Genomic DNA, 55,665 nt, shown 5'->3' on the forward strand with positions numbered 1-55,665 from the left:
GTGCGGGAAACCTATTACTCAAGCCTGGAAATCAGCCGCCGCACCCTGGTTGGCCTGGGCCTGTCCAACGCCCAGGCCGACGCTCGCATCCGCCGCTTCAAGACCCACGACGAACAAGTCCTGGCGGCCCAGCACCTGGTCTATGACGACGACGCCAAGGTCCTGCAGACGGCTCAGGAAGCCAGGGCCGAACTGACCCGCCTGTTCGAGTCCGACAGCCTGGAGGAGCAGAAAGCGGCGAAGGCCAAGGCCATGTAATGGCCACGACATTGCGCCCGGCCCGATGTGTCCTACCCTGTTGTGAGTGTTTCCCCGGTCGCGCCCGCCGGGCCAGATCTCGCCTTCCGAGGAGCATTTCCAGATGCAGCCATCCGGACAGACCATCATCGGCCAACGCAGCTTCATCGCCCAGGGCGTAGCCGTGCAGGCCTTCGCTGCCGCTACCGGCGAGCCGCTGGGCCCCACGTTCGGCGCCAGCACGCTGGAGGACGTCAAACAGGCCTGCACCCTGGAAGAGCAGGCCTTTGACCCGTTTCGCAGCCTGCCCGGCACGTCGACAGGTCAGCCCATGCTGTTTCGCACGACCTTCGCCCAGTTCAGCGCCCAACCCCGCCTGGCAGAAGAAAACTTCGGCCCCAGCGCCTTGCTGGTGGTGTGTGACAGCCTTGAGCAACTGCATACCGCCTTGGCCAGCCTCGAAGGCCAATTGACCACTACCTTGCACACCGGGCCTGGCGACGAAGCCACAGTGCGTGCCTTGCTGCCAAGAATGGAGCGCAAGTGCGGACGGATCCTGTTCAACGATTTTCCTACCGGTGTGGAAGTCTGCAACGCCATGGTCCACGGCGGCCCGTTCCCGGCCACGTCTGACAACCGCAGTACCTCGGTGGGAACCGACGCCATCGAACGTTTTTTGCGGCCGGTCTGCTATCAGAATGTGCCGGAGGAGTTTTTGCCACCTGCACTGCATAGGGCCAACCCTCACGGCATCTGGCGCCTGGTCAACGGGACGCCGAGCCAGGAGTAGCCTTGAGGGTGGCGACGCGTGCCAGGCCAGGTTTGAACCTACGGGTTGAAAGGCGGGTACTGCGGGTCATCCACCCCGCTGTCCGGTTCCACGTCCGGCTCGCCCTCCGGTACCTTGGCCGGGTGAGACGGATCGTGTTGCGGATCTTTCAAGTCAGGTGAATCTTCGTCAAGACCGGCATCGCCAGGACCTGGAATATCAGTGATCGAGAGCATGGCAACCTCTTTATCATTGCCCGGGATATCCAGGCACTGATCGTTCGACTGTCGTACCGATAATGAGTGCCCTGAATCGACTCATTGGCCGCTGGGTGGCCGCGCAGTGCCAGGTTGACCTGGCCCCCCATCTGATGCAAACGCGCGCTGACCGTGTCGGTGCGCCTGCAACGAACCGATCAGCCCAACAACCGCGCAATCAGCGGCGACAACACCACCATCAACACCCCACTGAAAATCATGGTCAGACTCGCCACCGCACCCTCTTCCGGGCCCAGGGTGCGAGCGATGGTCAGGCCAAACCCGTGGGCCGCGCTGCCGAACGGCGCGCCACGAGCCATGCGCGTGCGCAACGGCATCAACATGAGGATTGCCTCCCCCAGCACGATGCCGAACAACCCGGTGATGATCACGAACACCCCCGTCAACTGCGCGGTGCCGCCCAGGTGCGCGGTGGCTTCCAGAGCGAATGGCGTCGACACCGAGCGCGACAGCAGGCTGCGCGCGCTGCTGCTGTCGATGTGCAGCAACCGGGTCAGGCCCAGGGTGGTCAGGATCGACACCGCGATGCCCACCAGGCTGCCGGCACACAGTGCCAGCCAGTATTTGCGGATCAGCCGGCGGCTTTGGTAGATCGGCAAGGCGAAGGACACCGTCGCCGGGCCCAGCAGCCACACCAGCCAGTGGGTGTCCTGGAAATACACCGTGTAGGAAGTGGCCGTCAGTTCCACCAGCGCGATCAGCAGCAGGGAGGTGGAAATCGCCGGAATCAGCCACACCCGCTTGTGCCGGCGGTAGAGCGCCTGGTTGCCGTAGAAGAGCCCGATGGTCACCGCCAGGCAGATCAATGCAATGATCGAGTTGCTCATCGGATGCGCGCCAACTGATGCGCGCGACGCCGCTGCAGGTGGCGGCGCAAGGTGCGTTTGCGGGTCAAGGCGCAGACCCACTCCACCGTCAGTGCGGTGGCCAGCATCACCGAGATGAAGCCGATGCCGATGGCCAGGAACAGCTTGAGGCCTTCACTCTGGATCAACGAGGTGTATTGGACAATCGACACCACCAGCGGAATGAAATACAGCAGCATGTTGGCCAGCAGCCACTCGGCACCTTTTTCGATCAGCGGCGGCTTGACCAGGCCACTGAGCAGCAAGGCCACCAACACCAGCAGACCCAGCACCCCACCCGAGACGGGTAGATGCAACAGGGCCGCCACGCGGTCGGCAACGAACCAGACGCCAGTCAACAGGACCATCTGGCCGAGGACGCGCGCCCAATCGATCAAGGTGGCGCGCGCGGCGGGCTGACGACCGAGCGCAATGACAGGGGCTTGGGAAGACATGATCGAGGTTCCGTAATGCATATTAGCCTGAGCAGGCCGACTGATTTTAGCGATTTGACTTGCAAAGAGATAATGAATTAGTTTTATCAAAATCATGCATAAATGGAATGGACCGTGGATATTCGGGCGCTGCGCTACTTCGTCGAAGTGGTCAACCAGCAAGGTTTTACCAAGGCCGCAGCGCGGTTGCACCTGACCCAGCCCACGGTGAGCAAGATGGTCCAGCAACTGGAGCAGACCTTGGGCGTCACCTTGCTGGCCCGCGAAGGCAAACGCTTTACTGTGACCGACGCCGGCGACATCGTGCTGCAGCGGGCCCGGGAAATACTGGCCCTGCACGACCGCATGCAGGTCGAAGTACAAGACTTGCAGCGAGTCGAGCGCGGCGCTCTGCGCATGGGCCTGTCGCCCGCTACGCACTCCATTCTCGCTCCGGTGTTTGCGGCCTATCACGCCAGCTACCCGAAGATCGAACTCAAGCTCTTCGAGACCGGCAGCAATGCCACCATCGGCGACATGCGCGACGGCACCGTCGAACTGGGCACCTTGCTGGACTTCCCCCGGGTGGCGGACATCTGGCACGAGTTCGAGGCGCTGCCGTTGTTCGAATCCCCGTTGTGCCTGCTGGCCCCCAGCGACTCGCCGTGGCAAGGCCGGCAGAGCCTGGCCCTGAAGGAACTGGCCGACAGCGACTTCATTTTCTATGGCGACACCTTTGCCCTCAATGACTTGGTGCTGGATGCCTGCGCCGAGGCCGGCTTCGTGCCGCGCATCAGTGGACGCAGCGGGCAGTGGGATTTCACCGCGTCACTGGTCCGGCTGGGGGTGGGTATCGCCCTGCTGCCACGGATGTTCTGCGAGACGCTGGATGCACGGCACTTCACCCTGGTGGATATCCAGGACCCGGCGCTGACGTGGAAACTGGTGCTGGCCTGGCGCCGCCATGGCCAATTGTCGTTTGCCGCCCAAGCCTGGTTGAAGTTGGCCAAGGGGTTGCTTACAGCGGGCCAACGTTAAAGGTTGCTCAAGATGAAACTAGGGCGGTGAACTTGGCACACGGCTTTCCCTGAAGAGTCATTCAGTTATAATCGACAGCGATTTCCTGAACGCACGTGACACATCCACAACGGCCAGGTGCCGCCTATTCGATCCACATTGAACGACCCGTCATGAAATTCATTATTCTCGCCGTGTTTGTCTGCTCCATTGCCGTTGTGCACTTTCGTGGGCGCGTGCGACATAAGATCACACGCCAACTGAGTGATCACTCCAGTTTCCTCGCCCCGATCAATGCCTTCCTTTATCTGTTTTCCAGACTGCCGGCCCGGCCTTATCTTGATACCCGTGACTTTCCGGAACTGGCGCCCCTGCAACAGCACTGGCAAGAGATCCGCGAAGAAGGTGTGCGCCTGATGGAAATGGGCGAGATCAAGAAGTCCAGCGGGCATGACGACGTCGGTTTCAACTCCTTCTTCAAGACCGGCTGGAAACGCTTCTACCTCAAGTGGTACGGCGCCAGCCATCCGTCTGCCGCCGAGCTGTGCCCGCGCACCACTGAGCTGCTGGCCGGTATCGGCTCGGTCAAGGCCGCGATGTTCGCCGCCCTGCCCCCGGGTTCGCGGCTGGTTCGCCATCGTGATCCGTACGCTGGCTCGTACCGTTACCACCTGGGCCTGGACACCCCGAATGATCCAGGGTGTTATATCAACGTGGACGGCGGCGACTACCACTGGCGTGACGGCGAACCGGTGATGTTCGATGAAACCTATATCCATTACGCCGAAAACAAGACCGAACAGAACCGCATCATCCTGTTCTGCGACATCGAGCGACCCCTCAAATACCGCTGGGCGAGCGCGTTCAATCGCTGGTTCAGCCTCAATGTGATGGCGGCCGCCGCCGCGCCCAACAGCGAAGGTGACCAGGTGGGTGGTATCAACCGCCTGTTTGGCCGCGTCTATAAAGTTCGCGAACGTGGCAAGGCGCTAAAGAAGCGTAATCGCCTGCGTTACTATGGCGAGAAATGGGCAGTGGTCGCCATGTTGATAGTGGCGTTCATCTATATCTAAGTCATCAATGGCACTGATAGACACGCCCAAGTTGCTGTTCAATTCACCGTGTATTTCAAGTTCCGAGATAACGCCTTCCGGATCAAAAGGCCCCTCCCGTGGGCAGTATGTACGACGTTTTGTTGCGATACCCTGTTGCAGGTTGATGCCCTGCTGTGATCGCCCCGGCTGGCGGGGGGGCTGCTGTTGTTCATGCGCAGGCTCATTGCCGTCAATCAGACGCGAGGCTCAGCGGCGGGTGTCACGACTCAAGCGAAGCAACAGCGCCTCCATCAAGCCTTGTTCGCCAGCGGACCACCGCCCGTTCCTCGCTGCCCCGCAAGCGCCCGGCGATGGCGATAGCGTGGATACGCTGCCTGATGGAACTCAAGACTCCGGCGTGTTCTTGCGGCTGTGAGACACCACGTAAAAAACCACCGCACCCACCACCAGGGTGACGCCGACGATGCTGATAAAAGCTTTCATGCTCGGTGACAGCTGACCAATCACCGGAAACCAACTCGACAACGCTTGCATAATCCCTCCAGGCTTTTGAATCGCAAAATGGCTGACATCATACGCTATGCAGGCGCTGAAGATTCGCGGGGCTGCCCTTCGGCGCGTGGGCACGATCGGTACGCATCGACGAGGTCGGGGTCGGTGTCAGTGCTGTTGGCCGGGCTGATGCTGCCCCTTGTGGCCCACGTGCCGGGGCGAACTGTCTTGCACCGGCGGCACCGCCAACATGTCTGACAAGTATGCCGAAAAACGAAATCCACATCCCTCTCGCCATGGTAGTTTTGCGCGGTAAAGCTCAATGATGCCCGCAAATTCGACTAAAAATCCGCGCGCGACCTATTGTCGCACCCATCAATCAACTTGTATGATGTCTGCCAACACGACCGCATCCAATCATAATGACACGCGACGTAGGCCCCATCATGACAGCTTCCCCCCCTGTATCTGTCCCATCTGGCGACCCAACGCTGGCGCGCGCCATAACCAAGGTCAAACGTCACGTCTTGCCGCTGTTCGTCATCATGTTCATCGTCAATTATATCGACCGCGTCAACATCGGCTTCGTCCGCGCGCACATGGAGCATGACCTGGGCATCGGCGCGGCCGCCTATGGTTTCGGGGCCGGGCTATTCTTCATCGGTTACGCGCTGTTCGAAGTGCCGTCGAACATCCTCCTGCAGAAGGTCGGCGCGCGGCTGTGGTTGACGCGGATCATGTTCACCTGGGGCATCACTGCCACGCTGATGGCCTTTATCCAGACCGAAACCCACTTCTATGTCCTGCGGTTTTTGCTGGGCGTGGCCGAAGCCGGCTTCTTCCCCGGGGTCATCTACTACTTCACCCGCTGGTTGCCGAGTACTGAACGGGGCAAGGCGATCGCGATCTTCCTCAGCGGCTCGGCGCTGGCGTCGTTGATATCCGGCCCGTTGTCCGGCGCCTTGCTGCAGATCAACGGCCTGGGCATGCACGGCTGGCAGTGGATGTACATCATCGAAGGCCTGGCGTCGGTGCTGCTGTGCTTTTTTACCTGGTTCTGGCTGGACTCCCGGCCCCATGAGGCAAAATGGCTGAGCCGCGAGGAGCAGGACGCCCTGGTCGGTGAAATCGATCGCGAACAGCGTGAGCGCGATGCCGTGAACACGGTCAAGCCGAGCCTGGGGCGCTTGCTCAAGGATCGTCAGATCATGCTGTTCTGCGCCTTGTACTTCTGTATCCAGTTGACCATCTACGCCGCCACCTTCTGGCTGCCCAGCATCATCAAGCAGATGGGCGACCTGTCGGACCTTCAAGTGGGCTTCTATAACTCCATTCCCTGGCTGATCTCGATCATCGCCATGTACGCCTTTGCCGCCCTGTCCAGCACATTCAAGTTCCAGCAGGCCTGGGTGGCCGGCGCCCTGCTGATCGCCGCGCTGGGGATGTTCCTCTCCACCACGGGCGGACCGATCTTCGCCTTCGTGGCCATCTGCTTCGCCGCCATCGGTTTCAAGTCGGCTTCGTCGTTGTTCTGGCCCATGCCGCAGGGCTACCTGGACGCGCGGATCGCGGCAGCAGTGATCGCCTTGATCAACTCCATCGGCAACCTCGGCGGTTTTGTCGCCCCGGCCACCTTCGGCTTTCTGGAGCAGTCCACCGGCTCCATTCAGGGCGGCTTGTATGGATTGGCCGCGACCTCCGTCATTGCGGCAGTCCTGGTGTTCTTTGCCCGCACATCGCCAAAGCCTGGCGCTGCAGTCACTCACGCCATTGCAGCGGCAACCTTGGGCAAGCCGCACTGATCTCACACTGAATTGAAGAGGCAATCACATGAACAGCGAACAACTGCACTACGCCGCCAAAGCCCCGGTCATCACCAGCCTGCAAGTGATCCCGGTCGCCGGCCATGACAGCATGCTGCTCAATCTCAGCGGTGCCCATGGCCCGTTCTTCACCCGCAACATCGTCATTCTCAAGGACAGCGCTGGCAACACCGGGGTCGGCGAAGTGCCGGGCGGCGAGCGCATTCGCGAAACCCTGGAAGACGCACGCAGCCTGGTGGTCGATCAGTCCATCGGCAAATACCAGAGCATCCTCAATGCCATGCGCACCCGCTTCGCCGCCCGTGACTCGGCGGGTCGCGGCCTGCAGACCTTCGACCTGCGCATTACCATCCATGCCGTGACCGCCGTGGAAGCTGCCTTGCTCGACCTGTTGGGCCAGCATCTGAACGTCCCGGTGGCCGCCCTGCTCGGCGAAGGCCAACAGCGCGACGCGGTGAAGATGCTCGGCTACCTGTTCTACGTCGGCGACCGCCAAGAAACGGACCTGGCCTACCGCAGCGAAGCCGAGGGCGATGACTGGACTCGCCTGCGCCACGAGAAAGCGCTGACCCCCGAGGCTGTGGTGCGTCTGGCCGAAGCGGCCAAGGCCCGCTACGGCTTCAACGACTTCAAGCTCAAGGGCGGCGTACTGCGCGGCGGCGAAGAAATTGAAGCGGTCACCGCCCTGGCCGAACGCTTCCCCGATGCGCGCATCACCCTGGACCCGAACGGCGCCTGGTCGCTGAAGGAAGCCATCGCGCTGTGCCGCGACCAGCACAAGGTGCTGGCCTACGCCGAAGACCCCTGCGGCGCCGAGAACGGCTACTCCGGGCGCGAAGTGATGGCCGAGTTCCGCCGGGCCACCGGCCTGCCCACGGCGACCAACATGATTGCCACCGACTGGCGGGAAATGGGCCACGCCATCCAGTTGCAATCGGTGGACATCCCGCTGGCCGACCCACATTTCTGGACCCTGCAAGGCTCGGTGCGGGTTGCGCAGATGTGCAACGACTGGGGACTGACCTGGGGTTCGCACTCCAACAACCACTTCGACATTTCCCTGGCCATGTTTACCCAGGTGGCGGCGGCCGCGCCGGGCGACATCACCGCCATCGACACTCACTGGATCTGGCAGGACGGCCAGCGTTTGACCCGCGAGCCGCTAAAAATCGAAGGCGGCTTCGTCAAGGTCCCCACCCGGGCCGGCCTGGGGGTGGAGATCGACATGGACGCCGTGGCCAAGGCGCATGAGCTGTACAAGGGCATGGGCCTGGGCGCGAGGGATGACAGCGCGGCGATGCAGTTCCTGATTCCCGGCTGGAAGTTCGATAACAAGAAGCCGTGCCTGGTGCGTTGAACCTGTGGCGGCGAAGCCCACGATGAGGCCGGTGCACATTGCGCGTCCCGCCATTCGTGCGTTTCGCGCGCCTGTAAAGCAATGATGGCATTGCAGTAGCGCCGAGGGCGCATCCACCCGGCTTTTCTACTATGCTGGACAGACTTGGCGTTAGCCTGCCGCTGTACCTGTCGAGTTGCCCTCATGCGTGATCGTTCCAAATGGCCCCGTCGTGCAGGCCCGAAAAAACACATAACGCTGGCCTGCGCGATATCCACGGTGCTGTTATCGGCCGTGGCCTGTGCCTCGTCCCGGCCAACCCTGGACCTCTATTTGCTCGACGCCCCGCCCCTGACTTTGCTCGGCCAGGACGGTCGCTATGGCATCGTCGGTGACGCCACCTTCAAGGCTGCGGCCATGGCCGGCTACGATCTGCACCTGGTATCGCTGCCCTGGGCGCGCGCGCAACGCACCGTGGCGGCAGGCGAGGACCAGTTGATCATTCCGCTGTCACGCACCCCGGACCGCGAAGACCGCTACACCTGGGTGGCACCCATCATGACCATGGATCGTGCCTTCTTCAGCCTCGACAAGCGCGTCGACAGCTTCGAGGAGGCCCGTCGCACCTACCACCGCATTGCCGTGGGCATGGGCAGCGCCCAGGAAATCAAGCTGCGCGAAGAGGGCTTCAGCAACGAGCAGATCTACCCCCTCAAAATCGGCGAAAACCCGGCGCAGATGCTACTGCTCGGTCGCGTCGACGCCTGGTTCAACGGCGTGCCCGAGTCCCGGCATATCTGGGGCGAAGTTTCTCGGCGTACCCTGCTGATGAGCCCGGCGCTGATGACCGCCGATCTGTACCTGGCTTGTTCCCGGCGCTGCGCCGAGCCAATGGTCAGCCGGTTGCGGGCGGCATTGGAGGCCTTGCGCGCCAACGGCACTCTGGAGCAGATCGTCGAAGACTACTCCCGCGAACCGCCCAGCCTGGATTCCCCCGCCCGCCCCGTGTCGAAATAGCCCGGCCCGCGACGAGCAACTGGACGGCTCATCGCGCCGCCAGCTGTCACCCCTGCTTTCACGGGCAGTTGTTGGTCTTCTGAATCCACTTCGACAACACCGGCCACTGCGGCCGCGCCACGCCATTGATCGGTTCGATGGCCACCGGGTCCTTGCCCCACCAGGGGCCGGCCGCCCAGTACGCCACCGGCACACAATGGTCGTGCATGTAAGACAACAGGTTGTCCATGGCCGTCAGCCAGCGCGGGTCGTTGTCCGGCACACCGAACTCACCCAGCTGACCGCGCTTCTTGTTGCGCGCCAGCCATTCGACGAAAGGCTTGGCGCGATTGACCCCGACCATCGGGTCGAACTTGCCGGTGATGGGCTTGGCGTACTGCCCGCTGCTGCCGTCGTCGAGATACAGGTGCGCCGAGTAGATCAGGTTGTCAGACGGGTCCTTGAGCAACAGCAGGTCGGCATTGAGCGTCGCAAACTGCGCCGTGCTGGAGAAGGAACGCCCTTCGACATAGATCGGGTGCACCTTGTCGAACGCACGTACGCCATCGATACCGGCCTGAGCGTTGGCCTTCCAGTACTTGTCGGCGTCGCCGTAAGGCTCGTTCATCAGGTCGTAGCCATGGGTGCCCGGGTTCTTCGCCCAGCGCTGGGCAACCCGCTTCATCAGGTCCTGATAAGCCGAGGTCGGCACGGCCGGGGTGCCGATGATGTTCTGGCCATTGAACCGACCGTAGTTGTGGATATCGATGATCACCCCCATGTCCCGCGCGGCCGCCTGGGCCAGGAAGGTGTCGATGCGCTGGGCATAGACCGGGGCAAAATCGCCCATCAGTTTGGGTTGCAGGCGCTCCCAGAGGATCGAGAAACGGATCACCCGGATCCCGCCCTTCTGCCATTTGTTCAAATACGAAGCGTCGGGAAAGATGTAGTTGCGCCCTTCCACGCCCGGCAACGCGGTGCCACCCCAACCCGCTGCGGCCACGTTCAGGTGGATCAGCGGTGCGCCCTTGCCGTCCGTCAACGGTTGCGCTGCGTATGCAGACGGTAGCGCAGCCCATGCAGCCGCCAATACCATTGCTTTCATCAGGCTTTTCATTCGATGCCTCTCCTGGTCTGCTTCGGTGCGCTCGTTTGCCAGCAGCTAAGACCATAGCCGTGACGGTTAGTGCGCACCCTGAGCCCGTCTGGGAGCTGCGCAAGGAGCAGAGCCCTGTGTTCACTCGATGCAGACGGGTCAAATCGTATCGGCCGTGGACAGGAAACCTGAGCGGCGCCCGACGGATGCCATGTCGTCCGTGAGGCGCCAGGCGAATCTGGATGACAAACCCAACAGCTGACGCAACGCCGCCGCCGAGGTGTTGGCTCGAAATCCCTTGCTCGCTTGGGATCGGTCGACAATGAGCATGGATCAATCATTCGGTCACATCCAGCCGCGCGACATGACAAAGACGTTTATGCTGTGGGCGGTTTTTCAATACCCCCGCTCGCCCTACCCCAGCCGGACGTCCCATGACACCCAACGCAGAACGCTACAACCCCTCCACCGATTACGCCGACAAACTGATTTCGCGCATCGGCCAGACACCCGCATGGATCGCCAAGCGTATCGGCGTGACCGACAAACGCATCAAGTACATTCTGGAGGGTGAACGCACAGTCAAGGGAGAGACCACGGCGATTCAGATGACCTATCCGGAGCAGTTTGCCCTGGAGTGTCTGGTGGCGGAGGCTCAGGCGTTGAAGGTTCGGTAAGCGGCGCAGTGCATCGTTTGAAGACCTGAGGAATGCCATGAACCTGGCGATCAGACGGACAAGGATCGCTCCGCTGTCGGGTGCACGCTCGAGCGCTTTGCCATCGTGCGTTGGCTCGTCGGTTCATTCCATTACCATTGCCCAAATGGCTTGACGATTACAGGCGCGGGGCGTAGCCGAACGTGTGGGCGCAACCCTTGGGGCGATGACATCACCGCGCAATTCTCTCGTACCCCATAAAAAAAACAGATAACTGCATAACCACTTCGCGGCCAGAGAAAAGTCGTTCCACGCTACTGTGGCATCACAGCGCGCGAGCGTAATAAAAAAAAGAGAACACCGCCGATGAAGACCTCTAGTGCAATTGACGTCAAAGCCTGGATCGACTCCCGCTCGATTTCCCGTTATCAATGGTTCGTCCTCGGGCTGTGCGCGTTGATTATCCTGTTCGACGGCTACGATGCCGCCGTCATGGGCTTCATTGCTCCCGCGCTGATGCACGACTGGGGCATGGCCCCGGCGCAGATGGGCGTGATCCTTGGTGCAGGGATGTTTGGCGTGGCGTTGGGCGCGCTGATTGCCGGGCCGTATTCCGACCGCCTGGGCCGCAAGCGTGTGTTGCTGGTTTCCGTGCTGTGTTTCGGGGTGTTCTGCCTGCTTAGCAGCTTTGCTCGCGGCCCCAATGAAATGGCCGTGTTGCGCTTCCTGACAGGGCTGGGGCTGGGCGCGGTGATGCCCAACTGCGTAACGCTGGTCTCGGAGTACATGCCGCAAGGTCGTCGCGGGCTGATGATCACCCTGATGTATTGCGGCTTCAATATCGGCTCGGGCGCAGGCGGTTTCGTCGCGGCCGCCCTGTTGCCTGTCGGCGGCTGGAAAGCCGTGGTGATGCTCGGGGGGCTGTGCCCGCTGGCGATCATTCCTGTGCTGCTGTGGATGCTGCCCGAATCGGCCCTGTACATGGTGGTGCGCAACAAGTCCCAGGACAAGATTCGACACCTGCTGCAACGCATGGGCGGCGTGTTCGAGCCCGCCACCCGCTTCGTCTTGCACACCCCGGCCATCGACAAGAAAGCCCAGGTTTTGAAACTGTTTTCCAACGGCTATGCCCAAGGCACGCTGATGCTCTGGCTGACCTATTTCATGGGCCTGTTCGTGATTTATCTGCTCAATGGCTGGCTGCCCACCATCATGCGCACCAACGGGTTCAGCATGGAGAAAGCCGCCATCACGGCCGGCCTGTTCCAACTGGGCGGTACCTTGGGCGGCCTGCTGGTGGGGACGCTGATGGACCGTTTCCAGGCCAAGAAGCAGGTCATCGGCATGGCCTATCTGTTGGGCATGAGCTGCCTGCTGGCCGAAGGGATCTGCGACTTCGGGCCTTACTGGCTGGCGGTACTGGTATTTGTCAGCGGCGTCTGCGTGAATGGCGCACAGACCGGCCTGCAAGCCTTCTCGCCGAGCTTCTACCCCACCGAAATGCGTGCCACCGGGGTCAGCTGGATGCATGGCATCGGGCGCAGCGGTGCGATCATCAGCTCGTCCATGGGCGGCCTGTTGCTGGGCGTGTTCCCGGGGACCACCAGCATCTTCATCGTGCTGTCGATTCCGGCGTTCTGCGCGGCCATGGCGATCATCAACCACCGCAAGGCCAGCCCGGCCGTCACCCTCAAAGGTGCAGACAGCGACACACCCTTGCAGCTCAATACTTCAACTCAGTGAGCCCTACATGAGCGTCATGACCCAACCCAAGATCGACTGTCACCATCACTTGTTCGACCCGGTGCATTACCCCTACGTGGCCGATACGGCGTATCGGCCCGAGGGCCACGAGCTGGGGACGGTGCAGCAATACCGGGCGGTCATGCAGGCGTACAACATTCAACACTCGCTGATCGTCGGGCCGACATCGGGCTATAACACCGACAACCGCTGCCTGCTGGCGGCGATCGCCGAGCATCCGACAAGGTTTCGCGGAATCGCCGTGGCGCCCCTGGATATCGGCAGCGATGCGCTGGCAACCCTCAAAGCCCAGGGCGTGGTCGGCATTGCCCTGAACGTGGCCATGCTGGGCACCGCGCGCTTCGCTGACATCGATGGCTTGATGGGGCGCCTGGCCGAACTGGAGCTGCTGGCGCAGATCCAGGTGCTGGACGACCAGCTACCAGACCTGATGCCGTTGCTCAAACGCACCCACACCCGTTTGCTGATCGACCACAGTGGCCGTCCGGATGTGGGCGCCGGCCTTGGGCAACCGGCCTTCCAGGCCTTGCTGGCGCTGGCCGGGCACGGCCGCACTTACGTCAAGCTGTCCGGCCTGTCGAAGTTCTCTCGCCAACCGTACCCCTATGCCGATGGCCAGCCGTACCTGCAAGCCCTGCTCGAGGCATTCGGCGCGGAGCACTGCATGTGGGGTTCGGACTGGCCATTCTTGCGGGCCACCGAACGCATGGACATCGGCAGCTTGCTGCTACTGGTGGAACAGCTGATCCCATCGGCCCGACAGCGTGAGCAGGTGCTATGGGACACGCCGCGGCAGCTGTTCGGGTTCACCGATCACTGAGCGCTCGATCAGCTCGCCACACCCAGAATGATGTGCGACGCCTTGATCACCGCGGTCACTGCCACACCCGGCGCCAGCCCCAGCTCCTCGGCGGCGGCGCGGGTGACAACAGAGAAAACTTCCGCGCCGCTGGGCAGCTGCACCACGACTTCGTCGTTCACCGCGCCTTCGATCACCCGCGACACCGTGCCTTCCAGGCAGTTGCGCGCCGACAGGCGATAGCCGCCCGCATCTGTCATCAGCATGACCCAAGGCGCCTTGATCAGCGCCACGGCGTCTTTGCCCACAACCAACCCCAGGCTCTGGACACTGGCCATCGTGACCACCGCAACCAGCTTTTCGCCGCCAAAGGTCAGTTCGACCTCGGCATTCACGGCGCCGGGCAGCACTTGGCTGATGGTGCCTTTGAAAACGTTACGGGCGCTGACTTTCATAGGAGGGATCCTTATTGCCGAGAATGGCGGCAAGGATCCCCGCGAGCGTTATGTAGTTACCAGCCCAACGCCCGAAACGCTCAAGCCTTGATATAGACCCAGGCCGAGTACACCGACGCCAGTTGCACGGACACCCGCGGGTAATCCGCGACTTTGCAGGCGTTGATGGCGGCGCCGGCGGACGCTGTCAAAGTGCTGACACACATAGTTTCAGCCGTTACAACCCGCTCTAAAATACCCATAGAATGGCGCCACAATCCGTCTTTCCAATCGCGCAACAGACAGGGTTATCGTGATGCTCATCAATGAGTCTTTGACCTTAGGGTCGTTCACGAAGATCCTCAACCCATCCAACCCATCGAGGTGTGCCATGCCCCACAGCAATAGCTCCAAGACGCCGCGCCAAGCCCTGACTGAACGCGTTCTGCTGGCCAAGACCGCCAGGAACCTGACCTGGGCCGGGCTCGCCGAAGGCACGGGTTTGAGCGTGGTCTACGTGACCGCCGCCTTGCTTGGCCAGCACCCGCTGCCGGAGGCGGTGGCCGAAGTGGTTGCCGAACGCCTCGGGCTGGACGCCGGCGCCGTGGCCGAGCTCAAGACCATTCCGCTGCGCGGCAACGCCGAGGACGTCTCCCATGACCCGACCATCTACCGTTTCCACGAAATGGTGCAGGTCTATGGCACCACCTTGAAGGCGCTGGTGCACGAGCAGTTCGGCGATGGCATCATCAGTGCGATCAATTTCAAGCTGGACATCCAGAAAGTCGAAGACCCGGAAGGCGGGTCGCGCGCGATCATTACCCTGGACGGCAAATTTCTGCCCTACCGGCCTTTCTGAGGACACCCCACCATGGCTGAAGAAAAACGCTTGCCACTGCCGCCCTTCACGTTAGAGACCGCTATCCAGAAAGTCCGTGGCGCCGAGGACGGCTGGAACTCCCGCGACGCCGCGAAAGTGGCGCTGGCCTATACCGAGGACACCTATTGGCGTAACCGCAGCGAGTTCATCGAAGGGCGCGCCCAGGCCCAGGCGTTCCTCGAACGCAAGTGGCGCAAGGAGCTGGACTACCGACTGATCAAGGAACTCTGGGCCTTTGCCGACAACCGCATCGCCGTACGGTACGCCTATGAATGGCATGATGACTCCGGCAACTGGTTTCGCTCCTATGGCAACGAGAACTGGGAGTTCGCTGCCAACGGCTTGATGCAGCGGCGTTTTGCGTGCATCAATGACCTGCCGATCAGCGAGTCCGAGCGCCGCTACCACTGGCCGCTGGGAAGGCGCCCCGACGATCATCCGGGGCTGAGCGATCTGGGCCTTTGATGCGCCATTGCCCCGCCGAGACTGTTACCCTGTGCGCCGGTTTCAAGGCGCAAGACGAAGTTGATCCAGGGTTTTCAAGACGAGTGCAACGCAAATGAATCGCCGCAAAAAGATCCAGCAGCTGTTGAAAGCCCATGCCAGGAAGGCCAGCGCCAAACTGGCGCCGGCCAGCAAGTCGAAATACATCAGCAAGGCCGACCGCCTGAAGCTGGCGGAGCAAGCGGGCGACGAGCCCATTGTGACGTCTGATCAGTGAGCTAACGTGCCCGCGCGACGCACCGCACCCGACGCTCGTCCACGCGCTGGGCGTACCAGGCCGTGGTCAGGTGGCGAGTGATCTTCGGGCTCTCCAGGGTGATGCCGGGCAGGATCGCCCGTGGCAGCGGCCGCCCTGCCACCTGGTCGGCCAGCTCGAACACCCGCTGATAGACTTGGGTATCTTCAAAGTCCAGCTGTTCACCCTTGGCCAGCGCCCGCTGGATCTCGTTGTTGCTCATGTTCAGCCGTGAACCCAGCGAGCGCACGGCCATCTCGGTGTGCCCCGGGGAGTTGGATGAGTAGTCGACCAGATCGCCGTCCAGCGCCAGCCGCATCTTCACCAACCGGTTGAGCGCCGCCTGAAATGCCGCATTGCGGCTGGCGTACCAGCCGGCGTTGAAGTCGGCGAAACGGTACAGGGCGTGGGTGTAATGGGCCGGGTAGCCCAGCAGATGGACCGTGCCGTAGTACACGCCGCCACGCCGGCTGAACACTTCCTGGCGCACCGTGCCCTGGTGGGGATAGGGGTAGCGACGGGCGTTGCGCTCGGCAAAGTCCACCGCCACCTGCATGGGGCCGGCGGTGTGCACCGGATTGAAGTTGCCAAACAACTGCTGGCCCAGGGGCACCATGCCGATGAAGTCGTCGAATACGGCGCTGAGCTCGCGTTCCGAATGCACCGCATTGATACGCTGAGCGTAAGTCTTGCCAGTGGGAGACGTGAGGTCCAGGGCAGCGCTGACCAGAAAGGCCGGAACATGCAGGCGTGCCGCGCGGCGGTCGATTTCTGCACGTGCGATGCGGCCCAGCCCGGCCACTTGCGGGTCAGCCTCGAAGTTGGATTCCTGTTCGATGACGGCGATGACCGAGCACAGGTTATCGGTGCTGGGATCCAGCCCCTGCGCCTGGAACGCCACCTGAATGTCCCCGGCCCACCCTTGGCGATCACTGGCCGAGGGCGGCAGCAGGCGCAGGACAGCGGCCCGCACCTGCTCCGGCGTGGCGGGTGGGGTCTGCGGCTGATGGCTGCAAGCGGCCATGGCGAACGCCCCCAGAATCAGCGCCAGCGACTTGAACGGGCTCAATGACTCACCTGACCCGCGCCGCCTTCATCAAGCACCCCCCTGATCCAGTCAACCTCACGGATGAGGTCCTGCCTTCTCGCCTCGACGTCGGCCTGTGGCCGCTCGGCAAAATGCGCCAGGGTCTTGAGTTTCAGCCGTAGCCGACGCTGCCACTTGGCCAGAAACGCCGGGCTGCGCGCATGGAGCTGTAGCGGGCCGAAGTACAATTCCCGGGCACTGTACGGCACAGGGCCCGTTCGCTCGGCGACGATGATCTCGTAATCGAAGCGTCCTTCGCGCAACACGTCCTCGGCAACAATACGGTAGTCATGCGTCATCAGCCATTGACGCAACGGTTGCTCGCCGCCATTGGGCTGCAAAATCAGTCGCTCGCCACCCCTCAAGCGCGCCTGGCCGATGTCGAGAATGTCGCGGATGGTTTCCCCGCCCATGCCGCACAGGCTGATCACCGTGATCCCGTCGTGCGGCTCGACCGCTGCGAGACCGTCAGCCAGACGCACCTGAACGCGCCCCTCCAGTTCACGCTCGCGCACCGTGCGCTGCGCTGCCCGAAACGGCGTCGCCGCCACTTCCCCGGCCACCGCCCAGGCAATCACCCCGCGCTGTATCAGGGCCACCGGCAGGTAAGCGTGATCCGAGCCGACATCCGCCAGCCGCGCACCGGAAGGCACATGGGCGGCGACACCTTGCAGGCGAGTGGAGAGGGTGTGTTCGTTCAATCGAGAGCCTCTGCGGACCAGTGACGTATGGCCTGGAAGGCAAACGTAGACGCGCGACTGTGGCAAATAAAAACGCCCATGACAAATACCGCTGGGTCGCACCTGCACGTCTGCGCCTGTGTATCAATCTCCTGAACGCGTCAAATCGCCCCCCAACACCCTGATCTGCCGCCCCGCTTCATCAAAGTTGTCCGCCGCCAACCACACTTCGAACGCGGTCTTGCGTGCCTCCCACTCACTGTCGATGACGGAAAACCATGCCGTGTCCCGGGTGCGCCCCTTGTACATTACGGCCTGGCGGAAGATCCCTTCGAAGCTCAAGCCCAGTCGCAGCGCGGCCTTGCGTGACGGGGCGTTGAGGGCGTCGCACTTCCATTCGTAGCGCCGATAGCCCAGTTCGTCGAAAGCAAATTTCATCAGCAGGTACTGGGCCTCGGTGGACATCGGTGTGCGCTTCATCAAGGGCGAGAAGGTGACGTTGCCGACCTCGATCACGCCGTTGTTGACGTCGATACGCATCAACGACAGGGTGCCGACTGCCTGGTCGGTGGCTTGGTCGATCACGGCCCAGTGCTGGGGGTCGCTGGATGCGGCGGCGGCCTGGGCGTAACTCAAATAGTTGGGGAAATCCGCGAAGGGTCCGACAAACAGATAGGTCCAGTCGCTGCCGTCAGGCATCTGCCGGTAGGCGTCGTACAGCTGCTGTGCATGTTTTGCCGGGTCCAGGGGTTCGAGGCGGCACGTGCGGCCCTGCAGCACCTGGCGGGGGGGATGCTGGCGCGGTGTCCAGCCGTTCATGGCAGCGCCGATGGGTTGCCCGTAACCGTTGAGAAGTGTCGACACGAGGAGGCCTTTTGAGTCCGCAGAGAAAGTCTGCCTGCAGATTAGGGCGGCCAATGGACTAAAGAAAGAGCCATTTCAAAGGATTCTCAGTGGACCAATCCTGATCAAACCGCCCCCTGGACCAGCCAGCGAACCACCTTGGCCAAGTCCGATGACGCCGGCGGCTCATGGGCGGTCAGCAGATAAAAACCGGCCTCGGTGGCCAGCCGGTAGCGGGTGCTCAAGGCGCGCACCAGGCTGCCGTTCGCCAACGCATCCGCCACCAGCACCGGTGGCACCAGCGCCACGCCCAGCCCGCGCTCGGCCGCCTCGATGGCCAGGCTGGTCTGGGAAACGGTCTGGACGCGAGAGGTCCATCCAGGGCAGTCGAACACGGTGAACCATTTGGACCAGTTGTCGTGAGAGTCGGCGATCAAGGGCGCGTCATGGGCAAGATCGGCAGGTGTCTTCCAGCGGTGCCGCTTTTTTACCGGCGCCGAGCACACGGCGATGGCGTCACCCTCGTGCAGCCGTTGCGCGTGACAACCCTCAAAAGGCGGCGCACCCCAGCGGATGGCCATGTCCACGGCATGCGGGCCGTGCAGTGCACGTTGTTGATTGGAGGCATCGATCATGATCGACACGTCGGGCTCGGCTTCGTTGAACTGCGCCAGTTTGGGGATGAGCCAGCGGCTGGCGAAGGCCGGTGTCGTGCTCAGCGTCAGCGCTGCGCCGGATGCGTATGGCGCTGTGAGGTCGCGTGTGGCTTCGTTGATCAGGCCGAGGGCCAGTTGCACCTTGCTGAAAAACCCGTGGGCATGAGGGTGCAAGCGCGTGCCACGGGCCAGGCGCTGAAACAATTCCATGCCCAGCTTTTGCTCCATGAGGCGCACCTGCTGGGCCACGGCACCGGTGGTCAGGTGCAGCTCGTCGGCTGCCGCGCGAAAACTGCCCAGGCGGGCCGTGGCCTCGAACGCCACCAGTTGGCCGATCAGGGCATGACCCGAGACCGATGTGGGCGATTTTGCCATTGAGAAGTTGTCCGTCAGCCTGCAGTTTTTCTACATCCTCACACAAAAGTGATCACTGGCGCACCTCTGCGCAGCCGCCTAGATTGTTCAGGTCCTCATTGTGCACAGGAATCCGCGTCATGACCGAGCAAAAAGTCGCCCTCATCATCGCCGGTGGCAGTGGCATGGGCGCTGCCGCCGCGCGCCACCTGGCCGCCGATGGCTTCGAGGTGGGCATTCTGTCGTCGTCCGGCAAGGGCGAGGCCCTGGCCCGAGAGCTGGGTGGCCTCGGCGTGACCGGCTCCAACCAATCCACGGCCGACATTGCCCGGCTGGTGGACGCCGCCAGCGAGCGCTGGGGCCGTATCGATGTGTTGGTCAACAGCGCCGGGCACGGGCCGCGCGCGCCGATTCTGGAGATTTCCGATGACGATTGGCATCGAGGGATGGAGGTCTATCTGCTCAATGTGATTCGCGCGACCCGGCTGGTCACGCCCCTGATGCAACAGCAGAAAGGCGGCGCGATCATCAATATTTCTTCGGCCTGGACGTTTGAACCCACGGACCTGTTCCCCACCTCGGCGGTCTTTCGCGCAGGGCTGGCGTCGTTTACCAAAATCTTCACTCAGACCTATGCGGGCGACAACATTCGCATGAACAACGTATTGCCCGGCTGGATCGACAGCCTGCCCGCCACCGAGGCGCGTCGCGACGGTGTGCCGCTCAAGCGCTATGGCACTCGCGAGGAAGTGGCCGCCACCATCGCGTTCCTCGCCTCGCCGGGCGCCGCCTACATCACCGGGCAGAACCTGCGGGTGGACGGCGGCGTGACAAGGTCGGTCTGAAATGGCAGGCAACGCGCCTTGACCCTGCGCCCCCCGTGCACGACGTCCTCGGTGAACGTTCTTTTATCCGAGAGCGGCCTGCACGCTGCCTGGCCAACCCTGGAATCTCCGATAGGCTGCCTGTTACGCCCGGGAGGCCAGCGCCGTGCGATGGCCCGGCACACGTCGCACCATCCAGGCAAACAGCCACAGCCCCAGGTGGACGACGCCCAGGGTCAGCAACCCGGCCTCAAAAAAGATCAGGCCCAGCAACACCGCGTCCATCCGGCCGGTGGTGTCCGACAGCGCATTGAATAGAATCAACGCGCCCAAGGCACTCGATAACGCCAGCGGAATCAGACGAAAGACTTGCGCCACTTTCCAATAGGGCTTGGGTTGGAACCACTCAGGGCAATCCAGGAGAAACTTCAAGATGTCGCGCATGCTTCGCCGCTCCGAGGGTAGAAAATGTGATCGCTCGCAGGGGGCCCGTACTGCTGAACCTGTGCCTTTGAACCTGGCTGTTATGAACATCTGGCCATCAGTTTGGTTCAGAATTTGTGACACGCAAGTACATCGCCACTATCATTCTCAAAAGCTATCAGCCTGAGAAAAACTTATCGATTTACGAATCACCCCTCCCCGGCAAATACTCGAGCGTCCCCATCACCGTCGAGTCCTTCCATGCAAGAGCTATCATGGGCATCCCCCAGCGTTCGCCAGACTTTGGCGGCGCTTAAAAAATCTCCCCCCTTCGTCTACGGCCAGACCAATTACATCGCCGCCAACCTGAGCGCCAATATTCTGCTGGCCGTAGGTGCCGGACCGGCCATCGGTGCCGCCATGGACTGGCCGCGCTGCTTCGGCGCCGGCGCCAACGCCATGTGGCTCAACACCGCCGCGCTGATGAGCAGCGGCCCGGAAGCGATCTGGACAGCCGCCGAATCCGCTGAAAAGGCCGGCACTCCCTGGGTGCTGGACCCGGTGGCCATGGGTGCCGGCGCGCCGGAATACGATCATGTGGTGCGCAAGCTCCTCACCTTTCACCCCACGGTGATCCGCGGCAACGCCAGTGAACTGATCGGCCTGGCCGGTGGCAGCGGCGGCGGCAAGGGCGTGGAGACCACCGCCAGTTCCGATGACGCCTTGGCCTTCATCAAGCAACTCGCGGTGGACACGGGCGCCATCGTTGCGGTCAGCGGGCCGGTCGACTACATCACCGACGGCACCACGGTCTATGCCGTCAAGGGCGGCGACGTGCGCCTGACGCAGGTCACGGGTGCCGGTTGCAGCCTGGGCGCCTTGATTGCCGCCATGCTGGCCAACGCCGATGACCCCCTGCTGGCCGCCGCCGCCGCCCACGCGATCTATGCGGTGGCGGCCGAGCGTGCCTCGGGCGCGGTGGGCACGGCATCCTTCGCCATGGCCTTCGTCGACCAGCTGTCGCTGCTGGACCCTGCTGAATAATCCACCCGTAAAGGAGTCCCGACATGGCCAAGCGCCGGATGCACCTCGCCGCCTTCATGAACGCCGGAGCCCAGGGCACCATCGGCTGGCGCCACCCGGACGCGTCGGGGCAGTTTCTCTCGGCCGCGTATTATGCCGACATCGCCCGCACGCTGGAGCGGGCCTGCTTTGACATGGCTTTCATTCCCGATTCGCTGGCGATGCCGCGCAGCCTGGGCGGCAGCTTCGACCCGGCCGTGCGCTGGGGCAGCGGCACGCCGCGGCTGGACCCGATGCCGGTGCTGTCGATCATGGCGGCCGCCACCACCCACCTGGGGCTGGCGGCAACGGTTTCCACCGGGTATCACCAGCCGTTCAACCTGGCCCGAGCGTTTTCCAGCCTTGATCATTTGAGCGGCGGGCGCGCGGCGTGGAACGTGGTCACCAGTTTCCAGGACGCCGAAGCGCAGAACTTCGGCGAAGCACGCCTGCCACCTCGGGACGCGCGTTATGCCAAGGCCGAGGAGTTTCTCAAGGTGACCGCGCAGCTATGGGACAGCTGGGGCGACGACAGTCTGGTGATGGACAAGGCCAGTGGCGTGTTCGGCCGACCCGAGACGGTCAAGGCCACCGACCATGTCGGTGAATACTTCAAGGTCCAGGGCCCGCTGGGCGTGCCCCGCTCGCCCCAGGGTTACCCGGTGATCGTGCAGGCCGGCTCATCGCCGGCCGGTCGCGATTTTGCCGCGCGCTGGGCCGATGTGATCTTCTGCAGCCACGAATCCCTGGAGACCGCCGTCGCGTTTTATGCCGACATGAAAGCGCGGGCGGCTCGCCATGGTCGCGATCCTGACCAACTGAAAGTCCTCCCCGCAGCCACCACGGTGATCGGCGACACCGCCGAGGACGCCCTGGCCAGGCACCGCGCCTATGAAAACCTGGTAGAACCCGAAGCGGGCCTGTCGCGGCTCTCTTACCACGTTAACGTCGACCTCTCGCGCTATGACCTCGACGGCCCGATGCCATCGCTCGAAGAGGTCGGCGTCGAGGGGCATTACCGCGAAGTCCTGGAGTTTGCCGAGCGCGAGAAACTGTCCCTGCGCGAGATCGGCAAATGGTACGGCGCGCGCAACGAGGGCGACATGATCGGCACCCCCGAGCAGATCGCCGACCGTATGGAGTTGTGGATGGACAGCGGCGCGGCGGATGGCTTCATGATTCAGGCCACCCACCTGCCGGCGGCCTTCGAAGACTTCGCCCAGCGGGTGGTGCCGATCCTCCAGCAACGCGGCCTGATGCGCGAAGCCTACAGCGGCCAGACTCTGCGTGAACATCTCGGCCTGACGCGCCCGGAACGGGGCGAGTGGCGCCGCCGTGCGCTGGAGACCACACCATGAGTGTCGCGGATCCACGGGTGTCCGCGCAGTGGTTGCGCGAGCACCTGGACGACATGAACCTGGTCGTGCTGGACGCCCGCATCCATCGCGGTGTCGATGCTCAGGGGGCAAGCTTGTATGCCAGCGGGCGCAACGACTTCGAGCAATCCGGGCATATTCCCGGGGCCGGCTTTGCCGATCTGTTCGGCGGGTTCTCTGCGGCCGACGGGCGCTTTCTGTTCACCCGGCCCACAGCCGCGCAGCTGCAGGCCGAGCTGCAACGGCTGGGTGTACACGAGCGCAGCCATGTGGTGGTGTATGACTCGCTCAACGGCGTCTGGGCCGCCCGGGTCTGGTGGCTGTTGCTGGCGTATGGGCAGGCCAGGGTCAGTGTGTTGGATGGCGGCCTCGCGCAGTGGCAAGCCGCCGGCGGCGGGCTGGCCTTCGGCCAGGCCGCGCCGGTGGTACCGGGCGATGCGTGCAGTCAGGAAATTGCCGGGCGCTTTGTCGACCTGGCCGAGGTCAAGGCCTGGCTCCGGCAGCCGGGTGACGGGCAACTGGTCTGCGCCCTGCGCGGCAGTGAATACGCGGCCGGACACATCCCCGGCAGCTTGAGCCTGCCCTATGCCGACTGGCTCGATGAGCAGGGACGGCTGGACGTGCACAAAGTCCATGAAACCACGAGCGCCCTGAACGTCGCCCCCAATGCCGAACTGACCCTGTACTGCGGCGGGGGCGTCAACGCCTGCGGCCTGGCACTCGGGCTGCTGGCCGCCGGTCATGCCGTCGAGCACCTGCATGTGTACGACGGCTCGCTGAATGAATGGCGCGCTCACCCCGAACTGCCCCTGGTGAGTGGAGCGCAACCGTGAACGATACCGATTTGCTGCGCCTGGACGCCCACCAGCTGAGCCACGCCTACGCCGCTGGCGAGCTGGACCCCGAGACCGTCGCCGAAGCGGTGCTCAAGGCGGCCGAACGGGCCGGGCAAGCGTATAACGCGACGACCTCGCTTAACGCCGACGACGCGCTGGCCGCCGCCCGGGCCAGCGCCGAACGCTGGCGAGCGGGCACCCCGCGTGGCGCCCTTGACGGCGTGCCGATCACCTTCAAGGACAGTTTCAATGTCGCCGGACTGCCGCGTTGGCATGGCTCGGCGGTCAATACCGGAGCAGTCTCCGGCGCCGACTGCGCACCGGTAAAGCGCGCACGGGAAGCTGGCATGAGCGTCATCGGCAAGACCTCGATGCCCGATTACGGCTTGCTGATGTCCGGCCTCAGCTCCCACTCCGGCATCGTCCGCAACCCTTGGAACCCGACCCATAACACCTCGGGATCGAGTGCCGGTGCGGCGGCCTGCCTGGCGGCGGGCGTAGCACCGCTGGCGTTGGGCACCGACATGGTCGGCTCGGTACGGTTGCCGGCGGCGGTCTGCGGCCTGGTGGCGATCCATGCCACCCAGGGCCGCGTCGCCTACGACCCGCCTGGCAACTATCGCGGTGCCGGGCCTATGGCCCGCACCGTGGCCGACGCGGCGGCCTTGCTGGCGGTAGTCGGGCAACATGATCGCAGCGATCACTTTGCTCTGCCCGGCGCCTTCGTCCACGACGCACCCCCGTTCAAACAGCTGCGCGGCGTGCGCATCGCCGTGCTGCCGCGGCTGAGCCATGGCACGCCGGTGGACAGCGTCACGGCCAGGGCAGTGCAACAGCAGGCCGCCCTGCTCGGCGAACTGGACGCGGAACTGACCTGGCTGGGTGACTTCGACCTCGCGCCCGAGGACTATCAGGCGGTGTACCACGTGATGGTGCACAAGGGCCTGGCGGAGCTGTATGCGCAGCCGCCCGAGCGGCGCGCGCGGGTCTTGCCGCCGATCGGCGAGATGCTCGACGGCGCGTTGCTGCAGACCGCCCTGGAAATGGACCAGGTGCACCGCCGCATCGCCCAGGCGGTGGCCCGTCTGGAGCGTCAGCTGGCGCCCTTCGACTATGTGCTGTCACCGGCCCTGCCGGTACGGCATTTCGCGGCCGAGGCCATCAGCCCGTCACCGGAGATGGGTGCCATGAGCCACATGGGCTTTGCCTGCTGGTTCAACCAACTGGGGCGACCGGCCGGCACGGTACCGGTCTATCAGCCCGGCGATGGTGGTTGCCCGGTCAGCGTGCAGATCGCCGGGCGGCGCTTCGACGACAGCGGTGTGCTGCAACTGATGGCCTTGCTGGAAAACCTGCGTGGCTTTGCCATCGACTTCCCGATCGTGAGCCTGGAGGCGTGCCCATGAAGACGCTGGTGATCTTCGACATTGACGGCACGCTGGTGGACAGCACCCGCGCCCACCACGCTTCGCTAACGGCGAGCCTAGCCGAATTCGGCCTGGACCCGCACCGTAAACCCTGGGCCGAGTACCGCCATTACACCGACTCGGGGGTGCTCGACGAATTGCTGCTGGACACCCGTCAGCAGGGCGCCAGCGCCGCCGAGTTGCAGCGTCTGGACCGCCTGAGCAGCGCCAGTTACGGGGCCATCTGCGCGGCCGAGCCGGTAGGCGAAGTGGCCGGTGCCCGGGCGCTGCTGAACGCGCTGGGCAACGCACCGGACATGCAGATTGCGTTTGCCACCGGCTCCATGCGCGGCCCCGCCCTGCTCAAGCTGGCCAGCCTCGACGTGGTACCCGACAACCTGATGACCGGGTCGGAGTTTCTCAGCCGCCAGGACATCGTGCGCGGCACCCTCGCGGGCAGCGGTGCCGAACGGGTGGTGATCCTGGGAGATGGTCGCTGGGACCAGATCACCGCGCAGGCGCTGGGGATTCCCTTTGTGGCGGTACAGACCGGGTTGTTCGTGTTTGGCGAGGGGCCGGTGTGCATCCTGGAGGACCTGACGGCGTTAACCGTCGAGGCGTTGCGTGGGTATGCGCAGCCTCTCCCGTAGGAGCCCTTGGGGCCATCATGAGCTGCGCGCCCGCCTACGGTGACGGGAGCACTGCCCGCGCCAGCGCCAGGTAGCGCTCCACCACCGGGTTGGGGTCGCCTTCGCGCCAGACCAGGCCCACGTCCCAGGCGGCGTTGCCGTCCATCACCGGGCAAACGTTCACCGTCTCCACAAGCCCGCCAATGGGCCGCAGCGCCGATTCGTGCATCAGCCCCACGCCGAACCCGGCCGCCACCAGGGTCAGCAAGGTCAGCGACTCGTTGACCCGGTGCATCGCCACCGGGGTGAAATCCCGCGCGGCGAAGATCGCCTGGATTCGCCCCTCCAGCCCCGGAGCGAACTCCGGTTGCAGGCCGATGAAGGCGCGCTCGCGCACACGTGGGTCGTCAAAACCGCTCAGCGTCGACTCACCCTCGCGGGGGAAGACGAACGCCAGCCGGTCCTGAGCCACCGGGTGGCTGGACAAGCCGGGTTCCACCGGCAGGCGCACGAAACCGACGTCCAGGCTGCCGTCCTTGATCCGGCGAATCTGATGCTGGGACGAGATGTCTTCGAAGGTCAATTCCACCTGGGGAAACTCGGCCTGAAAGCGCAACAACACCCGCGACATCACCTCCACCGAGGAAAAGGTAAAGCCGATCCGCAGCCGCCCTCGCTCGCCACGCGCGGCCCGCAGCCCGTTGTCCCAGACGTAGTCGGCATGGCGCAGCACCGGCTGGATATCGGCAAGGAAGGTCCGGCCCAACGCTGTCAAGCTGGTGCCTTGGCGCCCGCGCTCGAACAGCGGCGAGCCCAGCAGGTATTCCAGGCGCTGGATCTGCTTGCTCAAGGAAGGTTGCGAGATGCTCAGGCGACGCGACGCTTCGCCAAAATGGCACACCTCGCCGAGCACGGCGAAGGACTTGAGCAGTTCGAGGTTCATGGGCGGCGGTCTCGAGACGGATAGCGCACAGGATAACAGGCCACTGCGATGGCCCTATGCCGTCATTTAAACGTAACAACTTCGCAGTATTTTGCTTGCTCTCCAGATCGGATGCCTGTGCAGTGACTCCGAAATCCTCATCCTCACTGGCATTCTTGCGTTTGATGCTATGGGTTATCTGTGTCGCGACCCTGGGTTGCCTGTGGGGGCTGTACGCGCAGCAGAAAGCCACCGCCTTTCACGAGGCAATGAATGCCAAGGCCGCCGAACACCTGAACCTCGCCACCATCGCCGCCGAGAACCTGCAACAGCTGGTGGACCGCGCGCAGATCACCGGCACGGTCGCCCGCGAAGGGCTGGAAGGTACCGACCCGCATCACTGGAGCCTGGTGCGCATGCTGGCCGGCGATCCGGTGCTCAAGCGCATGGCCCTGTTCAGCCGCGACGGCATCTCGCTGGACGCCACCCGCCAGGACGATCCGCCGCCATTGTCCGATACCTGGCTCGCGCAACTGCACGCTCATATCGCTCACTACGGCTTTACCCCGCTGATGCCCGCGCCGCCTGCCAGCACCGCACCGGGCGCCGCGCCCAGCTGGCGCCTGCCGTTCTTGCTACCACTGGTGGACCCGGCGACAGGCCAGCTGGAGCGGATCCTGCTGATGCAGTTCGACATCGGCTATATGGCCGCCCTGTTCGAACACATCGACCTGGGCCCCAGCGGCATGCTGCGCCTGCTCGACGACAACGGCGAAGAACGCCTGCGCATCAGCAACAACGGCGTGGTGATTGCCGGACACGTGTTGTCCCCGGCCTTGCCCGACGGCGTCGAAACCTCCGGCGAGTTTGTCCAGCAACTGGGTGATGTCGACTACCAGAGCTTGTATCGCCGGGTGCCGCAGCGCGGTTTCAGTGTCATCGTCAGCCAGCCACGCGAAGAAATCCTCGCCGCTGCGCAGATCACATTCCGGCGCCAGCTGGCCCTCAACCTGGGCATGACCTTGTTCATTCTCGCCGGCCTGTCCTGGACCCTGCGCGCACTGGGTCGTCGACAGGAAGCCTTTATGGCGCTGGAGGACGCGCAGCGCGTCAACCAGGAGCTGATCAGCCGTCTTGAGGAACAGCATCGCCTGAGCAGCAAGGCGGCGGCCACCGACCATCTCAGCGGCCTGCACAACCGTCGGCGTTTTCTCGAATGTGCCACCCCGCTGCTGGCCCGGCAGCGCAGCAAGCGCCTCTTGACGGCCATTCTGTTCATTGACATGGACCGTTTCAAATCCATCAACGATTCCCTCGGGCACAAGGTCGGCGACCTGCTGCTGCAGGCCATTGCCGGGCGCATCAGCCGGCTGCTCACCCCCACCGATGAAGCCGCTCGCTTTGGTGGTGACGAGTTCATCGTGCTGCTGGGCGGCGAACGCACCGAGGAGCAGATCGAAAGCTGGGTGCGTCATCTGGTGGAGCGGCTTTCGGCGGTCTACTCGCTGGACGGCCAGGAGCTGATCACCAGCCCCAGCGTGGGCGTGAGCATCTGCCCGCGAGACGGTCAGGACCTCGAGGACCTGATTCGCGGCGCCGACGCAGCGATGTATTCGGCCAAGAGCGTCGGCCGTGGCCAGTACCGTTTCTTCGACCCGTCGCTGAATGTCACCGACGTCAACGAGTTCATCCTCGAACAAGCCTTCGTCGGGGCCCTGAGCGACCATCAATTCGTCCTCCACTTTCAGCCCCAGGTGCGCCTGGACACTCTGCTGGTGGAGGGTTACGAAGCGCTGGTGCGCTGGCAACACCCGGAGTTCGGCCTGCTCTATCCGGACCGCTTCATCGGCCTGGCCGAACGCAGCGGCTTCATCGTCGCCCTGGGCTGGGAGGTGCTGCGCCTGGCCTGCATCGAGCTATCGGACTGGAAAGCACAGAAACGGCCGATGCGCATGGCGATCAACGTCTCGACCCTGCAACTGCGCCAGGTCGACTTCAGCCAACGGGTGCTTGCGCAATTGACCCGATACGGCCTCGATCCCGGCCGGCTGGAACTGGAAATCACCGAAACCATCATGCTCGACGACGAAGCCCAGGCGATCGAACACCTGCAGACCCTGCGCGATGCCGGCCTGAACATCAGCCTCGACGACTTCGGCAAGGGCTACGCGGGCTTTGCGCACCTGCAAAACCTGCCGCTGACCAAGCTGAAAATCGACCGCTCGGTGATCGCGCCGCTGTCCAACAGCCCGGATGACAGCCCTATCGTCACCTCCACCATCATCCTGGCCAAGCGCCTTGGCCTGGAGGTGGTCGCCGAAGGGGTGGAAACCCGCGAGAACGTCATCTGCCTCAAGCTCGCCGGGTGCGACGTTGCCCAGGGGTACCACTTCAGCCGCCCCCTCTCGGCCAGCCAGCTGCGGGACTATCCACCCTTCATGAACATCCTGGAAAAAGCCTGCACGCCGTAGGCGAGGACCGGTCGGGTGATCACTCGGTTACACGGCCCCGTTCAATGAGACGACACATACGCCGACACCCCGACGGGTGCCGGCAAGGCGTAGGTCGCCTTCATCCACTCGATCTCCGCCTGGGGCGTGCGGCCGAAGAAGCGTTTGAACTCGCGGCTGAATTGCGAGGCGCTTTCGTAGCCGACCGTGAAGGCGGCCGTCGAAGCCGGCATGGCGTTGCGCAGCATCAGCAGGCGCGCCTGATGCAGGCGGGTCGACTTGAGGTACTGCATGGGCGAGGCGTCTGTCACGCTGCGAAAATGCAGGTGGAAACTGGGTACGCTCATGCTCGCTTCCTGGGCCAGCGACTCCACGTCCAGGCGCTGCTGATAACAACTGTGGATCTTGCGAATCGCCCGCGTGACCTTGCCAAAATGGCCCTGGCGAGCGAGCGCCGCCCGCAGGGTGCCGCCCTGCTCGCCGGTGAGGATGCGGTAATAGATCTCGCGCACCAATGCCGGGCCGAGAATCTGCGCATCGCCGGGGCGAGTCATGACCTCGAGAAAGCGCAGGGTCGAGATCTGCAGCAAGTCATCCATGGGCGAGGCGTACATGCCTTTGGGCGGCGCAGCGCTGGGCCCGAGGGTTTCATCCACTTGCAGCATCAGTTCGCTGGCCAACGGCATGTCCAGGCGCATGTACACCGCCAGCATCGGCTCGGCCTCGCTGGCGTCGGTCTCCATGGTGAAGGGCACCGGCACCGATACGACCAGGTAATGTCGGGCGTCATAGAGGTACACGTTATCCCCCAGGTAACCGCGCTTGCGGCCCTGGCAGAGGATGACGACGCCCGGCTCGTACAACACCGGCGTGCGGGTCAGTGGACGGTTGGAGCGCAGGAAACGGATGTCGTCGAGGGCGCTCAAGTTATAGCCCTCCAGCGGCGCCAGTTGCGTCATCAACTCCACCATGCGCGTGTCGATCGGGTTCACAGTCTTCCCCTTTGCCGGACGTTCAACCATCGGTGGACCGGCTCAGCGCTTCCCATTGATCCCTGTCACGGGCCATCTGGCCCAGCTTGTCGCGCACCAGCGTGAGTGCATCGCTGCCCAACAACAAATGGGCGGGCGGCGTCGGACTGGCGATGACCTGCAGCATGGCCAAGGCAGCCTTGCGCGGGTCCCCCAGCTGTTTGCCGTGCTTGTTTTCGCGCGCCTGGCGGATCGGATCGAAACTGGCGTCATAGTCGGCGATGCTGCGCGGCGTGCGTTGCATGGAGCGCCCGGCCCAGTCCGTGCGAAACGATCCCGGCGCCACAGCCGTGACGAAGATGTTGAACGGCTGCAGCTCCTTGCTCAGGGTATCGGAGATCCCCTCCAGCGCAAACTTGCTGCCACAGTAGTAGGCGATGCCGGGCAGAGTGATGGTGCCGCCCATGGAGGTGATGTTGAGGATATGCCCGGCGCGCCGTTCGCGAAAATAGGGGACGAAGGCCTTGGTCACCGCCACCGCGCCGAAGACGTTGACTTCGAACTGCTGACGCATCGCCTCGAGTGGCGACTCTTCAAAGATGCCCTCGTGACCGTAGCCGGCGTTGTTCACCAACACGTCCACCGGCCCGTGCTCGGCCTGGACAGCGGCGACCACGCAGTCGACCCGCGCGAAGTCGGTGACGTCCAGCAAGACACCGTGGGCGCGCTCCGCCGACAGGGCCTGGAACGCCTGGAACGCAGCGGCGTTGCGCACGGTGCCGATGACGCGGTGCCCGGCGGCCAGCGCCTCTTGTGCCAGCGCGTGACCGAAGCCGCTGCTGACGCCGGTAATGAACAAGGTTTTGCTGGAATTCATGGGGAGCGCCTCTGAACAGGGTATGCGCCCATGGTAGTCAGCCGCCACTGACAGACCTATGCCGGTTCATCTGCAAGCCTTGCCTATTCCTATCAGTGAAGTGAAAGTGACACCACACGCCACTCGAAGGACCGACCATGACGCCCCTCTACGACGTCCGCGGCAACCGCTACGCCGTCATCACCCCCCATGCGTTGCGCGAACAGGGTATCGACCTGCCGGCCCATGCCGAACAGGCCGCGCAGACCCACAAAGGCTGGGCGTACCCGGCAATCGCTGCCCATTGCACCTGGCCCTCGAACCAACGCCCCGAGGGTGCCAAGCCCCATCGCTGTGATGGCCTGCTGGTCGGCCCGTTTCAGGACGCTGCGCCCTTTGACCTGCTGATCGTCAATACCGACGGGACCCTGGCCGAACGCAGCGGCAACGGCTTGACGATCTTTGCCCAGTTTCTTGCCGACACGGCCAGGGTGGACGCAGGCAGCACCTTTACCCTGCGCGTGCATCACGACAAGGCCCACTCCCCGGCGTCGGTCTTTCTGCGACCGGCGCCCGCAGGTTTCTGGCTCGATCTGGGCGCCCCGAGCTTTGGCCCTCTCGCAGTCGATGCCGGGCCTGCCCGTGTCAGCCCTGCGGTGTTCAACGGCCGCGAGGTCAGCCGGGTAGCCGCTTTGGTACAGGTCGATTCGCAGTGGGCTCAAAGCGTGATGGTGCGCATCGGCAACCCCCATTGCGTGACGCTGCTGGGCGGTACCCACGAACTGCCGATCTTCGCGGCGAGCCTGCATCAACGTCTTCAAGCCATTGCATTTGCCGAGGACAGCGCGGGCAGCGGCGACCCCTGCCCCGCCGGCATCAACCTGCAATGGGCTCGCCTGACGGCGCCTGACGAGATCGAGGCCAGGGTGTTCGAGCGTGGCGAAGGGCCGACCGCGTCGTCCGGCACCAGCGCCAGCGCGGTGGCTTGCGCGGCCTGGGCAGCAGGCTGGATCAAGGCAGGCCTGGTCAAGGTGAAGATGCCCGGTGGCACGGCCCCGGTACAGTTGGTGGAGGCGGATGGTGCGTTGCAGCAGGTGCTGCTGCTGGGCAGCGCAGCGCGCGTGCAGTGATGCCGCCTGCCATCTGTATCCTTTCGATTCACGGCATGTGTGCCTGTCACAAAAACGCTGTGACCGCCAGAATCACGCCCGGTCATCACCCTCCCGGTGCCACTGGCTCCGTATTACAAGGAATCTATCAATGCCGCTCAAAGACAGGCTGCTTGCCCTCAGCGTCGTGATCGCCTGGGGCCTCAACTTTGTGATCATCAAGGTGGGCCTGCACGACATGCCGCCGTTTTTGCTGGCCGGGCTGCGGTTTGCACTGGTCGCGGTCCCTGCGGTGTTTGTCGTCAAACCGCCACAGGTACCGTTCAAATGGCTGCTGGCTTATGGCATGACCATCAGCTTTGGTCAGTTTGCCTTTCTGTTTCTGGCGATCAAATTGGGCATGCCAGCGGGCATCGCGTCACTGGTGTTGCAGGCCCAAGCGTTCTTCACGATGCTCTTCGCCGGCGTGCTGCTGGGGGAAAAACTCAAGTGGTATCACTTGGCGGGGATGCTGGTGGCGGGTGTCGGCATGTTGCTGCTGGCCCAGGCCGGGCAAGGTTCCCGGCAGGGCGAGTCGTTGCCGCTGCTGCCGCTGTTGTTGACGCTGGGGGCCGCACTGTCCTGGAGTCTGGGCAATATCAGCAACAAAGTTATTGCGACAAAATACCCGACGCCGGTGATGTCGCTGGTGGTGTGGGGCGCGCTGATTCCGGTCCTTCCGTTCTTTCTGTGTTCGTGGCTGTTCGAGGGCCCCGAGGTGATTCAACACAGCTTGGTGAACCTGTCCGTGCAGACCGCCTTGTCACTGGTGTATCTGGCGTTTTTTGCCACCCTTTACGGTTATGCCGTGTGGGGTAACTTGCTCAAGCGCTACGAGACCTGGCGAGTTGCGCCGTTGACGTTGCTGGTGCCGGTGGTGGGCCTGGCCAGTGCGGCGGCGCTGCTGGGCGAGACGCTGTCGGTGGCGCAAGTGGGCAGCGTGGCGGTGATTGTCGTCGGGCTGCTGCTGAACATGTTCGGTGGCTTGATCGGCAGGCGGCGACAGGCACACGCCTGAGGCTGAGTAAAATTCATCTTTCTTTACATGCACTTAGAGCTTGGCACCGCTCATAATGGCCGGTTCATGTCTGGCCTGCCGCCAGATGCCGACGTTGCTTGCCTTACGGACACTGGAATGACCCGATCCCTCCTGCGCTCGACCACCCGCCGGGCAATGCCCGTTTTGCTCGCCCTGCCGTTGTTGCTGCTGGCGGGCTGTTCCAGCGGTCCTTCGGGCGCCAAGTGCTACGCCGAAGCTGTGCCCACCCGCGGCGAGGGCGGGCTGGCCTGGGCGGACAGCCTGAGCGCGGTTCGGCAAAAGGCAATGAACGAATGCTGGACCTACGCGCGGCGCTCTGGCGGGACGCCGGGTACGTGCCGGGTGGCCATGGAAAAGTGCAAATAATCGAAGCGGCCCGCAGGCTCGGATGACCGCTGGGGCACGCCGTCAGCTTGCAGCCTGTACGCCGACCAGCCCGGGGTTTTGCAACTTGAGCCGGGACAAATGCTGAAAGTAGTCCTGGCCTTCCGGGTTGAGGGTAATGACCGGGTCTTTGCCGGTTGAATCGGTGAGCACGACGTAATTGCAGACCATCAGTACTTTTAGCGCGTGAAGATCGTCCTGGCCGATCTCTGACCAGCGCCGGGCTTCGATCAGGTTGAGCAACCGCAGGTGTTCTGAATCGTAGGAGTTCATGCTCTGGCTAGCGCCTTCTTTGATGGGGGGGAACCCGGCCAGTGAGTCGAATCCGGCAGCACGCCGGTATTCACACAAAAAAATGCCCGCGATGGGGGGTAGCGGGCGGTGAAACTTAACGGAGCGGTTGGAGAATAAGTAACGCTTGTTGAAAAAAATGTGATGAGAATGTCATCTCCATTTCACATTTGCCCCCCAGGCAGGCTTCTGCCCTGGCCTTCATTCATCCCACCCATCGTGCGCTATCTGATTTCTCAATACAGAAAATTGAAAAAACAGATGAAAAAAAGTTAATGAATTCAGGTCTACTCCCCGTCATCTGCCCGCCACCGTTCACGGAGAAGCCATGGCGACCCTACTAGCTTGTGCACTCGCGCTCATCGGCGGCTTTGTCCTGCTGCAGACGCTCTCGATCGCTTCAGGTCATCCGTTGCTCGACAGCAGCTTGCTGCAGAGTTCGTTTGATACCTGCGACCTGCTGGGGCTGATTGGCGCTGCGATAGTGGTGTGGGTGATGGCGGTGTTTCTGGATGTCTGACACTGCATGGCCCGATTGCAGGCGGTACTGATTTTTTACCCAATGATCCAGGTACCGCACCCACAAGCTGGCTCACGGGACGCAATGCCAGCCAATACACGGGCTGGCAACCCTAGAACCCACCCTCGGATGAGCCTGCATGTCGCAGCGGCGGTGCCTCAGATATAAATCGCCCCGCGCAGGTACAGCGCCCCGTGACCACTGATGATCACTCGGCCATTATCCAGCACCTCGCAATACAGCTGCCCTTTGCGTGCACCGCCCTGCTCTGCCGTCAGGCTGCGCTTGCCCAGTCGGTGCGCCCAATAAGGCGCCAGCGAAGTGTGCGCCGAGCCGGTGACCGGGTCTTCGTTGACCCCCACATTGGGGCCGAACCAGCGAGTGGTGAAGTCGTAGTGCGCGCTCGGCGCGGTCACGGCGATGCCGCGGACGTCGAAGGTCGCCAAGGCCGTGAAATCGGGTTCGAGGGCGGCGACGATGGCCTCATCCTCCACGACCACGACGTAATCATCCGTGCGGTACAGCGCTTCGATATGCGCCAGGCCGAGGGCCTCGCGCAGACCCGGCGGGACGGCCACGGCTTCGGGTTGCCGGGCCGGGAAGTCCATCGCCAGACGACCGTTGTCGCGGCGTACCCGCAGTTCACCGCTGCGGGTTGAAAAGCGCAGGGTCTCGCGCTGTTCGCCCAACTGCTCGAACAGCACCCAGGCGGCCGCGAGGGTGGCGTGGCCGCACAGGTCCACCTCCACCGTCGGGGTGAACCAGCGCAGGTCGAACACTTCGCCGTTGCGCACAAAGTAGGCGGTCTCCGACAGGTTGTTCTCGGCGGCGATCCGTTGCAGCGTGGCGTCCGACAGCCACGCGTCCAGTGGACAGACGGCGGCGGGGTTACCGCCGAAGGTGTGGGAGGAAAAAGCGTCTACCTGAAAAATATCGAGCTGCATACTGAGCGTCCTGGCGGGGGTCAATGTCGTTCGCCCGGGTCGGGGCCGGGCGAGGTCGGCTTAATATACGTGAGCCCTTGTGGATTGTGCCGCCGCATTGAGCTTGCTCATTCGGCTGGCCTCTCAGTCACGGACGCTGCGCGCATGTTTGAGCTCCAGGATCCTGGAGGCCTCGACATAAGCGCACTGGAAGGTTTGGCTACCGATCCAGTCCACGGCGGTGTCTTCTTCTTCGTCGTGATAAAGCGCGCGATAGGTGATCAGCAAGCCCATCATGAAGTCGGTAGCAGGCTCTTCCTCTTCCTCGGATACCACCAGCACCAGCACCGGGAACTGCAGGAACACCACGCACATCGCCAGCAGGCTGATGCCTTCGCCGAACTTCATCATTTCGAACAGATCGTGGTAATCGGCCGGGTCGAAGCCGTTTTCCTCGATGTCCTTGAAGTCGAAGGTGCTCAGGTCGATATCGACGTCGTCGAAGGGCTCGTTGATCAGCGGGTTGGCCAGCACCGGGTGCACGACATTCGCCTTGGCCTTGCCCACGCGATTCTGCTTGGCCTTGATCTTGGCCCGCTGGGCACGCTTTTGCTGTTTGTCTGGGGAAGCCATGGAGGCAAGTTCCTTGTCCGGGTGCAGCCATACGGTGGCGCGGGGTGATCGGGGAAGTATTGTAAGCAAAATAGCCTGCTTTTTTCGCCCCGCGATGAATCTCTTCCGCGCCTCCTTGTGGCTCGACACCCGCCCCGTCAGAAGTCCACGGTGCCGGAGAACTTCACCAGACGCGGATCGCCCTGGGTCAGGTAACCGCCGTTGGCCGAGGCCCAGTAGCTTTTGTCGGCGATGTTTTCGACATTGACGCGCAAGGTCACGTCCTTCTGGTCCACCTTGAATTTATAACGGGCGCCGGCATCGAAGCGGTTCCAGGTCGGCAGGCTGAGGGTGTTGGCCTGGTCAGCGTATTGGCCGCCAGTGCGCAACATGCGGCCGTTCAGGGCCACCCCTGGCAAGCCTGGCACATCCCAGTCCACCGAGGCATTGAGCTGGAAGGTCGGCACGCCGATGGCGTGGTTGCCGTCAGTGGTGCCACCGGCGGTGTCCTGCAGTTCGGACTGCAGGCGCGTGCCGCCGGCCATCAGGCGCAGGCCGTGGATGGGTTCGCCGAACACGCTGAGCTCGACCCCGCGGTTGACTTGGGTGCCGTCGCGCAAATACAGGTTGCTGGCGGCATCAAGGTAGCCGTCGGTAGGCTTCTCGATGCGGAACACCGCCAGGTTGGCGCCGTAAGTCTGCATGTCCAGCTTGATGCCGGCTTCACTCTGCTTGGTGCGGCCGGGGGCGAAGGTCTGGCTGGCGTTCAAGGCCGTGGCCGTCGGGCTCGGGCCCTGGGCCAGGCCTTCGATGTGGTTGGCATAGAGCGAGATGAAGTCGGTCGGCTTGTAGACGATGCCGTAGACCGGCGAAGTGACGGATTTGTCGTACATCGACGTGCGAGTGCCATCGCCGGCCAGTTGTGCACCGTTATAGAAAACGCCGTCATAACTGTAGCCTTCCACCAGCAGCTGCTGGCGTCGCAGGCCCGCCGTGACCAGGACCGTGTCGTCGAAGAAACCCAGGGTGTCGGACGCCGCGATGCTGCGGTTGCGGGTCTTGCCCGTGGTGCCGGGATCGTTCAGATCGCCACCGGTCAAGTAAGCGTCCGTGGGTTTGGCCAGGTCCGGGGTGTGGTAGATGTTGGTGGTGCCGGTACTGTTGTAGAACGCGTAAGCACTTTTCTGCTCGGTCCAGATGCTGGACACCCCCACGCTCAGCTGATGGCTCACGGGACCGGTCTGCACATTGCCGTTGATCCCGGCCATGACCGTGGTGTTGTCTTCTTCATGGGGGATGTAGGAACCGGCGATGGTGGCCGCACCGGTGCTGGCATTGGTCAGGGTCGGCGTGCCATACATTCCGCTCTCGCGGGTGTGCTTGGCGCCACCGGCCAGGTAGGCGGTCCAGTTGTCGTTGAGGTCCCATTCACCGCGCAGCATGCCGAAGGTGTCTTCGGTGTCGGTGTAGGTCCAGTCCTGGCCATAGTTGTGGCTGGCGTCTGGGGCATGGGGGATGCCAGTCAGGCCGGCGCCCAGCTGTACCGAGTTGCGCAGGCCGTTGATGTGTTCCCGCTGATAGCCGAAGTCTCCGGACACGCGAAAGTTGTCGCCGCGATAATCCAGCCCGGCCGTGAACAGTTTGGAGCGTTGCGACTCGTCGTCGATCGCCGTATCACCTTCACGTTGCGACAGGTTCACCCGCGCGCCGAAGCGATTGTCTTCGCCAAAGCGCTGACCGAGGTCCAAATGCTCGCCAATGCGCCCATCGGTGCTGATGTCCTGAGTGTAGCGGCGGATCGGCTCGTCGGTGGCGCGCTTGGGCACCAGGTTGACGCTGCCCCCAAGGCCCGTGCCGGTGGGGCTGATGCCGTTGATGAAGGCGTTCGGTCCTTTGAACACTTCCACCCGTTCCAACGCATCGGTGGAAATGATCTGCCGAGGCAGCACGCCGTACAGACCGTTGTAGGAAATGTCGTCACTGGCCAGCGGCAGCCCGCGAATCACAAACACTTGAGATTGGTTGCCGTAGCCGTACGACTCGCGCACCGACGGGTCGTTGAGCAGCACATCACCGACGTTTTCGGCCTGCTGATCCTCGATAAGTTTCGAGGTGTAGCTGGTCAGGGTGAACGGCACGTCCATATTGTCTTTGTTGCCCAACACACCCATCTGCCCGCCCCGGGCGACCTGGCCGCCGGCATAGGCTTGGGGAGAAGTGCTGGTGCTGGGCTTCACCGCATCGGCATTGATGGCGGTGGCACCCAGCTCCAGGGTGTCGGCAGCGGCATAAGCGGTGAAACTGACCGAGCAGCACAAGGCCAGCAAAGAGGGGCGGGAAGGAAATCGAAGGGCCATGCAGGGAGGTTCCAGACCAAAGTCAATGAGGAGCCTCCCTGGCAATACGAATACATATCGATTGCGCTTATGCTATCAGGAGTTATTACGAATTGTTAACATCTATTTCATAATATTTTGACACCCGCTGACCTCCGCCCAAATGTTCCGAATCAAGCGCTGGAGGATCAAGGCCTCGGCCCAGCGATCAACGATATCATGCCCCTGGGCGTCGGTGATTGCATAGGGCGGCGGGCCCAACTCACAGGTGAACGACAGGCTACCGGGCACGTGGGGCCGCGCCAGCCAGTCTTCGATACCGTAGCGCCACCAGCCGAGAAAACGTTGAACCATGCCCTGATGCTGGGCAAAGCCGATGGGCACCTGCACCTGCTCGCTGCTGGCCACGCGGCCATGAAAGCCCCAGCTGTGTTGCAGGATGGTCTGGATCTGCTCATCGTCTTCGGCATTGGCCGGGTCGGGAAACTCCCGGGCGACCACGTAGTGGGAAAGGTCTGCCAGCAGCTTGAGGTCAGGCATCTCGGCGAGCAGGTCGAGGGTGAAGAACAGGTCGCTGGTCAGGCGGTTGCGGTGGGTTTCCAGCAGGATCGGAAAGTCCACCTGCTCGGCCAGGCGCTGCCAGCCTTCCACCAGTTCGATGGCGTCGGCCAGGGTGCGGGGGCGCACGTCGGCCTGCAGGGTCAGGTGATGGCAACCGTGGCGCACGGCTATGTCGATGGCCGCCGCCAGGTCATCGCGGGTGCGCGGGAAGACCTGACCTTCGATCTGCAACCCGCAGGCCTTGGCGGCCCGGCTCAACCGCTGGGAAGGCTCGGGCTGCCAGAAATGATCGGCCACGCCATCGAACCCGGCGGCAGCCACCTGTTCCAGCACCGCTTCCAACGGCTGCTGGAGCTGGCCTTGATGGTTTTGCATGGCCCACATGGACTGGAACACCAGAAATTCGCGCATATCACCCCCGTAGCCATTGTTTGAGTGGTTGGCCCGGGTCGGCCAGCGCATCGGTGCGCAACACCGGGCCTGCCGTGATCAGGCGTTCGCACAGCTTGATATCCTTGGCCACGCTGTTGCCCGGCCCCCAGCCGCAGGCGCCTTGCAGGCGTTGTTCGGCGTCGAGGTAGAACATCAGCAGACCATCCCCCGCCGTGCTGCGACTGACCGTATGCAGGCTGCCGGCGAGCACCCCGGTGGTTTGCAGGCTCCAGTCATACTGATCGGACCAGAAGCCCGGGATCACGGCAAACGGCAGCCCGGCACCGAGCATGTTCAAGGCCGCATGCCGCCCCTGCGCCTCGGCGTTGCGCCAGGTTTCCTGGCGCTGGTACTCCCCCGCCGGGTGCAGACGGAACTCACAGACGTCGCCGGCGGCGTAAATGTCGGGTGCACTGGCGCGCAATTGGTCGTCCACGCGGATCCCTTGCCCTACCTCCAGCCCGGCCGCCGCCGCGAGCTCCGTGTTCGGCTGCATGCCGATGCCGACCACCACCAGGTCACAGGCAATACGCTGGCCATCGGTCAATTCCACCGCGTCCACCTGAGGGCTGCCCAGCAGCCGTTCGAGGCCGACATCGAGGCGCACATCGACGCCTCGTTCGCGGTGCAGCGCCAACAAGCGGTCCGAAATCTGCGCCGGCAAGGCGCGCCCCGCCAGGCGTGGACCGGCCTCCACCAACGTCACCGCGCAGCCCAGCAAGCGTGCAGTAGCGGCCACTTCCAGCCCGATGAAACCACCGCCCACGACCAGCAGGCGGGCGCCGGGCTGCAACTGGTCGCGCAGCGCCAGGGCTTCGTCATGGGTGCGCAAATAGAGGACGTTGGCCAAGGCGGCCGGTGCCATCGGCAGCCGTCGGGCGCGGCCGCCGGTGGCCAGCAGCAGCTTGCTGTACAGCAGCGCACGACCGTCTTGCAGCACGAGTTGGTGGTCCTGTGCAGCGAGGCGGGCAACCGGGTTGCCCACTAAATGCTCGATACCGGCCTCGGCCAGCTGTGCAGCATCGCAGAACGTACAGCCGGCGAGGTCCGTGGCGCCTTGCAGGATGCCCTTGGACAACGGCGGCCGTTCGTAAGGCGGATGCACTTCGTCACCGATCAACAGCAGCGGTCCCTCATAGCCCTCGGCCCGCAGGGTCATGGCCGCCCTGCCCCCCGAATGCCCGGCACCGATGATGACCATTGGAGCATTGGCAGCGTTCATGTCATTCCCCTCGTGCTCAGGCGCCGAGCCCCAGGTAGACGCGGCCGGCTTCGACCCGCACCGGATAGGTTTTCAGGTTGACGCACACCGGTGCGCCAAGGGCCTTGCCCGAACGGTAGTCGAAACGGCCGTTGTGTTTCGGGCACTCGATGACGTGGTCCATGACCAGGCCGTCGGCCAGGTGAATTTTTTCGTGGGTGCACAGGCCGTCGGTGGCGAAGAACTCGTCATCGGCCGAGCGGTACACCGCGTAGGTGCTTTGCCCGTGGTCAAACCGCAGGACGTCTTCTTCGTCGATGTCATCGACCGCGCACACGTCTACCCATTGATCGCTCATGATCTGTTCTCTTGTTGTTGGATTGGAAAAGGGCTGCAGCGTGGCGCCAGTCTCAGTCGGCCAGCGCCTCGGATTCGCTGCGGGCTTCGCAGGGCGGGGCTTGGCGCACCGGCCGGCGAATGAAATACGTCGGGTCCCTGCGCTGCTGGATCACCACGGGAATGATTTCCTTGAAGGCAGCGAACAGGCTCGGATACGGCGGCGGGCAATCCTCGCGCACCGCCTCGTGCAATTGCGGCAGGGCGTAGTACGGCACCATAGGGAACATGTGGTGCTCCAGGTGGTAGTTCATGTTCAGGTACAGAAACCGCAGCAGCGGGTTCATGTAGATGGTGCGGCAATTGCTGCGGTGGTCCAGGGTGTCCTCGGCCAGGCCCACGTGTTGTGACAGGCCGAACATATAGGACAGCCAGCCGCCGTACAGCGAGGGCAGACCGATCAACATCAGCGGCAGGAAGCTGTGCAGGTACAGCGCTGCCGCCAGGGTCAGCAGGTAGATGGCTGACCAGACGCGAGCGGTGGTGTAGACCTTGGACCACTCCGAGGGCGGGATGAACGTCTTTTCGTCGGCAGTGAGCTGCCCGGCGGCGTGGCGAGCGACCGAGCGTGCGGTGTTCACCAGTTGGGGCAAACCGAAGAGTTTCAGTACCATCAAGCTCAGGCTGGGCGGACGCTGTTCGACGATCTCCGGGTCGCGCCCGACGATGATGGTGTCGGTGTGGTGCCGGGCGTGGCTCCAGCGCCAGACGTGGGGCTCGAACATCACCATGAAGCTGGCCAACTGGTAGACCACGTCATTCATCCAGCGGGTCTTGAAGGCCGTGCCGTGGCCGGTCTCGTGCCAGCGGGCGTTGGAGGCGGTGCCGTAGAACACCCCATAGACGAAGAAAAACGGCACGCAGGCCCACGAGCCCCAGAACCAGTAACCGGCAAAGCCGCTGAGGGCCAGGCCCAATAGCCACAATGCGGTGTCGCGCAGGGCCGGGCCGTCGCGGCGCTGCATCAGTTCCTTGAGGCGCTTGCGTGGGACAGGGGTCTGGTACCAGGTGGCCGAGGCCAGGCCGTTTTGCAGGGCATGGGCCGCTTCGGGGCCGGTCAGGCTGTAATCTCGACGGGTGCCGGGAGGTGATTCATGGGACATGATCGGTATTCTCCGCCAACTTGTTCTTATGATTGAGTGCGGTTGCTGCCATCAAAATATAGAGAGCCGTCGCAGGGGCCTCAAGCCCTTGAATCCAATCCCTTTCAAGCTATCATCCAGTGCAGCATTGCCTTGATAGTTTTCTATCACGCGCTTTTTTCAGCCAGCCCTCCCGGAGAAGGGTCATGAACAATAAACGTCCTACCATTGCCACCGTGGCCGAACATGCGCGCCTGAGCGTGGCCACCGTGGACCGGGTGCTCAATGCCCGGGCGCCGGTCAATGCCGAGACCGCCGACCGGGTGTTTCAGTCGGCCACGGCGGTGGGCTACTTCGCCGCGCGGTTGATCGGCCAGCGCATCCGTGAACAGCGCCCCAGCTACCGCTTCGGCATCTTGCTGCTGGGCACGGCCCAGGCCTTCTACGCCAACCTGGCCCAGGCCATCAGCACCGCTGCGGGACGTCAACAGAACGCCAGCCTGAGCTGTCATTTCGACTACGTGATCGACCGCAGCCCCACGGCGGTGGCGGCGCAGATCCGTGCTATGGCCGGCCAGTGCGATGGCCTGGCGGTGGTCAGTTTCGCCCACCCGCAGGTCAGCGACGCCATCGCACAGGCGCGGGCCGATGGCACGGCGGTGGTGGCGCTGCTCTCGGAAATCGAAGAAGACAGCGCCGAGCCGTACGTGGGCCTGGACAACGCTGAAGTCGGCCGCACCATGGGCTGGCTGCTGGCCCACACCTGCCCTTCGCGTCAGGGCAGCATCGGCATCTTGCTGGGCGGCCACCGCTTCATCGGCCACCAGCGACGGGTCGAAGCCCTGTGCGCTTACTTGCAGACCCATGCACCCGGCTTGCGGGTGCTGGAGCCGGTGATCAACCTGGACAACAATGACGTTACCGAAGAAGCCACCCTGGAGTTGATCAGCCGGTTTGATGACCTGCGTGGGCTGTGCGTGGTGGGCGGTGGTGGCGACGGGATCATCAGTGCCCTGCGGCAACTGCCCGAGCGCCCGGCGCTATGCAGCGTGTTGCTGGAGTCCACCGAGCTGAGCCGGCAGGCGCTGCGCGATGGCCTGATCACGCTGGTGGTGGACTCCCAGCCACGCCAGGTGGCTGAAGCGCTGGTGACGTTGCTGGTGCAGTTGCAGGATGGCCAGGCGTTCGATCCGGCACGTCACAGGGTGAGGGTGCCGTTGCAGATCATGACGTCGGAGAATGTTCGGTAGGCTGTGCAGGCTCAAATCAACCAAACCGCCCAGTGATGTAATCCTCGGTCTGGGTCTTGCCCGGCTTGGTAAAAATGATGTCGGTGTCGTTGTGCTCGATCAGTTCGCCCATGAACATGAACGCGGTGTAATCCGAGCACCGCGCGGCCTGTTGCATATTGTGGGTGACGATGATGACCGTGAACTGTTCCTTGAGCTCGGTGATCAACTGCTCGATTCGGCCGGTGGAGATCGGGTCGAGGGCCGAGGTCGGTTCGTCCAGCAACAGCACCTGGGGCTTGAGGGCGATGGTGCGGGCGATGCACAGACGCTGCTGCTGGCCGCCGGACAGGCTCTGGGCGCTCTGCTTGAGTTTGTCCTTGACCTCGTCCCACAGCGCGCCACCGCGCAGTGCCTGCTCGACGCGCTCGTCCATTTCCCGGCGCGAGAGCTTTTCCTGGTGGCGCACGGCGTAGGCGATGTTCTCGTAGATCGACATCGGGAACGGCACCGGCTTCTGGAACACCATGCCCACCTGGCTGCGCAGGCGGTTCATGGAGTAGCCCGGGGCCAGGATGTTTTCGCCGTTGAGCAGCACTTCGCCCTTGGCTTCCTGCTTGGGGTACATCGCATAGATGCGGTTGAACACACGCAGCAGGGTCGACTTGCCACAGCCGGATGGGCCGATGATCGCGGTGATGCGTTTTTCGGGAATGTCCATGTCGATGGACTTCAACGAACGGTGGCCGTTGTAGAAGAACTCCAGGCCCTTGACCTTGATCTTGGTGCGTTCGTTGGCAAGCGTGTTGGCGCTAATTTTTTGGCTGAGAGTCATCAGGCGGACCTATTACGCAAAAGGATCAGTCGGGACGTCAAGCTGAGCAGCAGGACAAACAGGGTCAATACCAGCGCGCCGGCCCAGGCCAGGGCGTGCCAGTCATCGAAGGGGCTCATGGCGTACTGGAAGATCACCACCGGTACGCTGGCGATCGGCTTGAGCAGGTTGCTGCTCCAGAACTGGTTGCCGAACGCGGTGAACAGCAGCGGTGCGGTTTCGCCGGTGATGCGTGCCAGCGCCAGCAGGATGCCCGTGACCACACCCGCTTTGGCCGCCCGCAGAACGATCTGCAGGGTCAGTTTCCACTGTGGCACGCCCAGGGCCAGGGCTGCTTCGCGCATGGTCGAGGGCTGCAACTGAAGCATTTCATCCGTGGTACGTACCACCACCGGTATCACCAATAGCGCCAGCGCCAGGGCACCGGCGATGGCGGAGAAGCCGACCTGGTGGTTGGTCACGGCGTTGATCGGCAGGATCACCGCGGTGTAGACAAACAGCCCCAGCACGATGGACGGCGCCGACAGCAGAATGTCATTGATGAAACGCACCGCCGTGCCCAGCTTGCTGAACCGAGCAAACTCGGCCAGCCAGACCCCGGCCATCAGGCCGATGGGCGTACCGATCAGCAAGCCCAGGCCCGACATCAGCACGCTGCCGTAAAAGGCATTGGCCAGGCCGCCGGCCATGCCGGGCGGAGGGGTCATCTGGGTGAACAGCGCACCGTTGAGGGCGCTGAAGCCGTTGACGATGGTGGTCAGCAGAATCCACACCAGCCACAACAGGCCGAACGCCGTGGCGCCACAGCTGAGCACCATGGCGATGCTGTTCTTGAGGCGACGCTTGCGATAAAGGCTATCGTCCTGAGTCACAGGCCCTCCTTGCGCGACAGGCGCATCAGCATGATTCGCGCAGCGGCGAGTACGATAAAGGTCACGATGAACAGCAGGAAACCCAAGGCGATCAACGCCGAACGATGCAGGTCGGTGTAGGCCTCGCTGAATTCGTTGGCGATCACCGAGGCGATCGAGCTGCTGGGCATCATCAAGGACGCCGAGAACTGGTGGGCGTTGCCCAGCACGAAGGTCACTGCCATGGTTTCGCCCAGGGCCCGCCCCAGGCCGAGGAAGATGCCGCCGACCACCGCCGAACGGGTATAGGGCAGAACGATGTCCCAGACCACTTCCCAGGTGGTGTTGCCCAGGGCGTAGGCCGATTCCTTGAGGGTGGTGGGCACGCTGCGGAAGACTTCCTGCATCACCGAGGTAATGAAGGGGATGATCATGATCGCCAGGACGATACCGGCGGTGAGCATGCCGATGCCCAGGGGCGGGCCCTGGAACAGAGTACCGATCAGGGGCAAGGCGCCCAGGTTGTCATTGATCCACGGGGCCAGATGGGCCGCCATGAACGGACCGAAAACGAACAGGCCCCACATGCCATAGATGATCGACGGGATACCGGCGAGCAGTTCGATGGCCGACGAAATGGGCATGCGCAACCAAGGCGGCGCCACTTCGGTGAGAAAGATCGCGATGCCGAAACTCACGGGCACGGCAATCAGCAGTGCCAGCAGTGAAGTCACCAGGGTGCCGTAGATGGGCACCAGCGCGCCGAACTTGCCGTTGACTGCATCCCAGTCGGTGCTGGTCAGAAAGCCGAAGCCGAAGGTGTGCAAGGCCAGGCTGCCGCCCCACAGGGTGGAAAAACAGATGGCCGCCAGCAACGCCAGGACCAGCATGGCCGCGCCGCACATGGAGCGGCGAAACCACACATCGTGGCGCTGGTCGCGGGCGGCGCGGGCTTCACTGGCATCCAGGGTCTGGGGCATATTGGCGGACAACGTGGGGGTGTGTTCAGTCATTGAAGGACCACTCGCAAGAACATCCCCTGTTCAAGCCGCAGACGGCTTGCGCAGAGGATGTCCGGGTTTTGAATCAACGGGCGAAGTCAGACTTCCAGTAACCTTCGATGCGCTCGACCAGCGACTTGGGCAGCGCAACGTAATCGAGCGAAGCGGCCTGAGCCTGGCCGTTTTCCAGCGACCACTTGAAGAAGTCGAAGGCGGCCTTGCTTTGCTCGGCGTTCTTGGCGGTCTTGTACATGATGATCCAGGTGGTCGCGGTGATCGGCCAGGCGCTGTCGCCCGGAGCGTTGGTCATGATCACGTTGAAGTCCTTGGCGCTCGCCCAGTCGGCGGTGTCGGCAGCGGCCTGGAAGCTCTTGGCATCCGGCGATACAAACTTGCCGGCGGCGTTTTTCAGCAAGGTGTAGGACATGGTGTTCTGCTTGGCGTAGGCGTATTCCACGTAGCCGATCGAGTTCTTGATCTGCTTCACGTAAGCCGAAACACCTTCATTACCCTTGCCGCCCACACCGACTGGCCATGGCACGGTGGTGCCGAATTTGATGCGGGTGTTCCAGTCTTCGCTGGCCTTGGCCAGGTAGTTGGTGAAGTTGAAGGTGGTGCCCGAACCGTCCGAGCGGTGAACCACGGTAATGGTGCTCGATGGCAGCTTCAGGCCAGGGTTCAGCGCGGCGATGGCCGGGTCGTTCCAGGTGTTGACGGTGCCGGTGAAGATCTTCGCCAGGGTCTCGCCGTCGAGTTTCAGCTCGCCAGGCTTGACGCCTTCGATGTTGACCACCGGGACGATACCGCCGACGACGCTGGGGAACTGGCCCAGGCCAGCGGCTTTCAGGTCGTCAGCCGACAGCGGAGCATCGGAAGCGCCGAAGTCGACGGTAGCCGCCTTGATCTGAGCGATGCCGCCGCCCGAACCGATGGACTGGTAGTTGATCCGGTTACCGGATTCTTTGCTGTAATCCTGGGACCACTTGGACAAGACGGGAAACACGAAGCTGGAACCGGCGCCGGTCACATCGGTGGCATGCGCTACACCGCTGAGGCACAGCGAGGCCAGGAGAAGCGACAGACGATTTTTGCTCAGCAACATCAGGCATTACCTCGACTTGAGAAAAAAGGCACCCAGGACCCTTCAATGAGTCTTCGGGGTTTGGCCGTGACGATTTAATGCTTTCTATATTTCGGTTTGATGACAGGGAGTTGACATGTTGCTGAATTGCTCATGTTTTTCTCAATACAGTCGGGGAGTTGCGGCCGAGATATGGCCAATGGCCTCGCTTCAGAATGGATCCATCTGTTCCAAGGTTTCATGATCCCCCTGGCAACTTCCCCGCCCTCCTCGCGGTCAACCCCAAGGACTTCATCATCGAGAGCCTTCGCCTGAGGCTCTTGCCCCGGGCCTGTCGCCCGCCTGAATTGTGAGACCAAACGCATGTCGACTGCACCGAAAGCCCCGCTGGACCCTGCACGTGACGAGCTGTGCATCAACACCATCCGCACCCTGGCCATGGATGCCGTACAAAAAGCCAACTCCGGCCACCCCGGCACCCCGATGGCGTTGGCGCCGGTGGGCTACACGGTCTGGAGTCAGTTCCTGCGCTATCACCCCAAGCACCCCGACTGGCCCAACCGTGATCGTTTCGTGCTGTCGGTTGGCCACGCCTCGATGCTGCTCTACTCGTTGCTGCACTTGGCCGGTGTGGTCGAGATCGACGAGCACGGCACCGCCAGCGGCAAGCCGGCGGTGAGCCTGCACGACATCGAGCAATTCCGGCAGCTGGACTCCAAGACACCCGGCCACCCCGAGTACCGCATGACCACCGGTGTCGAGACCACCACCGGGCCTCTGGGCCAGGGCTGCGCCAACAGCGTGGGCATGGCCATGGCCGAGCGCTGGCTGGGCGAGCGCTTCAACCGCCCCGGCGCTACCCTCTTCGACTACAAGGTCTACAACCTGTGTGGCGACGGCGACATGATGGAGGGCGTCAGCTCGGAAGCGGCCTCCATTGCCGGCCACCTGAAACTGGCCAACCTGTGCTGGATCTACGACAACAACACCATCACCATCGAAGGCCACACCGAACTGGCCTTCGACGAAGACGTGGCCACCCGCTTCAAGGGCTACGGCTGGAATACCCTGCATGTCAGCGATGCCAACGACACCCAGGCCCTGGCCAAGGCGTTGGCGACCTTCCGTGAAACCACCAACGCGCCAACTCTGATCGTGGTGGATAGCGTCATCGGCTACGGCTCGCCCAACAAGCACAACACTTCCGCCGCCCACGGCGAGCCGCTGGGCGCCGACGAAATCAAGCTGACCAAGAAGGCCTATGGCTGGCCGGAAGACTCCAGCTTCCTGGTGCCCGAAGAAGCCCGCACCCACTTGCACGACACCCTCCTGGCCCGCAGCGGCGGCGAATATGACGCCTGGCAGCGCACCTTTGCCGGCCTCAAGGAAGCCGAGCCGGTCCTTGCCGACGAGTTCGAGCGCATGCGTGCCGGGGAAATGCCAGAGCACTGGGCCGATGCCCAGCAGGTATTCGAAGCCGACGCGAAAGGCCAGGCCACCCGTGCAGCCGGTGGCAAGGTGTTGAACGCCTTCGCCCAGCAGATTCCCTGGTTGATCGGCGGCTCGGCCGATCTGTCGCCGTCCACCAAGACCAACTTGACCTTCGAAGGCGCCGGCAGTTATTCGGCCAAGGGTTACAGCGGCCGCAACCTGCACTTCGGCATTCGCGAACACGCCATGGGCTCGATCGCCAACGGCCTGGCCCTGAGCTACGTGCGCCCGTATGCCTCGACGTTCCTGGTGTTCAGCGACTACATGAAGCCGCCCATCCGACTCGCGTCGATCATGGAGCTGCCGGTGATCTTCGTCTTTACCCACGACTCCATCGGCGTCGGTGAGGACGGCCCGACCCATCAGCCTATCGAGCACCTGACGCAGTTACGCGCGACTCCCGGCCTGCTCACCCTGCGCCCCGGCGACGCCAACGAAACCACTCAGGCGTGGAAAGTCGCCCTGGCCCAGACCAATCGGCCGTCGTGCATCATCCTCTCCCGCCAGCCCATGCCGACCCTGGACCGCAGCGTATTCGGTTCGGCCGATGGTGTGGCCAAAGGTGGTTATGTCCTGGCCGATGCGAGCAAAGGGGCGCCAGAGGTGATTCTGATTGCCACGGGCAGTGAAGTGGGCCTGGCGGTTCAGGCGTACGAGAAGCTCAAGGCCGAAGGCGTTGCCGCCCGGGTCGTGTCGTTGCCATGCTGGGAGCTGTTCGAAGAGCAGGACAAGGCGTATCGCGAGCAGGTGCTACCCAGCGCCGTGACCGCGCGAGTCGCCATCGAGCAGGCCGGCCCCATGGGCTGGGACCGCTACGTCGGTGCCAACGGCGCGAAGGTGGTAATGAACAGCTTCGGCGCCTCGGCTCCCATCGAGAAGTTGCAGGCAAAATTCGGCTTCACCGTGGAAAACGTGGTGAAACTGGCCCATGAGCAAATCAAGGGTGCCTGATGGCTGTCACCCCTGGGCTTTCAGGCACAACTGAAAGCCCACGCCGTGGACGGTGTGCAACAGGGGCGCCTCGAAGCTTTTGTCCAAGGCCCGGCGCAGCAGATGGATATTGCTGCGCAGGCTGTCACTTTCGGGCGGGTCTTCACCCCAGAGGGTGTTTTCCAGCTCCCGCCGTGTGACCACCGCCGGGCTGCGCTGCATGAGAATTTCCAGCAGCTTGAGGTTGGTGGGGTTGAGCTTGAGCAGTTGACCGGCTCGGCGGATTTCCAGGGTGTCCAGGTCGAAAGTCAGGTCATGAATCTGCAAGACCCGGCGACTGGTGCCGTTGATCCGCCAGGACAGAGCCTTGGCTCGGGCCAGCAACTCGGACAGGGCGAACGGCTTGACCACGTAGTCATCGGCGCCAGACTTGAAGCCGGTCAACCGGTCGCTCAGCTCATCGCGGGCGGTGAGCATGATGATCGGCACATGGCGCTTGCTGCTGGCACGCAGGCTGCGACAGATCTGATTGCCATCGATGCCCGGCAACATGATGTCGAGAATGATCACGTCAAAATGCTCAGTGGCCGCCAGGTGCAACCCGGTCAGACCATCCAGGGCGCAGCCTACCTGACAACCCTTGAGCTCCAGGTACTCCACGATATTGGCCATGATGTCGCGGTTGTCTTCTACGACCAGGATGCGCATGGGTTCAGCACTCGTACTTTGCAATGAAAAGCCACCTCAGACATCGCCCAAGGCAGCCAATTCGACACGGAAACAGCAACCATTGGGCGCAAGCCCGGTCAACTTGACGCTCCAGTCCTGGTTCTGGCAAATCCGCTGGACCAGCGACAGCCCCAGGCCCAGCCCTTCGCCACGCTGCTCATCGCCGCGCACAAAGGGTTGGAACATGGCCTGACGCTGTTCTTCCGGAATGCCGATGCCGCTGTCCTCGACCTTGAAGCCATCGTCCAGCAGCGTGAGACGGATAAAACCTGAGTCGGTGTAATGCCAGGCGTTGCGCACCAGATTGCCCATCACCGAATACAGAAAAGTGTGGTTATACAGCGTGGTGCAGGCCGTATCGCGCAGGTAGGACAACTGCAGGCCTTTTTCCTCGATGGCATGACGCCAGGTTTCAATGACCTCATCCCCCACCGCCGCCAGGCTGCACAGGCGGCCGTTGCCATCACCCTGAGCCCGCGCGAGGATCAGAAACGTTTCGATCAATTGGCTCATGCCCAGGCTGGCCCGGGCCATGCGGGTCACCTGCGCCTGGGAGCGGGCATCGACGCTGGGGTCGGCCTGCAGCAGTTCGCAGGAACTGGCCAGCACCATCAGCGGCGTGCGCAATTCATGGCTGACGTCTGCGGTGAACAGGCGCTCGCGGCGCAAGGCATCGCGCAGCCGACCCAAGGCCGCGTCAAAGGACGATGCCAGTTCGCCGACCTCGTCGTTGGCGTAGTCCGGCGCCAGGGCTGGCGCCAATTCCAAGGCCTGATCGCGGTGGCGCACCTGGCGCGCCAGCCGCACGACCGGTGCCATTACCCTGCGCGCCAACACCCAGCCCAGCAGCAAGGCCATGAGAATGCACAGCATGAAGCCGATAATGGCCACGGTAAACAGCAGGTGCTGGCGCTTGTCGAAGCTCTCCCGATCGCGCAGCAGCACGTACTTGCGGCCGTCGACCTCGGCGACCATGGCGTAATACGGGTGATGCTCGTGGCTGATTTCCTGAAAGCCGGGTTCCAGCTTGAGCAGGTCCTTGCCCATGGCCATTTCACCAAGGCCGCCCTGGATGAAGAACCACTCGTCCTTCTCCGGCTGGTGGGTCCAGGTGTCGACGCTGTCGCTGATCAACAGGCGGTGCATGTTGCCGCTCAGGCCGATGGTGGTCAGTTTGCGCTCGACGACGTGCACGGTCGCGACGATCCCACTGGCAAACACCCCACCCACAAGCGCCGACATCAAGGCGAATACGATGACAATGCGCTGCTTGAGGCTTTGCTTGAACTCCATGGGGTTCCGCTGAAAAAAGGGAGAAATGATTCACGGACAATAGCTTGCAGGGCGTCACGAGCAGGTGATTCAAATGTGAAAATTTCGTTGAGCACTGTCAGGCCGTGCGCCCGGACGCTTTAGCGAAAATCTCGGCTACCCACCGCCAACCCCTCCAGCAAAACGCTCATGTCCTGCAAATGGCCGGCAATCACGTGGCGTACTCCGTCAGCCGACTCCAGCCGTCCGCGCACCTGCAGCAGCTGCGAGCTGACCAGCACCCGACGCTGGCGTTCGGCAAGGTCGTGCCAGACCACCACGTTGATCATGCCGAATTCGTCTTCCAGGGTGACAAAGATCACCCCGCTGGCGGTTTGCGGGCGCTGGCGGCCGATGACCAGGCCCACCACGGTCACTGGACGACCATGCTCCACCTGCGCCAGGGCCATGGAGCTGCGGCAGCGCAACGTGTCCAGACGCGGGCGCAACAAGGTCAAGGGGTGCGGACCCAAGGTGGTGCCCAGGCTGTTGTAGTCTGCAAAAAGATCTTCACCCACCGTGGGAGCTGGCAACTGGACCGGCGTTTCGAGGGTGGGGCCAATGTCAGCAAACAGGGGCAATTGGGCCTGCACACTGGCGACATCCCAGCGGGCCTGATGACGATTGCCGGCCAACGCCGCCAGCGCCCCGGCGTCGGCGAGCGACTCGCGCGCGCGGCTGTCCAGCTGCGCACGCAGACACAGGTCGTTGATGTCGCTGAATACCCGATGAGCTCGCGCCGCCTCGATCCGCTCGGCATCCGCCTGGCGAAACCCCTTGATCAGGCGCAAACCCAGACGAATCGCCGGCTGCGCCTGCCCACCGGGTTGCAGATGGCAGTCCCAGTGGCTGTAGCGCACGTCCACCGGGTCAATCTGCAAGCGGTGGCGCCGAGCGTCCTGCAGCACCTGATCGGGGGTGTAGAAGCCCATCGGCCAACTGTTGATCAAGGCACAGGCAAAAGCGGCGGGCTCATGGCACTTGAGCCAGCAGCTGGCGTAGGTCAACAAGGCAAAACTCGCCGCGTGAGACTCGGGAAAACCGTAACTGCCAAAGCCCTTGATCTGCTCGAAGATGCGCGCCGCGAACGCTTCGCTGTAGCCGTTGCGCAGCATGCCCTCGCGCAGGCGAATCTGATGCGGTTCCAATCCGCCATGGCGCTTCCAGGCGGCCATGGACCGGCGCAGTTGATCCGCTTCGCCAGGGGAGTAATCGGCCGCGACGATGGCCATTTCCATCACCTGTTCCTGAAACAGCGGTATGCCCAGGGTGCGCTCGAACACCGCCTTGAGTTTTTCGGAGGGATAGACCACGGCTTCTTCGTTGTTGCGCCGGCGCAGATAGGGATGAACCATGTCGCCCTGGATGGGCCCGGGGCGGACGATGGCCACCTGGATCACCAGGTCATAAAAGGTTTTGGGGCGCAGCCGCGGCAACATGGCCATCTGCGCGCGGGACTCGATCTGGAAGACACCCACGGTGTCGGCACGGCTGATCATGGCGTAAGTCTTCGGGCACTCGGCGGGGATCGTCGCCAGGCTCAGGTCCAGGCCGCGGTAACGCTTGATCAGGTCGAAGCTGCGTCGAATGGCGCTGAGCATGCCGAGGGCGAGAATATCCACCTTGAGCAGGCCGACGGCGTCCAGGTCGTCCTTGTCCCACTGAATGATGGTGCGCTCGGCCATGGCCGCATTTTCCACCGGCACCAGGGTGTGCAGCGGTGCTTCGGAGATGACGAACCCGCCGGGATGCTGGGACAGATGCCGGGGAAAACCGATGAGCTGGCCGGTCAGCGCGAGCACCCGGCGCAACACCGGGCTGTCGCCATCGAAGCCCGCTTCGAGCAAGCGTTCAAGGGGCGGAACCTCGCCACTCCAGCGCCCGGCGCAATCGGCCAGGGCGTTGATCTGATCGATGGGCAGCCCCAGTGCCCGCGCCACATCGCGAATCGCCCCGGCGCCCCGGTAGCTGCTGGCCACGGCCGTGAGGGCGGCACGGCCCCGGCCGTAGCGGTTGAAAATGTATTGCAGCACTTCCTCCCGACGTTCGTGCTCGAAGTCCACGTCGATGTCCGGTGGCTCGTTGCGCTCGCGAGACATGAAGCGCTCGAACAGCATATTCATGCGCTGGGGGTCCAGTGCGGTGATCCCCAGCACGAAGCACACCACCGAATTGGCCGCCGAGCCCCGCCCCTGGCACAGGATGCTGCGCTCGCGGGCAAAGCGGACAATGTCCTGCACGGTCAGGAAATAACTTTCGTAGCCCAGCTCGGTGATCAGCGCCAGTTCCTTTTCGATCAGTTCCCGAGCATTGGCCGAGGCGCCTTCGGGCCAACGCTGGCGCACGCCCTCCTCGGTCAGGTGGCGCAGCCAGGACGTGGCGCTGTGCCCGGTCGGGACCAGCTCATGGGGATACTGATAACGCAACTGACCGAGATCGAATTGACAGCGCGCGGCAATCACCAGGGTCTGGGCCATCAATGCCGGCGGATAGAGCTCGGCCAGCCGGCTCGGCGCGCGCAAGTGACGTTCGCCGTTGCTGAACAGCCAGGGTCCGGCTTCGGCCACTTTCACGTGATGGCGGATGGCGGTCATGGTGTCCTGCAAGGCACGGCGGCCACGGCTGTGCATGTGCACATCGCCACTGGCCACGGCCGGCAGCCCCAGCATCCGCGCGCAGGCAAGGAGTTCGTGCAGACGCTGTCGATCATCGTGGCCGCAGTGCAGTTGGACGGTCAGCCACAGTCGCGCGCCGAACAGGCCCTTGAGCCAGTGGCCGTGGCCGGCATTGACCTCCGAGGTCGGCACCCAGAGCGCCAGCAGACCGCTGAGGTCGACGAGGGCAAAATCCTCGCGCAGGGACAGGTACTGGCCCTTTTCGGCACGTCGCCGGGCCAAAGTGATCAGTTGGCACAGGGCCTGATAGCCGGCCAGATCCTGCACCAGCAACACCACTTTGGGGCCCTGGTCGATCTGCACCTCGCTGCCGACGATCAGCTTGAGCCCGCCCTCCCGGGCCGCCTGCCAGGCCCGCACGATGCCGGCCAGGGTGCATTCGTCGGTGATCGCCAAGGCGGCATAGCCCAGGCGCTGCGCCCGCTCGCACAGTTCGCGGGCGCTGGATGCCCCGCGCTGAAAGCTGAAATGGCTCAGGCAGTGCAATTCGGCATAGGTTGCGGTCATGCGAACCACCCTTGCAGCCACAAGGGCCCGGCCTCGCCAACGGTCTGATAGGCCCAGCCGCGCAAGCCGTCGAGGGTTTCGACGCGGTAATAATCACGCCGCACGTCGCCGCCGTCCCACCAGCCGGACTCGATCCGTTCCGGCCCGGCGAGCAGCCGCAGGCGAGACTCGTCCAGGCTCTGCGGTTCGCGCAGCAGCCAACCCGGGCGCGGCGCGGACGGCAGAAGGGCCAGGCGCACAGCCCCTGCCCTGCCGCTGGCCGAACCGTCGCTGGAAGCCCAGGCGCATTCCGGGCGATGATCGGCCCGGGCACTGAGCTGGCGAATCGCTTCATCACCCAGCCGGGCCCGCAGGCGCTCACGCAATTGCTCCCAAGGCTGGGATTGCTGAGGGCGCGGGTCGAACAACTCGCGATGAGCAGGCACGAACGGCGGCAGGTGCTCGGCGAGCAAGCGCAGGTTGCGCACCGGCCGGGGCACCTGTAACTGTTCGAAGCGGACCCGGGCCAGTTCGAACAGCCGCTCGCTGTCGCGCTCGGGGCCCAACAGGCCCACCGGCACTTCGGTGTCTTCGCCCTCGGCGTGCTCCAGATGCAGGACAAAACGCTGCACCCCGCCATCGCGCCCGGCGAGAAAGGCGGCCAGGTCGTTGATCAAGCGGCGCAACGGGAACAGCAAAGCCTGATGTGACTCCACGTCGAAATTCAGCTCGATGCGTTGATCGAAACGGTCAGGCGGGCTGTAGAAGCTCAATGCCAGAGACCGGCGCCCTTGCAAACGGTCCAGATGCTCCAGCACCCTCGCGGCGAAACGATGGGCCAGATTCTCCCGAGGCACCGCCAGCACCTGACCCAGTCGGCGCAACCCCATGCGCTTGAAAGCCGTTGCCACATCCTGTGGCAGACCGATGCGCTCCACCGACAGGCTTGCCAGGCATTCGGCCAGTTCATCGGCCCCAGTGATCGCCAGGCCATCATAGGCATTGGCCAGCATCCGTGCCGCCACAGGATTGGGCGCCACCACGATGCGGTGGGCAAAACCCAGCGCGTTCAGCTCCTGGCGCAGGCGAGCCTCGA

58 protein-coding genes (2 of these 58 only partly in view) are annotated in these 55,665 nt (G+C 63.3%); 26 read left to right on the plus strand and 32 right to left on the minus strand.

The window, feature by feature from the left end; translation table 11 throughout:
- Together HB675_RS12835 and HB675_RS12840 are read left to right on the plus strand one after the other, a co-directional pair.
- A protein-coding gene (locus HB675_RS12835; protein ID WP_213878701.1) for a monovalent cation:proton antiporter-2 (CPA2) family protein crosses the window boundary here: on the plus strand, positions 1-258 show its end. 1,566 nt of this gene lie to the left of the window's left edge; only the last 258 of its 1,824 coding nucleotides appear in the window; its start codon lies beyond the left edge, outside the window; the stop codon is at positions 256-258.
- A gap of 103 nt (positions 259-361) precedes the next feature.
- Complete coding sequence (locus HB675_RS12840) at positions 362-1,027, plus strand: hypothetical protein (RefSeq protein ID WP_213878702.1); 666 nt, start codon at positions 362-364, stop codon at positions 1,025-1,027.
- Positions 1,028-1,065: 38 nt separating this feature from the next.
- Here the strand turns inward: HB675_RS12840 and HB675_RS12845 are convergent, their stop codons facing one another.
- The 3 genes from HB675_RS12845 to HB675_RS12855 all read right to left on the minus strand — a co-directional run bounded on the left by HB675_RS12845 (position 1,066) and on the right by HB675_RS12855 (position 2,584).
- The gene (locus HB675_RS12845; RefSeq protein WP_213878703.1) at positions 1,066-1,242 is read right to left on the minus strand and encodes a hypothetical protein; all 177 of its coding nucleotides are present in this window, start codon (positions 1,240-1,242) and stop codon (positions 1,066-1,068) included.
- Between the two features lie 179 nt (positions 1,243-1,421).
- The gene (locus HB675_RS12850; RefSeq protein WP_213878704.1) at positions 1,422-2,111 is read right to left on the minus strand and encodes an LrgB family protein; all 690 of its coding nucleotides are present in this window, start codon (positions 2,109-2,111) and stop codon (positions 1,422-1,424) included.
- Positions 2,108-2,584, minus strand: a complete 477-nt coding sequence (locus tag HB675_RS12855) for a CidA/LrgA family protein (RefSeq protein ID WP_213878705.1) — start codon at positions 2,582-2,584, stop codon at positions 2,108-2,110. The genes HB675_RS12850 and HB675_RS12855 overlap by 4 nt, the downstream gene beginning before the upstream one ends.
- A 114-nt stretch (positions 2,585-2,698) precedes the next feature.
- Here HB675_RS12855 and HB675_RS12860 point away from each other — a divergent pair, with 114 nt between their 5' ends.
- Both HB675_RS12860 and lpxO read left to right on the plus strand, forming a co-directional pair.
- Positions 2,699-3,601, plus strand: a complete 903-nt coding sequence (locus HB675_RS12860; RefSeq protein WP_213878706.1) for a LysR substrate-binding domain-containing protein — start codon at positions 2,699-2,701, stop codon at positions 3,599-3,601.
- Positions 3,602-3,753: 152 nt separating this feature from the next.
- The gene (gene lpxO, locus HB675_RS12865) at positions 3,754-4,653 is read left to right on the plus strand and encodes a lipid A hydroxylase LpxO (protein ID WP_213878707.1); all 900 of its coding nucleotides are present in this window, start codon (positions 3,754-3,756) and stop codon (positions 4,651-4,653) included.
- A 366-nt stretch (positions 4,654-5,019) separates the two neighbouring features.
- Here lpxO and HB675_RS12870 read toward each other — a convergent pair whose 3' ends face one another.
- On the minus strand, positions 5,020-5,169 hold the full coding sequence (locus HB675_RS12870) for a hypothetical protein (protein WP_213878708.1): 150 nt from the start codon (positions 5,167-5,169) through the stop codon (positions 5,020-5,022).
- A 404-nt stretch (positions 5,170-5,573) separates the two neighbouring features.
- Here HB675_RS12870 and HB675_RS12875 point away from each other — a divergent pair, with 404 nt between their 5' ends.
- The 3 genes from HB675_RS12875 (at position 5,574) to HB675_RS12885 (ending at position 9,303) form a co-directional block, all read left to right on the plus strand.
- A complete protein-coding gene (locus tag HB675_RS12875) occupies positions 5,574-6,929 on the plus strand; it encodes an MFS transporter (RefSeq protein WP_213878709.1) in 1,356 nt (451 codons plus the stop codon).
- 28 nt (positions 6,930-6,957) lie between these two features.
- Positions 6,958-8,307, plus strand: coding sequence for a glucarate dehydratase (gudD, locus tag HB675_RS12880; RefSeq protein WP_213878710.1), 1,350 nt, complete (start codon positions 6,958-6,960; stop codon positions 8,305-8,307).
- 183 nt (positions 8,308-8,490) lie between these two features.
- Positions 8,491-9,303, plus strand: a complete 813-nt coding sequence (locus HB675_RS12885) for a transporter substrate-binding domain-containing protein (RefSeq protein WP_213878711.1) — start codon at positions 8,491-8,493, stop codon at positions 9,301-9,303.
- A gap of 58 nt (positions 9,304-9,361) precedes the next feature.
- Here the strand turns inward: HB675_RS12885 and HB675_RS12890 are convergent, their stop codons facing one another.
- Both HB675_RS12890 and HB675_RS12895 read right to left on the minus strand, forming a co-directional pair.
- The gene (locus tag HB675_RS12890) at positions 9,362-10,399 is read right to left on the minus strand and encodes a glycoside hydrolase family 5 protein (RefSeq protein ID WP_213878712.1); all 1,038 of its coding nucleotides are present in this window, start codon (positions 10,397-10,399) and stop codon (positions 9,362-9,364) included.
- A 138-nt stretch (positions 10,400-10,537) separates the two neighbouring features.
- Entirely contained in the window at positions 10,538-10,708 is a 171-nt protein-coding gene (locus HB675_RS12895; RefSeq protein ID WP_213878713.1) for a hypothetical protein, read from the minus strand.
- 104 nt (positions 10,709-10,812) lie between these two features.
- On the opposite strand from HB675_RS12895, the gene HB675_RS12900 reads away from it, so the two are divergent.
- From HB675_RS12900 to HB675_RS12910, 3 genes are all read left to right on the plus strand, one after another.
- Entirely contained in the window at positions 10,813-11,055 is a 243-nt protein-coding gene (locus HB675_RS12900; protein WP_213878714.1) for a hypothetical protein, read from the plus strand.
- A gap of 345 nt (positions 11,056-11,400) precedes the next feature.
- Complete coding sequence (locus tag HB675_RS12905; protein WP_213878715.1) at positions 11,401-12,777, plus strand: aromatic acid/H+ symport family MFS transporter; 1,377 nt, start codon at positions 11,401-11,403, stop codon at positions 12,775-12,777.
- Between the two features lie 7 nt (positions 12,778-12,784).
- Positions 12,785-13,618 (plus strand): amidohydrolase family protein, encoded by an 834-nt coding sequence (locus HB675_RS12910; RefSeq protein WP_213878716.1) that lies wholly within the window; start codon positions 12,785-12,787, stop codon positions 13,616-13,618.
- 8 nt (positions 13,619-13,626) lie between these two features.
- Here HB675_RS12910 and HB675_RS12915 read toward each other — a convergent pair whose 3' ends face one another.
- Together HB675_RS12915 and HB675_RS25810 are read right to left on the minus strand one after the other, a co-directional pair.
- Positions 13,627-14,052: a TOBE domain-containing protein gene (locus HB675_RS12915; protein ID WP_213878717.1), complete on the minus strand. Its 426-nt coding sequence runs from the start codon at positions 14,050-14,052 to the stop codon at positions 13,627-13,629.
- Positions 14,053-14,132: 80 nt separating this feature from the next.
- Complete coding sequence (locus HB675_RS25810) at positions 14,133-14,258, minus strand: hypothetical protein (RefSeq protein ID WP_256737525.1); 126 nt, start codon at positions 14,256-14,258, stop codon at positions 14,133-14,135.
- Positions 14,259-14,422: 164 nt separating this feature from the next.
- On the opposite strand from HB675_RS25810, the gene cynS reads away from it, so the two are divergent.
- The 3 genes from cynS to HB675_RS12930 all read left to right on the plus strand — a co-directional run bounded on the left by cynS (position 14,423) and on the right by HB675_RS12930 (position 15,632).
- Positions 14,423-14,890 carry a cyanase gene (gene cynS / locus HB675_RS12920; RefSeq protein ID WP_213878718.1) on the plus strand — a complete coding sequence of 156 codons (468 nt, stop codon included), beginning with the start codon at positions 14,423-14,425 and terminating at the stop codon, positions 14,888-14,890.
- A gap of 12 nt (positions 14,891-14,902) precedes the next feature.
- The gene (locus HB675_RS12925) at positions 14,903-15,376 is read left to right on the plus strand and encodes a nuclear transport factor 2 family protein (RefSeq protein ID WP_213878719.1); all 474 of its coding nucleotides are present in this window, start codon (positions 14,903-14,905) and stop codon (positions 15,374-15,376) included.
- Positions 15,377-15,470: 94 nt separating this feature from the next.
- Positions 15,471-15,632, plus strand: a complete 162-nt coding sequence (locus HB675_RS12930; protein ID WP_213878720.1) for a DUF2986 domain-containing protein — start codon at positions 15,471-15,473, stop codon at positions 15,630-15,632.
- A 1-nt stretch (position 15,633) separates the two neighbouring features.
- On the opposite strand, the gene HB675_RS12935 is transcribed toward HB675_RS12930, so the two are convergent.
- The 4 genes from HB675_RS12935 to HB675_RS12950 all read right to left on the minus strand — a co-directional run bounded on the left by HB675_RS12935 (position 15,634) and on the right by HB675_RS12950 (position 19,291).
- Positions 15,634-16,674, minus strand: a complete 1,041-nt coding sequence (locus HB675_RS12935) for a DUF1615 domain-containing protein (protein WP_213878827.1) — start codon at positions 16,672-16,674, stop codon at positions 15,634-15,636.
- A 41-nt stretch (positions 16,675-16,715) separates the two neighbouring features.
- Complete coding sequence (locus HB675_RS12940) at positions 16,716-17,438, minus strand: class I SAM-dependent methyltransferase (protein ID WP_213878721.1); 723 nt, start codon at positions 17,436-17,438, stop codon at positions 16,716-16,718.
- 123 nt (positions 17,439-17,561) lie between these two features.
- Positions 17,562-18,236, minus strand: a complete 675-nt coding sequence (locus HB675_RS12945) for a GNAT family protein (RefSeq protein WP_213878828.1) — start codon at positions 18,234-18,236, stop codon at positions 17,562-17,564.
- Positions 18,237-18,385: 149 nt separating this feature from the next.
- Entirely contained in the window at positions 18,386-19,291 is a 906-nt protein-coding gene (locus HB675_RS12950) for a LysR substrate-binding domain-containing protein (protein ID WP_213878722.1), read from the minus strand.
- Between the two features lie 119 nt (positions 19,292-19,410).
- Here HB675_RS12950 and HB675_RS12955 point away from each other — a divergent pair, with 119 nt between their 5' ends.
- The gene (locus HB675_RS12955) at positions 19,411-20,115 is read left to right on the plus strand and encodes an SDR family oxidoreductase (protein WP_213878723.1); all 705 of its coding nucleotides are present in this window, start codon (positions 19,411-19,413) and stop codon (positions 20,113-20,115) included.
- 123 nt (positions 20,116-20,238) lie between these two features.
- On the opposite strand, the gene HB675_RS12960 is transcribed toward HB675_RS12955, so the two are convergent.
- Positions 20,239-20,538, minus strand: coding sequence for a hypothetical protein (locus HB675_RS12960; protein WP_213878724.1), 300 nt, complete (start codon positions 20,536-20,538; stop codon positions 20,239-20,241).
- Positions 20,539-20,778: 240 nt separating this feature from the next.
- On the opposite strand from HB675_RS12960, the gene HB675_RS12965 reads away from it, so the two are divergent.
- The 5 genes from HB675_RS12965 to HB675_RS12985 are packed head-to-tail and all read left to right on the plus strand — an operon-like array spanning position 20,779 to position 25,847.
- Positions 20,779-21,561 (plus strand): hydroxyethylthiazole kinase, encoded by a 783-nt coding sequence (locus HB675_RS12965; protein ID WP_213878725.1) that lies wholly within the window; start codon positions 20,779-20,781, stop codon positions 21,559-21,561.
- Between the two features lie 23 nt (positions 21,562-21,584).
- Positions 21,585-22,937: an LLM class flavin-dependent oxidoreductase gene (locus tag HB675_RS12970; protein WP_213878726.1), complete on the plus strand. Its 1,353-nt coding sequence runs from the start codon at positions 21,585-21,587 to the stop codon at positions 22,935-22,937.
- Entirely contained in the window at positions 22,934-23,788 is an 855-nt protein-coding gene (locus HB675_RS12975; RefSeq protein ID WP_213878727.1) for a rhodanese-like domain-containing protein, read from the plus strand. The genes HB675_RS12970 and HB675_RS12975 overlap by 4 nt, the downstream gene beginning before the upstream one ends.
- Positions 23,785-25,197, plus strand: coding sequence for an amidase family protein (locus tag HB675_RS12980; protein WP_213878728.1), 1,413 nt, complete (start codon positions 23,785-23,787; stop codon positions 25,195-25,197). The genes HB675_RS12975 and HB675_RS12980 overlap by 4 nt, the downstream gene beginning before the upstream one ends.
- Complete coding sequence (locus HB675_RS12985) at positions 25,194-25,847, plus strand: HAD hydrolase-like protein (protein WP_213878729.1); 654 nt, start codon at positions 25,194-25,196, stop codon at positions 25,845-25,847. The genes HB675_RS12980 and HB675_RS12985 overlap by 4 nt, the downstream gene beginning before the upstream one ends.
- 34 nt (positions 25,848-25,881) lie before the next feature.
- Here the strand turns inward: HB675_RS12985 and HB675_RS12990 are convergent, their stop codons facing one another.
- The gene (locus HB675_RS12990; protein ID WP_213878730.1) at positions 25,882-26,769 is read right to left on the minus strand and encodes a LysR family transcriptional regulator; all 888 of its coding nucleotides are present in this window, start codon (positions 26,767-26,769) and stop codon (positions 25,882-25,884) included.
- A 122-nt stretch (positions 26,770-26,891) separates the two neighbouring features.
- Between HB675_RS12990 and HB675_RS12995 the strand changes: the two genes are divergently transcribed.
- Positions 26,892-29,219, plus strand: coding sequence for an EAL domain-containing protein (locus HB675_RS12995; protein ID WP_213878731.1), 2,328 nt, complete (start codon positions 26,892-26,894; stop codon positions 29,217-29,219).
- A 41-nt stretch (positions 29,220-29,260) separates the two neighbouring features.
- Here HB675_RS12995 and HB675_RS13000 read toward each other — a convergent pair whose 3' ends face one another.
- On the minus strand, positions 29,261-30,169 hold the full coding sequence (locus tag HB675_RS13000) for an AraC family transcriptional regulator (RefSeq protein ID WP_213878829.1): 909 nt from the start codon (positions 30,167-30,169) through the stop codon (positions 29,261-29,263).
- A gap of 43 nt (positions 30,170-30,212) precedes the next feature.
- On the minus strand, positions 30,213-31,046 hold the full coding sequence (locus HB675_RS13005; RefSeq protein ID WP_213878732.1) for an oxidoreductase: 834 nt from the start codon (positions 31,044-31,046) through the stop codon (positions 30,213-30,215).
- A 137-nt stretch (positions 31,047-31,183) separates the two neighbouring features.
- Between HB675_RS13005 and HB675_RS13010 the strand changes: the two genes are divergently transcribed.
- From HB675_RS13010 to HB675_RS13020, 3 genes are all read left to right on the plus strand, one after another.
- Positions 31,184-32,155, plus strand: coding sequence for a diaminopimelate epimerase (locus HB675_RS13010; RefSeq protein ID WP_213878733.1), 972 nt, complete (start codon positions 31,184-31,186; stop codon positions 32,153-32,155).
- 130 nt (positions 32,156-32,285) lie between these two features.
- A complete protein-coding gene (locus HB675_RS13015) occupies positions 32,286-33,191 on the plus strand; it encodes an EamA family transporter (protein ID WP_213878734.1) in 906 nt (301 codons plus the stop codon).
- Positions 33,192-33,308: 117 nt separating this feature from the next.
- Entirely contained in the window at positions 33,309-33,578 is a 270-nt protein-coding gene (locus HB675_RS13020) for a hypothetical protein (RefSeq protein WP_213878735.1), read from the plus strand.
- Between the two features lie 42 nt (positions 33,579-33,620).
- Here HB675_RS13020 and HB675_RS13025 read toward each other — a convergent pair whose 3' ends face one another.
- Complete coding sequence (locus HB675_RS13025) at positions 33,621-33,869, minus strand: hypothetical protein (RefSeq protein WP_213878736.1); 249 nt, start codon at positions 33,867-33,869, stop codon at positions 33,621-33,623.
- A 346-nt stretch (positions 33,870-34,215) separates the two neighbouring features.
- Here HB675_RS13025 and HB675_RS13030 point away from each other — a divergent pair, with 346 nt between their 5' ends.
- A complete protein-coding gene (locus HB675_RS13030) occupies positions 34,216-34,407 on the plus strand; it encodes a hypothetical protein (protein WP_213878737.1) in 192 nt (63 codons plus the stop codon).
- Between the two features lie 158 nt (positions 34,408-34,565).
- On the opposite strand, the gene HB675_RS13035 is transcribed toward HB675_RS13030, so the two are convergent.
- The 7 genes from HB675_RS13035 to HB675_RS13065 form a co-directional block, all read right to left on the minus strand.
- Positions 34,566-35,351, minus strand: a complete 786-nt coding sequence (locus tag HB675_RS13035) for a PhzF family phenazine biosynthesis protein (RefSeq protein WP_213878738.1) — start codon at positions 35,349-35,351, stop codon at positions 34,566-34,568.
- Positions 35,352-35,474: 123 nt separating this feature from the next.
- A complete protein-coding gene (locus HB675_RS13040; protein ID WP_213878739.1) occupies positions 35,475-35,963 on the minus strand; it encodes a hypothetical protein in 489 nt (162 codons plus the stop codon).
- Between the two features lie 137 nt (positions 35,964-36,100).
- Positions 36,101-38,299 carry a TonB-dependent siderophore receptor gene (locus tag HB675_RS13045; protein WP_213878740.1) on the minus strand — a complete coding sequence of 733 codons (2,199 nt, stop codon included), beginning with the start codon at positions 38,297-38,299 and terminating at the stop codon, positions 36,101-36,103.
- A 102-nt stretch (positions 38,300-38,401) separates the two neighbouring features.
- A complete protein-coding gene (locus HB675_RS13050; protein ID WP_213878741.1) occupies positions 38,402-39,250 on the minus strand; it encodes a TIM barrel protein in 849 nt (282 codons plus the stop codon).
- A gap of 1 nt (position 39,251) precedes the next feature.
- Positions 39,252-40,493, minus strand: coding sequence for an FAD-dependent oxidoreductase (locus HB675_RS13055; protein WP_213878742.1), 1,242 nt, complete (start codon positions 40,491-40,493; stop codon positions 39,252-39,254).
- 16 nt (positions 40,494-40,509) lie between these two features.
- Positions 40,510-40,830 carry a MocE family 2Fe-2S type ferredoxin gene (locus HB675_RS13060; RefSeq protein WP_213878743.1) on the minus strand — a complete coding sequence of 107 codons (321 nt, stop codon included), beginning with the start codon at positions 40,828-40,830 and terminating at the stop codon, positions 40,510-40,512.
- Positions 40,831-40,882: 52 nt separating this feature from the next.
- Positions 40,883-41,971: a fatty acid desaturase family protein gene (locus tag HB675_RS13065; protein WP_213878744.1), complete on the minus strand. Its 1,089-nt coding sequence runs from the start codon at positions 41,969-41,971 to the stop codon at positions 40,883-40,885.
- Between the two features lie 185 nt (positions 41,972-42,156).
- Between HB675_RS13065 and HB675_RS13070 the strand changes: the two genes are divergently transcribed.
- Positions 42,157-43,200, plus strand: coding sequence for a LacI family DNA-binding transcriptional regulator (locus HB675_RS13070; RefSeq protein WP_213878745.1), 1,044 nt, complete (start codon positions 42,157-42,159; stop codon positions 43,198-43,200).
- Between the two features lie 16 nt (positions 43,201-43,216).
- Here HB675_RS13070 and pstB read toward each other — a convergent pair whose 3' ends face one another.
- The 4 genes from pstB to pstS form a co-directional block, all read right to left on the minus strand.
- Positions 43,217-43,996 carry a phosphate ABC transporter ATP-binding protein PstB gene (gene pstB, locus HB675_RS13075; RefSeq protein ID WP_213878830.1) on the minus strand — a complete coding sequence of 260 codons (780 nt, stop codon included), beginning with the start codon at positions 43,994-43,996 and terminating at the stop codon, positions 43,217-43,219.
- Positions 43,997-44,013: 17 nt separating this feature from the next.
- Positions 44,014-44,832, minus strand: a complete 819-nt coding sequence (gene pstA / locus HB675_RS13080) for a phosphate ABC transporter permease PstA (RefSeq protein WP_218626551.1) — start codon at positions 44,830-44,832, stop codon at positions 44,014-44,016.
- A 50-nt stretch (positions 44,833-44,882) separates the two neighbouring features.
- Positions 44,883-45,878 (minus strand): phosphate ABC transporter permease subunit PstC, encoded by a 996-nt coding sequence (gene pstC / locus HB675_RS13085; protein ID WP_213878747.1) that lies wholly within the window; start codon positions 45,876-45,878, stop codon positions 44,883-44,885.
- Between the two features lie 73 nt (positions 45,879-45,951).
- A complete protein-coding gene (pstS, locus tag HB675_RS13090; RefSeq protein ID WP_213878831.1) occupies positions 45,952-46,971 on the minus strand; it encodes a phosphate ABC transporter substrate-binding protein PstS in 1,020 nt (339 codons plus the stop codon).
- Positions 46,972-47,310: 339 nt separating this feature from the next.
- Between pstS and tkt the strand changes: the two genes are divergently transcribed.
- Positions 47,311-49,389: a transketolase gene (gene tkt / locus HB675_RS13095; RefSeq protein WP_213878748.1), complete on the plus strand. Its 2,079-nt coding sequence runs from the start codon at positions 47,311-47,313 to the stop codon at positions 49,387-49,389.
- Positions 49,390-49,395: 6 nt separating this feature from the next.
- Here the strand turns inward: tkt and HB675_RS13100 are convergent, their stop codons facing one another.
- The 4 genes from HB675_RS13100 to HB675_RS13115 all read right to left on the minus strand — a co-directional run.
- A complete protein-coding gene (locus tag HB675_RS13100) occupies positions 49,396-50,076 on the minus strand; it encodes a response regulator transcription factor (RefSeq protein WP_213878749.1) in 681 nt (226 codons plus the stop codon).
- A 36-nt stretch (positions 50,077-50,112) separates the two neighbouring features.
- Entirely contained in the window at positions 50,113-51,390 is a 1,278-nt protein-coding gene (locus HB675_RS13105) for a HAMP domain-containing sensor histidine kinase (RefSeq protein ID WP_213878750.1), read from the minus strand.
- A 119-nt stretch (positions 51,391-51,509) separates the two neighbouring features.
- Entirely contained in the window at positions 51,510-54,611 is a 3,102-nt protein-coding gene (locus HB675_RS13110) for an error-prone DNA polymerase (protein ID WP_213878751.1), read from the minus strand.
- Positions 54,587-55,665: the 3' portion of a DNA polymerase Y family protein gene (locus tag HB675_RS13115; protein WP_213878752.1), read on the minus strand. The gene runs 358 nt beyond the window's last position; 1,079 of the gene's 1,437 nt are visible here — the last part of the coding sequence; the start codon falls outside the window, past its right edge — the gene reads right to left on this strand; its stop codon occupies positions 54,587-54,589. The genes HB675_RS13110 and HB675_RS13115 overlap by 25 nt, the downstream gene beginning before the upstream one ends.

Source organism: Pseudomonas sp. dw_358, assembly GCF_018449655.1.
GTDB lineage: Bacteria > Pseudomonadota > Gammaproteobacteria > Pseudomonadales > Pseudomonadaceae > Aquipseudomonas.

Coding starts and splice junctions, on each gene's coding strand:
- HB675_RS13015 (WP_213878734.1), top strand. CDS start 32,286: ATGCCGCTCAAAGACAGGCTGCTTGCCCTCAGCGTCGTGATCGCCTGG.
- HB675_RS13065 (WP_213878744.1), bottom strand. CDS start 41,971: ATGTCCCATGAATCACCTCCCGGCACCCGTCGAGATTACAGCCTGACC.
- HB675_RS12905 (WP_213878715.1), top strand. CDS start 11,401: ATGAAGACCTCTAGTGCAATTGACGTCAAAGCCTGGATCGACTCCCGC.
- HB675_RS12990 (WP_213878730.1), bottom strand. CDS start 26,769: ATGAACCTCGAACTGCTCAAGTCCTTCGCCGTGCTCGGCGAGGTGTGC.
- HB675_RS13005 (WP_213878732.1), bottom strand. CDS start 31,046: ATGAATTCCAGCAAAACCTTGTTCATTACCGGCGTCAGCAGCGGCTTC.
- HB675_RS13010 (WP_213878733.1), top strand. CDS start 31,184: ATGACGCCCCTCTACGACGTCCGCGGCAACCGCTACGCCGTCATCACC.
- HB675_RS12910 (WP_213878716.1), top strand. CDS start 12,785: ATGAGCGTCATGACCCAACCCAAGATCGACTGTCACCATCACTTGTTC.
- HB675_RS12960 (WP_213878724.1), bottom strand. CDS start 20,538: ATGCGCGACATCTTGAAGTTTCTCCTGGATTGCCCTGAGTGGTTCCAA.
- HB675_RS12850 (WP_213878704.1), bottom strand. CDS start 2,111: ATGAGCAACTCGATCATTGCATTGATCTGCCTGGCGGTGACCATCGGG.
- HB675_RS12845 (WP_213878703.1), bottom strand. CDS start 1,242: ATGCTCTCGATCACTGATATTCCAGGTCCTGGCGATGCCGGTCTTGAC.
- cynS (WP_213878718.1), top strand. CDS start 14,423: ATGCCCCACAGCAATAGCTCCAAGACGCCGCGCCAAGCCCTGACTGAA.
- HB675_RS12945 (WP_213878828.1), bottom strand. CDS start 18,236: ATGAACGGCTGGACACCGCGCCAGCATCCCCCCCGCCAGGTGCTGCAG.
- gudD (WP_213878710.1), top strand. CDS start 6,958: ATGAACAGCGAACAACTGCACTACGCCGCCAAAGCCCCGGTCATCACC.
- HB675_RS12895 (WP_213878713.1), bottom strand. CDS start 10,708: ATGCTCATTGTCGACCGATCCCAAGCGAGCAAGGGATTTCGAGCCAAC.
- HB675_RS12915 (WP_213878717.1), bottom strand. CDS start 14,052: ATGAAAGTCAGCGCCCGTAACGTTTTCAAAGGCACCATCAGCCAAGTG.
- HB675_RS12890 (WP_213878712.1), bottom strand. CDS start 10,399: ATGAAAAGCCTGATGAAAGCAATGGTATTGGCGGCTGCATGGGCTGCG.
- HB675_RS13025 (WP_213878736.1), bottom strand. CDS start 33,869: ATGAACTCCTACGATTCAGAACACCTGCGGTTGCTCAACCTGATCGAA.
- HB675_RS13000 (WP_213878829.1), bottom strand. CDS start 30,169: ATGGTGGAGTTGATGACGCAACTGGCGCCGCTGGAGGGCTATAACTTG.
- HB675_RS13105 (WP_213878750.1), bottom strand. CDS start 51,390: ATGGAGTTCAAGCAAAGCCTCAAGCAGCGCATTGTCATCGTATTCGCC.
- HB675_RS13050 (WP_213878741.1), bottom strand. CDS start 39,250: ATGCGCGAATTTCTGGTGTTCCAGTCCATGTGGGCCATGCAAAACCAT.
- HB675_RS12900 (WP_213878714.1), top strand. CDS start 10,813: ATGACACCCAACGCAGAACGCTACAACCCCTCCACCGATTACGCCGAC.
- HB675_RS25810 (WP_256737525.1), bottom strand. CDS start 14,258: ATGTGTGTCAGCACTTTGACAGCGTCCGCCGGCGCCGCCATCAACGCC.
- lpxO (WP_213878707.1), top strand. CDS start 3,754: ATGAAATTCATTATTCTCGCCGTGTTTGTCTGCTCCATTGCCGTTGTG.
- HB675_RS12955 (WP_213878723.1), top strand. CDS start 19,411: ATGACCGAGCAAAAAGTCGCCCTCATCATCGCCGGTGGCAGTGGCATG.
- HB675_RS12870 (WP_213878708.1), bottom strand. CDS start 5,169: ATGCAAGCGTTGTCGAGTTGGTTTCCGGTGATTGGTCAGCTGTCACCG.
- HB675_RS13035 (WP_213878738.1), bottom strand. CDS start 35,351: ATGCAGCTCGATATTTTTCAGGTAGACGCTTTTTCCTCCCACACCTTC.
- HB675_RS12985 (WP_213878729.1), top strand. CDS start 25,194: ATGAAGACGCTGGTGATCTTCGACATTGACGGCACGCTGGTGGACAGC.
- pstC (WP_213878747.1), bottom strand. CDS start 45,878: ATGACTGAACACACCCCCACGTTGTCCGCCAATATGCCCCAGACCCTG.
- HB675_RS12950 (WP_213878722.1), bottom strand. CDS start 19,291: ATGGCAAAATCGCCCACATCGGTCTCGGGTCATGCCCTGATCGGCCAA.
- HB675_RS12930 (WP_213878720.1), top strand. CDS start 15,471: ATGAATCGCCGCAAAAAGATCCAGCAGCTGTTGAAAGCCCATGCCAGG.
- HB675_RS12925 (WP_213878719.1), top strand. CDS start 14,903: ATGGCTGAAGAAAAACGCTTGCCACTGCCGCCCTTCACGTTAGAGACC.
- pstA (WP_218626551.1), bottom strand. CDS start 44,832: ATGGTGCTCAGCTGTGGCGCCACGGCGTTCGGCCTGTTGTGGCTGGTG.
- HB675_RS12875 (WP_213878709.1), top strand. CDS start 5,574: ATGACAGCTTCCCCCCCTGTATCTGTCCCATCTGGCGACCCAACGCTG.
- HB675_RS13070 (WP_213878745.1), top strand. CDS start 42,157: ATGAACAATAAACGTCCTACCATTGCCACCGTGGCCGAACATGCGCGC.
- HB675_RS13030 (WP_213878737.1), top strand. CDS start 34,216: ATGGCGACCCTACTAGCTTGTGCACTCGCGCTCATCGGCGGCTTTGTC.
- HB675_RS13045 (WP_213878740.1), bottom strand. CDS start 38,299: ATGGCCCTTCGATTTCCTTCCCGCCCCTCTTTGCTGGCCTTGTGCTGC.
- HB675_RS12965 (WP_213878725.1), top strand. CDS start 20,779: ATGCAAGAGCTATCATGGGCATCCCCCAGCGTTCGCCAGACTTTGGCG.
- HB675_RS12885 (WP_213878711.1), top strand. CDS start 8,491: ATGCGTGATCGTTCCAAATGGCCCCGTCGTGCAGGCCCGAAAAAACAC.
- HB675_RS13020 (WP_213878735.1), top strand. CDS start 33,309: ATGACCCGATCCCTCCTGCGCTCGACCACCCGCCGGGCAATGCCCGTT.
- HB675_RS12970 (WP_213878726.1), top strand. CDS start 21,585: ATGGCCAAGCGCCGGATGCACCTCGCCGCCTTCATGAACGCCGGAGCC.
- HB675_RS13060 (WP_213878743.1), bottom strand. CDS start 40,830: ATGAGCGATCAATGGGTAGACGTGTGCGCGGTCGATGACATCGACGAA.
- HB675_RS13040 (WP_213878739.1), bottom strand. CDS start 35,963: ATGGCTTCCCCAGACAAACAGCAAAAGCGTGCCCAGCGGGCCAAGATC.
- HB675_RS12975 (WP_213878727.1), top strand. CDS start 22,934: ATGAGTGTCGCGGATCCACGGGTGTCCGCGCAGTGGTTGCGCGAGCAC.
- HB675_RS13055 (WP_213878742.1), bottom strand. CDS start 40,493: ATGAACGCTGCCAATGCTCCAATGGTCATCATCGGTGCCGGGCATTCG.
- HB675_RS12840 (WP_213878702.1), top strand. CDS start 362: ATGCAGCCATCCGGACAGACCATCATCGGCCAACGCAGCTTCATCGCC.
- HB675_RS12855 (WP_213878705.1), bottom strand. CDS start 2,584: ATGTCTTCCCAAGCCCCTGTCATTGCGCTCGGTCGTCAGCCCGCCGCG.
- tkt (WP_213878748.1), top strand. CDS start 47,311: ATGTCGACTGCACCGAAAGCCCCGCTGGACCCTGCACGTGACGAGCTG.
- HB675_RS13100 (WP_213878749.1), bottom strand. CDS start 50,076: ATGCGCATCCTGGTCGTAGAAGACAACCGCGACATCATGGCCAATATC.
- HB675_RS12935 (WP_213878827.1), bottom strand. CDS start 16,674: ATGGCCGCTTGCAGCCATCAGCCGCAGACCCCACCCGCCACGCCGGAG.